A 55,122-nucleotide genomic window follows, 5' to 3' on the forward strand; every position below is an offset into this window, starting at 1 on the left:
AACTCACCGATCCCCGGAATTATAAAAGAGACATACCCTATAGCATCCAAAACAATGCTTAATATTAATTTTTTGTGTTTGTTCATTAAGTCATATTAAAACAAGAAGCATACCAAAACCCACAATAATGACTACTTCCCTATCAACTTTAAAAATTCGTTTCTAGTTTCAATTTTTTCAAACTGTCCTCTAAACCCTGAAGTGGTTGTTATAGAGTTTTGTTTTTGTACCCCACGCATCATCATGCACATATGGGACGCCTCTATAACCACCGCCACACCCTGTGGTTTTAAAGTACCATTAATACAATCTAAAATCTGCTCTGTTAGGCGCTCTTGTACCTGCAAGCGTCTTGCAAATACATCAACAACCCTGGGTAACTTACTTAATCCAACAATATATCCGTTAGGGATATAGGCTATATGTACTTTTCCAAAAAAAGGTAAAATATGATGTTCACAAAGGGAATACAACTCAATATCCTTTACAATAACCATTTCATTATAAGACTCCTTGAACATAGCTCCCTTAAGTATCTCGACAGGGTCTTGATGATAACCTTGTGTTAAAAACTGCATGGCTTTTGCTGCGCGCTCCGGGGTCTTTACAAGACCATCACGTTTAGTATCTTCTCCTAAATCTTTAATAATATCTTCATATCTATTCTTCACATCATCTGTGACTTGCATGTTGTACTCTTCAAACTTCTTATATGGCATATCCATTCTATATAATTCTTAATTTTTAAAGTTAATCAAATTTTAGCTTCTAACTAGTAAAACTAAAAATTATCAAAAGTCATTTTGCTAAAGAAAAGTATGTTTTATAATTTATTATCCTAAACACATATGCCTGTTTTTAAATGGCACAAAACAAGCGCCATTTAAATATTTCAAAGAACAGATCGTTACACTTTATCGAAATTATTTATTTAATGAGGAAAAAACCTTGCTTAAAGGGTCTTAACATACTCATTGGGTCGACGTATAAACATATTTTTCGCTTCGTCTTACTTACTTTATAAACAATAATTACCCGAAATTACCCGAAAAATACTTTAAAAAGTAAAAGTAATAGCTAAATCGTTGCTAATAAATCTTTAAAGTAGTATTTTCAGCGTTCCAATTATTAAAAATGATTCAAGCAAAAAATATTCATAAATATTATAATGATTTACACGTATTAAAAGGTGTGGATATTAATATAAAAAAAAGTGAAGTTGTTTCTATTGTTGGTGCATCTGGAGCTGGCAAAACAACTTTATTGCAAATTTTGGGAACTTTAGACTCTGCTTCTTCAAATGGTAAGTCTGAATTAAGCATAAATAATACCAACATTAGTGATCTTACCGACAAAAAGTTGGCTAAGTTTAGAAACGAACACATCGGCTTTATATTTCAGTTTCATCAATTACTTCCAGAATTTACAGCTGTAGAAAACGTATGCTTACCTGCTTTTATAAAAGGTACTAAAAAAGCAGATGCTGAAAAACGGGCCATGGAACTTTTGGATTTTTTAGGCTTATCACATCGATACGACCATAAACCAAATGAATTATCTGGTGGAGAACAACAACGTGTTGCGGTTGCGAGAGCATTAATTAATAATCCTGACTTAATTTTTGCTGATGAACCCTCTGGTAATTTAGATAGCGAATCGGCCGAAATGCTACATAGTCTATTTTTTAAATTACGTGATGAATTCGGACAAACCTTTGTGATTGTTACCCATAACAAGGAACTGGCCAACCTAGCTGATAGAAAATTAACTATGGTAGATGGAAAGATTGTTGATTAATAGCAACATGTTATTTTTTTCATTCCCGCGACATGTGCTGAACTTGTTTCAGTAAGGCGAGAATCTTTTAATACTTCATTTTATATTTTTGAGCAAACAACTGCAAACCAGTACTGTAAACTGCAACTGACTACTGCTAACTGTCTACTGCCAACTATGTTTCAAGAATCCTTACTTTTACATTAAAAATTAAACTTGAATAAAACCGATCTCAAAGATTTTCTTGATGCAAAGGTGATCCAATATAACAACCCCAGGTTTATTGAAAGTGATCCCATTCAAATACCACATCAATTCAGCAAAAAAGAAGACATTGAAATTTCTGCCTTTTTAACGGCTACTATTGCTTGGGGAAATAGAAAAAGTATTATTAATAATGCCAAACGCTTAATGGAGCTGTTAGACCATTCGCCATTTGACTTTGTTTTAAATCATTCGGAAAACGATTTAGAAAAATTAATGTCTTTTGTTCATAGAACTTTTAACGGTCATGATGGCATACAATTTATAAAATCACTTAAGCATATTTATAAAAATCATGGTGGGTTAGAGAGCATTTTTTCAAAGCATAGTAAAACCCAATCTTTGCAAATAGCTATCTCAAAATTTAAATCAGCATTTTTTGAAATCGAGCATTTGCAAAGAACACAAAAACACATAAGTGATCCTTTAAAGAACTCTGCAGCAAAACGTATTAATATGTTTTTACGTTGGATGGTTCGAAACGATAATGCAGGCGTTGATTTTGGTATTTGGAAAAGTTTCTCCCCTTCCAAATTATCTTGCCCTTTAGATGTACATTCCGGTAATGTTGCTAGAAAATTAGGATTATTACAACGCAAACAAAATGATGCCAAAGCTTTATTGCAATTAGATACTTCTTTAAGGGAATTAGACACCAATGATCCCGTTAAATATGATTTTGCTTTATTTGGATTAGGTGTTTTTGAAGGGTTTTAACATGTCTAAACTACTGGTGTCCCACAAATATAGGATCTAAAAAGATTTTCACGAAAAGGACAGCCCTTGGGTTATTCATAAAAAAAGAGGGTGTCCAAAAAGTAAGTTCGATGTCATATTGAGCTTGTCGAAATATTTTTAACTTACTGATAATCAACATCGGTTTCGACAGGCTCAACCTGACAAATCAAATTATAAAGACTTTTTAGACACCCTCTAATCATGAAAACGTTATTTAAAAACGGTTACCCTTTTAACCAAGCTTTTCGTAATGCCTTTTGAGCATCTGTAGCATCTGCTTTTTCTATAATGGCCATACCAGTCGTATATCCTTGCGTCGTTGTTGTTTTAATAACAACTTCTTCTCCATTTCTATCTAACTTTACTTCAATGTCCTTTCCTGGTTTCCACATAAAAACCTGTTGCAGCACTTGATTCGCATTTTGTAGGGTTAAAACCTCACCATCTACAGATTTAATAACATCGTTTACCTGTACACCTTGCGCTTTCCAAAAACTATTTTTTAATGCCTGTTCTGTAAAAAATATAGTCCCTTTCTGCGGATCTCCACTCACTATAGGCGCACCATCCATTAATATATAATTAACCTCTATCTGCCCCTCTCCTATTTCCAAGCCAACTTTTTGTAAAAACTCGTTATAATCTATTGGTATATCTCCAATAACGTGCGTATCAAAAAACGTTCGTAATGAAGGATATGTCATAGCAACGATCTCATCTATAAGCTTATCATCCTCAAATGGTTTATTTTTTCCATATTTATTGGATAATGCTTTCATTAAAGATAAAATACCTCTATCACCATCACTCTCTTCACGCATTAAAATATCAATGCACATACCTATTAATGCTCCTTTTTGATATACGTTTAAATATTGATCCTTATAAGGGTCCTTTAAAATATTCTCGCTCATTATAGTAAAACTCATAGCATCATCCAATCGCTTTGATTGTTGAATTTTATCCATAATTTTATTATAAAACTCAGCATTATCTACAAGGTCTTGATTTACTTGGAATAAAGTTGCGAAATACTCGGTAACCCCTTCATACATCCACAAATGTTTTGAGAACGTCGGATTGTTATAATCGAAATAATGCACATCTTCAGAATGTACGCTTAAAGGAGTCACTATATGAAAAAACTCATGGGACACCACATCTATCATACTTTCTTCCAATGCTTCCTTTGGCATGGATTCAGGCATCACTACGACTGTTGATGTATGATGCTCTAATGCTCCAAAACCTTTTGGGGAATCCTCTTTACCTTCAGATAAATACAAATAAATGTCATAACGTGGTGTCGCATTTACATCCCCTAAATATGCTTTTTGCGCTTGCATCATTTTAAAGATGGTCTCCTTTAAAGATTTAGCAGAATGCACTTTGTTAGGAGAATAAACACTCAATACAATTTTTATATCGCCCACTTGAAATTCCTCAACGTCCAAATTACCGTACATCATAGGATTATCTGTAATATCAAAATATCTGGAAGCAAAATAACTGGTCGTTATACTTTTTCCATCTTCACTGGTTTTAGTGCCTACAGTTTGCAATGCTGAAGTACGCTTAAAATCTGCCGAAGCCGTAACATCCAATTTATATTGATTATTTTTTAAGGAATCGAAATAGCCTATAAAACCATGTAGGTTTAACACATAATTATCGGGCTCTATATTAGTCCCAGAAGGTGAAAAAGGGGTATCCTTTCCTATGCCTCCATTAACTTCAGTGTCATAGGTATCATTAACCAAATAGGTGATTTTATCCAATTGTTTTGCATTGCTTATAGTCCATGTATTGGTATCTACCTTATTTATTGGCATCTCGTTCCCCTTGTAATCAATAGCTTTAAAGTCATCAATATACTTACCAAAATCACTTACCGAATAGGTACCTTGCACTACTTTTGGCAAGCGATAAGTAACTGTTTCCACTGTAAAACGCCCAGGATTAATAGTTACGGGGGCTTTATCGTTATCGATACCTACTAAGTTTATCGATGTTGCTATAGGCAAACTTGTTGCTAAATCACTTTTTGTGCTTTTTGTAGCACTACAACTTGCTAGTAAAATGCCCGCAAATAATGCAGCAAATGTTTTAGTATTCATTTAATTATCGTTTAGTTTTTAATTGACGCGCAAAATACCAATATGTTACGGTCTCTGTTCTTAAGGTTATGTTAAAAAGATAAATTATATTCGTCCCATGCAAAAACCTTTAGTTAGTATACTTATTCCTTTTAAAAACACCGAAGCCTATATCGAGGCCTGTGTGGCCTCTATATTAAATCAAACCTATGCCCATTGGGAATTGCTTATAGTCGATGACAATTCATCTGATTCCAGTGCTAACATCGTTAAAAAATTTGCAAAAAAAGATGAGAGAATCACCCTTTTAAAAAATCAAGGAACAGGTATAATTGATGCTTTACGATTGGCTTTTAATTACAGCAAAGGTGCATTTATTACAAGAATGGATAGTGACGATATTATGCGTGCTAACAAATTAGAAGTATTGGTAAATAATTTATTGACACACGGAAAACAGCATATAGCCATTGGTTTAGTAAATTATTTCTCTAAAGATGGTATTAAAGAAGGCTATAAAAACTATGAAATTTGGTTGAATAACTTAACCAAAACCGGGCAAAATTATTCTGAAATTTATAAAGAATGTGTGATTCCCTCCCCTTGCTGGATGATTCACAGAAACGACTTAATAGCTTGTGATGCTTTTAACCCCAATAGCTATCCCGAAGATTACGATCTAGCATTTAGGTTTTACAAACACCATTTTAAATGTATTCCTTGTGATGTTATTATCCATGATTGGAGAGATTATAGTTCACGAACGTCAAGAACACATGAACATTATGCCGAGAATCATTTTATTGACATAAAGTTACACTACTTTTTAGAATTAGACTATAATCCCGATAAATCGCTTGTTGTTTGGGGCGCTGGAAACAAAGGAAAAACAATTGCCAAAACACTTATTAAAAAAAATATCCCTTTTGAGTGGATCTGTGACAACCCCAAAAAGATTGGAAGGGATATTTATGGTAACATATTAAAGCCGTTTAGCTATTTAAAAGAAATAGAAAATCCTCAAAGTATTATTACCGTTGCTAATAAAGAAGCACAAATAGAGATTAAAAATTATATGAAAACTCTAAAGATGAAGCCTATTATAGATTATATTTTCTTTTGTTAAGACTAATAAAATAAGCCAAAAGACAAAAAAGTCGTTAAAATGTCGCATGCAAGTCGCTATCAAAAAGAAAGTTTCTGAAGTAATTTTGTTAAATAATTAAACCAAACTTATTATGAACGAAATAGGAGAAAAAATTAAAGAGGTAAGAAAAAGAAAAGGACTGTCTCAAGAAGAATTAGCCGACGTAGCAAAGGTGAATTTAAGAACCATTCAACGTATAGAAAACAACAAAAATGAACCTAGAGGAAAAACACTTCATTTAATTTGTGAGGCTTTAGACCTAAATGCAGAAGATATTTTAAATTACGGTAAAAAAGACGATAAAAATTATTTGATTTATTTACATTTATCTGTAATCTCTTTTCTTGTTATTCCATTAGGAAACATTATTCTTCCCTTAATAATATGGGTGACAAAAAAAGATAAAATAATTAATTTGAAAGAAGCTGGGCTAAATCTTTTGAATTTTCAGATTTTATGGACATTTATAACATACGTAGGCTTAATTCTTTTTATAATTTTAAAGATGATGCAGCTTAATTTGGGTAAGCTGGTTTTTTTTCATCTGTTAATTTTCTTGTGGGGTGTTTTTAATGCGATAAATATTATTTTACCTATACTTTTTTCTATAAGAATAAATAGCGGTAAAACTAAAAGTCTTTATCCAAACATCATCAAATTTATAAAATAGATAGGTTTTAAAGATTTCATTTTGATCTTTTAAAAAAAAATGAAAAAAAATATGTAGTTTTGACAAATCTAAAAATGAATGCAGTTTAAACACCCAGAACTTCTTTACGCTTTATTTTTACTACTTATCCCCATAATTGTTCATTTATTTCAATTACGCAAATTCCAAAAAGAGGCATTTACCAATGTGGCCTTTTTAAAAGAAGCGACACTACAGACCCGTAAAAGTTCACAAATAAAAAAATGGCTGATCCTTTGTACAAGATTATTACTTCTTGCTGCCATTGTTTTTGCATTTGCACAGCCGTTCACCTCTAAATCCGATACATTTAAAACTAAAAAGGAAACGGTCATTTATTTGGATAACTCGTTTAGCTTACAAGCAAAAGGAAGTCAAGGAGCACTTTTAAAGCGTGCTGTACAGGATATTATTAGCAACGTGCCCGAAAGTGAGAACATATCATTGATCACTAATGATGATACTTATAAAAACACCTCTATAAAAACTATTAAAAATGATTTATTACAATTAGGCTATTCATCTAACAAACTAACAGCAGAGGCTGCTTTATTGAAAAGCATCACCATGTTCAGTAAACAAAAAAGCACTTTAAAAAACGTGGTTTTTATTTCTGACTTTCAACAAGATGCCTCTCCTTTTAATCCAAGAATAGACTCGCTAACAAATCTTCATTTAGTAAAACTACAGCCCATAAACACTAATAACATGACTATAGATAGTGTTTATATTGCTAAAAGAACGGCTTCGGCTATTGAGTTAAAAGTACTTATAAAAAATAGCGGAAACCCAATAGAAAATCTCCCAGTCTCCCTATTTAGTAACGATAACCTCATTGCTAAAACTTCGGTAGCTATAGAAAACAATGCCGAAACCACATTTTACCTTCCTGTAAATGAAGTTATTAATGGAAAAATATCGATAAACGATGTTAATTTACAGTTTGATAATAGCCTGTTTTTCAATATTGACAATAGGTCAAAGGTCAACGTACTTGCTATAAATGCTACAAATGATGCTTTTTTAAAGCGTATTTATACGGATCTCGAATTCAATTACACAGCCACTTTAGAGAATCAATTGGATTATAATATGTTGGACCAGCAGCATCTCATCATTTTAAATGAGTTGGATGTTATCCCCAATGCTTTAACGGCAGCGTTAAAACAATTCACCAAACAAGGAGGGACTTTAATTATCATCCCTTCAAAAAAAATAAACAAACAATCCTATAATCAATTGTTAGCCAATTACGGTTCTAATTTTAACCACTTACTTTCAGTCGAAAAACGTATTACGACCATTAATTATGCGCATCCCTTGTATAGTAATGGCGTATTCGAAAAACAAGTCAGTAATTTTCAATACCCAAAAGTAAAAAGCTTTTATAGTGTTTCATCAAATAGTGCTACCGCTTTACAATTTGAGGATAGTAAAGCATTTTTATATCAAAAAAATAATGCCTACATATTTACTGCTGCTTTGAACAGTGGGAATTCAAATTTTGTAAACTCCCCATTGATCGTCCCTACACTTTATAATATAGGGAAACAAAGCCTTAAAACACCCAAGCTGTATTACATTATTGGACAGGAAAATACTTTTGATGTGGATACACAATTGCAACAAGATGATATTTTATCGTTAGTCAATGATGATATTAACATGATCCCAAGGCAACAATACTTTAATAACAAGGTCGTTATAAATACTACTAAAACTCCATCAATAGCTAATATTTATACCATAAAGAATAAAAATGAAAGTATTAAAAATATAAGCTATAATTATAATAGAAATGAAAGTAATTTGACTTATAGAAACCTTTCTCCATCAAAAAACATAACCGTTAGCGATTCAATTACCGAAATTTTCAACACCCTAAAAAGTGATACAAAAGTTAATGCCTTATGGAAATGGTTTGTTATTTTTGCACTAGCATTATTGATTATTGAAATGGGCATCTTAAAATACTTTAAATGAACATACTTATAAAATCTGCCACGATAATAGATCCTAAAAGCGAGTTTCATAACACAACTCAAGATATATTAATTGAAAATGGCACGATTTCGAAGATTACTAATAGCATTAAAAACAAGAATAATTATCAAGAAATTAAGTTAGACAATCTGCATATTTCACAAGGTTGGTTTGATAGTAGCGTATGTTTTGGTGAGCCTGGATTTGAAGAACGCGAAACCATAAAAAACGGACTTAAAACTGCTGCAGCTGCCGGTTTTACTGCGGTAGCATTAAATGCAAATACCCATCCTGTTTTAGATTCTAATTCTGATATTACTTTTGTTAATGCAAAATCGCAGCATAACGCCGTTACACTATTGCCTATTGGTGCCCTCACTATAGGTAGCAAGGGCGAAGATCTAGCAGAGCTTTACGATATGAATTCTGCGGGAGCCATCGCTTTTTACGATTACAAAAAACCCATTTCCAATCCTAATCTCATGAAAATTGCTTTGCTATATGCAAGTAACTTCGATGGATTAGTATGTTCTTTTCCTCAAGAGAATAAAATTTCTGGGCATGGTGTTATGAATGAAAATATTACGAGCACCTCTCTTGGCCTAAAAGGCAACCCTGCTTTGGCAGAAGAACTACAAATAGCCCGCGACCTGTTTTTATTAGAATATACGGGCGGGAAATTGCATATCCCGACTATTTCTACTGCCACATCGGTAGCACTTATAAGAGAAGCAAAGAAGAAAAAGCTAGATGTTACCTGTAGTGCAGCCATACATAATCTATACTTTACGGATGCGGCATTAACAGATTTTAATACGCATTTTAAAGTGCTGCCACCACTGCGCACCCAAGAAGACGTAGCGGCTTTAATCGAAGGGATTAAAGATGGTACCGTAGATATGGTAACGAGCGACCACAACCCTATTGATGTTGAGCAAAAAAAGATAGAGTTTGATCATGCCGAATATGGTACTATAGGGCTGGAAAGTGCCTTTGGAGCTTTACAAACTATTTTTACAACCAAGAAAACCATAGATGTTTTAACTAAAGGGAGAGCACGATTTGCCTTAGAACAAACGCCTATTGAGATTGGTAACAAAGTAAATATGACACTTTTTAATCCGAATGCCAAATATACCTTTTCTAAAAAAGACATTGTTTCAAAATCAAAAAATACCATTTTTGAAGGTGAAACCTTAAAAGGAAAAGTTTATGGGATTATCGCAAATAACAAAATTTCATTAAATCAATAAATTAATGACAGAGCAAGATATTGAAGCCGGAAGAAATAATGCTATAATTAGTTACCTCACCATATTTGGGACCATCATTGCTTTTTATTTAAATAATGAAAACAAAAATGAATTCGCCAGTTTTCACATCAGGCAAGCCTTGGGTTTATGGCTTACATTTTTCGCTCTTGGATATATTATTGGAAGTTTTGATAGTTGGGCCATTTCCTTAGGTTTTTATCTGTTTTTTGCCGTGCTTTTTATTTATGGTTTTACAAATGCCTTAGGGAGAAAAGCGCAAGCTGTTCCTCTTCTTGGAGACTTATACCAAAAAATATTTGCAAATCTTGGGAAATAAATGATTAAAAGCACACTCTCATTACATCACATAATTCGTGAATCCACATTAACCGAAAATGCACCATTATTAATCATGATGCATGGTTATGGTAGTGACGAAAACGATTTGTTTTCATTTGCCAACGAGTTACCTGAAGAGCTCTTTATTATTTCGGTAAAAGCACCCTACCCTATGCAACCTTATGGCAATGCTTGGTATGCTATTAACTTTGATGCCGATAAAGGTAAATGGAATGATAATGAGCAAGCGATAGAATCTCGGGATTTAATTTCAAGGTTTATCGATGAAGCTGTTAAAGCATATCCGGTAAATAAGAACAATATTTCTCTTTTAGGCTTTAGCCAAGGGAGTATTTTAAGTTATGCCGTAGCATTGACCTATCCCGATAAGGTTAAAAACATTATAGCTTTAAGCGGCTATGTCAATAAAGAAATCATACCTCCCAAAGACGACATTAAAGATTACTCCCATCTTAATTTTTATTGTTCGCACGGAAGCTTAGATCAAGTAATTCCTGTTGATTGGGCACGGCAAACCGCTCCATTTTTTAACAACCTTAATATAAAACACCAATATTCTGAATTTCCCGTCGGACATGGCGTGGCTCCTCAAAATTTTTACGAGTTTAAAAGCTGGTTGATAGGGAATATTTAATAGTTTTTGTATCTTTTAACTTTCAAAAAAGATCAAAATGAAACTATTAGCAACCTATATAGTAAGTTTATTCTTTCTTTTTAGTAATAGCTCTATTGCTCAAAACATTAATGATTTAAAAGATATTAATGCCCAAATTTGGACCAATTTCTCAAAATCTTTTAAAACCTTGGATTATAAGTTGTTTGAAAGTTTATGTAGCGACGATCTCATTCGGGTTAATAAAGACATTAAATCTATAAAAACCAAAGAAGCTTATTTAAACGGTTACAAAAATCGTTGGGAAAATGCCTCCTTAAAACAAACCATTTCTTTTAGGTTTTTAGAACGGTTCTCTAAAAATGGTATAGCATCAGAACGAGGTATTTATAAGTTTACTCGAGATTTGAATACTGGAAACGAAAAATCATATTACGGAAAATTCCATGTCATTCTAAAAAAGGAAGGAAACCTTTGGAAAATATTGATTGATTATGACTCTACAGAAAATGAATCAATCAATGAGACACATTACCATGATGCGTTTGCACTCGATGACTTCGAAAAGTATTAAAAACAACTTAATACGGCGTTTGTTATAATATTAAATTTATTTTACTGCGAGATCTACAGAAGAGGAACATCTTTAAAAATATTCACTCCTATTCCAAAAACAACAAAAACACATACGCCAGTAGCAGAAAATAATTTTAAGTTAATTAAAATATCCCTTAGATTTGTTATAATCAATTACAAAAAATTTAAACATTAAAATAAACTTAAATGAATAGAACGTATTTAATTTGCCTTTTAACAATTATGCCTTTTATATCCTGTAAAAATGATAAAAAAACAGACTATAATGATCAATCTGAGGAAGCAGTGGAAAAGGAAATTTCTAAGTCAACCGATAATACACAAACTAAAGACTTGGAAAACAATAATAAAAAAGCGTTTTCGTGGGATAACATTCCTGAATCAACTGCCGACATAGGAGCTTATCCATATATCACACCCCCAAAGGGTATGACCGAAGATGATGATAACTCTAAATCTTATGAGTTTGATAAACTTGAAATGTTTGATGGCAATACTTTTTTTATTATTGAGGGCAAGGTTAGAAGAATGAGTATAATTATGGAAGGAGATAAAGAATGGCAACAATATTTATTTGACAAAAGTGTATCAGATTATTTAAAATCAATAGGAGCTAAATTAATTTTTGATGGACAAATACCTAATGAGTTAACTGGTAAATGGGGAGACGATCCTAATACCGTATATAAACACATGCACGAGTTTTATGCTGGAGATGTGGTTAATCATCCGGTGAGTCTGTATGTGTTAAAAACAGCAAACAAAAAGATTGGCTTTCAAGTTTCTTCAAACTCTAGAACTATTGGCATAGTAGAAAAAGAAGATTTTACACAAACTATTGAAAAAGTAACAGCTGATGATATTTTAGATGAAATCAATAATAAAGGTTATGCAACTCTACATATTAATTTTGATACTGGTAAATCCAGAATTAAAGCTGATTCTTACGATGTTATTGATGAAATAGCAAAAATGATGAAAGCTAATACCGATTTAAAAATTAGTATCGAAGGTCATACTGATAATGTTGGAGACGAAATATCTAATATGAAATTGTCTAAAAATAGAGCAAGATCTGTACTTATGGCACTTATAGATGAGGATATTGATGAATCGAGACTAAAAAGTGAAGGTTTTGGACAAACCAACCCCATAGAAAACAATTCAACCGAAGAAGGAAGGGCTAAAAACAGAAGAGTTGAACTGAGAAAAATTTAAAATTAACGTGAGTTCGATTTAAAACAAGGGGGTTTTTAACAATAAATTCGCTAATAATCTGATTTGTCGCCTTGAGCAGCCGAAAGGTCATTAAAACCAGCTATTTAAATAGGACTGCGCTCAACCTGACAACCAGTATTAAATTACTGATGTCAGTTCAATAATATTACACTTACAGTGAGCTCACGTTAAAATTAATTAAAATACAATATCATTTCATTAATATAATCGCTTTTATTCTTTTTTAAGAATATCCAACAATATTTTTTTAGATATAGAACTCATTTAAGGTTTTCAATTAGCTAAAACTTTAAAAAAACATTAAACAAAAACAAAAACCCAGCTTAATGCTGGGTTCAATATCATGTTCAAGCATATATTGCTAATTATTTATTACTAATCTAAAACCTTCTCCATGAATGTTCAATATTTCTACTTTTTCGTCTAGTTTTAAATATTTACGCAACTTTGCTATATAGACATCCATACTACGGGATGTAAAATAATTATCGTCACGCCAGATTTTGGTAAGAGCCAATTCTCGTGGCATTAAATCGTTTTCATGTAATGCCAATAAACGTAGTAATTCATTCTCTTTAGGTGATAATTTAACAGGTTCGCCGCCTTTAAAACGTAAGAAACGCAATTTGGAATTCAAATCAAAGCTACCTATTTTAAATTCAAATTGTTTGCTATCGGAAATGGTTTCGGTTGCTTTACGCTGTATTATGGCTTTAATCTTCATTAATAGCACTTCACTATCAAACGGCTTGTTTAAATAATCGTCCGCTCCAACTTTATAGCCTTTTAAAACATCTTCTTTCATGGTTTTAGCTGTTAAGAAAATAATGGGAACATCTGTATTTTTCTCTCTTATTTCTTTAGCTAATGTAAATCCATCTTTATAAGGCATCATAACATCCAGAATGCATAAATCGAAATCATCTTTTTTGAATTTTTCAAACCCTTCCATACCGTTTTTAGCATGAGTTACCTCGTAATCATTCATCATTAAATAATCTTTAAGAACGGTTCCGAAATTAGGATCGTCTTCAACTAATAAAATTCTCTTTTTTTGCTCTTCCATAATTTATGATATTAGCGGAAGCTTTATAGTAAATGTGCTTCCTTTTTCTTTTTCACTTTCTACAGATACATGTCCTTGATGGTCCTCTACAATACGCTTAACATAGGCTAAACCTAAACCGTGACCTTTAACGTTATGAATATTCCCCGTGTGTTCCCTATAAAATTTTTCAAAAACTCTTTTTGAGGCAGCTTTACTCATCCCGCTACCATGATCCTTTATTTTTAATAAAATATTTGTACCTACATTTTCAGTATATACTTCAATCTTTGGCGCATCTGGTGAATACTTTATAGCATTATCCAGAATGTTAACAATAACGTTGGTAAAATGAGTTTCATTAGCCAATATAGAAGATTTATCTGCTTCAAAAAATGTTTTAATATAGCCATGTCTATTTTCGACCAAAAGGCTTACATGGGTGATAGCATCATCAACTAGATCATGTAAATCAACTCTATCTTTACTAATATTAAGTTCGTTTTTTTCTAATTTAGATATTCTTAATACATTTTCAACTTGGGCATGCATACGCTTATTTTCTTCCTTTATCATAGAAAGATAACGTATTATCCTTTCTTTATTTTCTATAACCGTTGGATTTTTAATAGCATCTAAAGCTAAATTTATAGTTGCTATGGGCGTTTTAAACTCATGGGTCATATTATTAATAAAATCCGTTTTTATTTCAGATATCTTCCGCTGTTTTAAAAGTTGGTACAAAGCACTTGAATAAGCTATTATTATAATAGAGGTAAAAACTATTGACAACAATATCATCCCTATTATCGATGATAAAATATACTTCCGGTCATCAGGGAAATTAACTAAAAGCTTATAGAGACTTTGATTGTTTTCGTCATAAAAAATAGGCACTTTATAAGTAGACGTTAGATTATTCTCAAAACCATCGCTACGCACTTTTGTGGCTAAATCATTATCATAAATGGCAAACTCAAAGTCGATACCGATGCCTTCTTTTTTAAGCTTATTTGATAACAACTTTCTAATTTCTTCTTCAGAAACCCTTTTGTGGACTGGAGTTCTTTTTGAAATTTCCTTAAAGCTCCTTTCAAAGCTTAATCTTTGTGCTTCGTCCATACTCCCACTTCTAACAATTTTAGAAATAGGGTTTTGCAAAATGTCTTTTTCAGATAAATCTATATTACTATAAATCTCTGTACTTGAACTGCTTATTATATTCTTAGCACTAATACTATCTAAATCTAAACCAATGTCAAGGAGCGAAGAAGATAATTTATAATTTTCTTCAAATATATTACTACTATAAATGAGCATTTCTTTTGTACTGTTATTTTTCTGATAAATTAACAACTGGGAAACGGCATCCTCATCAACTTTTTTCTCCTTATCTAAGCTTAAATATTTTGAAAAATATTTTTCCGACTCATTGTCTTCTATGGTATTAGAAACATAACTAAGTGCTCCTTTAACAATAAACCTGAATCTTTCTTTTTCGTTTTCTACAGAATTATTAATATAATAAGCTTGAATAGAAATAATACCAATAAGAGATAAACTCATTAGTATTGTTAATAGAATAAATATTCTTTTGCTCACTATTCAAAATTAACATTTTAACATTTATGACACTCCCCTTTTAACCTTACATTAACAAAAATGTTAAAATGGCTTCTTTTTCAAATCCTTTTAAGAATGTCCTTATGGATATCAACAACCTGTTTTTTAGTATTTTCAAGAGCTATATTATCAATAACATAATGAGAATGTTTTATTTTTTCTTCATCAGTCCATTGGTTTTTCATAATAGCTTGAATTTTATCTTTGGTTGTTTTATCGCGCATTAAAAGGCGCTTTACCCGCAAATCTTTAGGTGCCGTAACGACAATAACATAATCACATGCTTTATACCCGCCATTTTCAAATAAAACGGCCACTTCTTTTATAATATATGGCGCCTCTTGTTTTAATGCCCATTTCTCAAAATGCCTAGCTACCCTTGGATGAATAATGCCATTCATTTTTTGTAAATATGCCTTATCATTAAAAATTATATCTGCTATATAACGGGTGTTTAACACCTCTTTAATATAAGCTTTTTTTCCAAATAATCGAATAAGTTTTCTTTTAATAATTTTGGACTTATTCATTAGGTTTTTAGCTTCGACATCTGCTATATACACAGGGATCCCCAATGCCTCAAACTGCTTGGCAACTGTTGTTTTTCCACTTCCTATACCTCCTGTGAGTCCTACAATAATCATTTAATAATTATAAATTCTATACGCTGTTGATTAATTTTAATGTTTTTAGCCGTCTTCGGAAATTCCACCAATTCCGGGACTAAAATAGATTGATTGTCTATGGCTTTGGTATAATCACAAACAACTTTAAAATCTTTATTGGTAACCGAATTAAAATCGCTTAAACTAATATAATAAGAGACATTCACTTTTTTTGGAAAGTATTTTAACCTCGCCTCTTTAGGGGCATTGATAATACTTACTGGTATTTTTAGTGTGCCTTCGGTAAATTTTTCTACACGTGCTTTTATAACGACATCGTCATGGGAAAATTTTAGATCGGAAATATTTTCAGGTAACTTTAGCTTGATCGTTTCTTCTAAATTAGACTTTACGTCATTAAAAATAGCTTCTTCGGTTTCCAAAAGGTTAATTTTAGACACCAAAATATCCGGGCCAATAACGACAATAGAATCAGGATCTGAAACTAATTTATGTGAGATATCATAGCCTGGCGTAAAATTAATAGTGGTATTTAATTTTACTGGTACTTTTTTAACCAAGTTAACGCCATATCTAAAAGTTAATCTGTTTGGCGACATGTTAAGTAATTCTACTTGCTTATCAAACTGTGTATTATTTATATATGCTATAGATTTGTTCCACAAAAAGACCCCTTCTTTTTTTTCAACATCATTTATAAAATCTATCTTAATCCTTGGCTTGGAAATATAATACCTAAGCCATTTAAATCCATGTGTTTTTAAAGTGATTTTTAGCTTTACAGAATCATTTAAAACCACATTTTCTTCAGGTATATTTATCTTTTCAATACTAAATGCCATGGTATTGGTATACTCTTTTGAGAGCTTAGTAAGTATTAAAATTATAAATGCCAGCAATAAAAATAAAATGAACACATTTATTCTTTTATTTTTTATTGAAGTCAGTATTTCAGATTTTATCTTTTTTATCATTTCGATTTAAAAAATAATTCGGGAAAATAAGTTTCCGGTTTTTTATTAAGCATTGAAACAGCAAACGTTGATTTTAAAAACCCATAGCCGTAACCAAAAAACTGAATAATAATAGCCACCAAAGAAAGCATGGAAACTCCCAGGTTTTTTGTGTTTATTAAAGCTATTGTGAATGCTAATACAAAATACAACATATAGCCTATTAAACCCCAATTAAAATTAAAAAAAGAAAGTAATAGCGCTATTAAAAATCCTATACAAAAAAGGGTAGGAAACCAATAAGTGATTTTTTTTGTAGATGGGTGCCACTTATTTAGAATGGGGCGTACCAGTCCAAATTTATGTACTTGCTTATAAAACTTACTCCAAGAAATGCGTCGCTTATGGTAAACAAAAGCTTCGGGAATCAACTTGGTTTTATAGCCTAAATTCCAAAGCCTAATAGATAAATCAGGGTCTTCTCCCGGGTGTATGCTCCCAAATCCTTTTGAAGCAATGAAGGCTTCTTTTGAAAGCCCCATATTAAAACTACGTGGTTGAAACGTATCGATACTATTTTTATTCCCCCGAATGCCACCAGTAGTAATAAACGATGTCATCGAAAAGTTAATGGCCTTTTGAAGGTTTGTAAACGAGTTATGTGCCGCATCCGGACCACCAAAGCAATCGACATAATGTCTATCCAAGCTTTTTTTAACTTCATTTAAATAGTTTCTAGGCAAAATACAATCGGAATCTAAAATAATAAAGTAGTTGCCTTTTGCCTTTTGCATTCCAAAATTCCTGGAATCTCCCGGGCCTGAATTTTCTTTAAAAAAATAAGATATATCCAATTTTTCCCTAAAAGCATCCACGACCTTTTTAGACGCTATCGTTGAGCCGTCTTCGACTATAACAATTTCAAAAGGCGTATCTCCCTGCAAAATCTCAAAACTCTGTAAAAGTTCTTGGGTTTCGTCCGGACGATTATAAACGGGAATGATAAAAGAAAACTGTAATTGCATAAAACAAATGTAACAAAAAAGCCACCGTTTTACAGGTGGCTTGTTTTCAATATTTAAAATATTTTTAGTCTTCTTTTATAAATGTATCCATAACGGCATCACTAACGCCCATATTGCTAAAACCGCCATCGTTGTATAGGTTTTGAAGCGTGACACGTTTTGTTAAATCACTGAACAAAGACACCGTATAATTAGCACAATCTAACGCTGTTGCATTACCCAGGGGAGACATTTTATCGGCATAAGCTATAAACCCATCAAAACCCTTAACACCACTTCCTGCTGTTGTTGGTGTTGGCGATTGGGAAATGGTATTGACACGTACATTTTTATCGCGTCCGAAAAAATACCCGAAACTACGAGCAATACTTTCTAAATAGGCTTTATTATCGGCCATATCATTATAGTCTGGAAACACACGCTGTGCAGCCATATAAGTTAAAGCCACTATACTGCCCCATTCATTCATGGCATCTGCTTTGTAAAGCGTTTGCATGACTTTATGAAAAGACATGGCAGAAACATCTGTTCCTTTTTGTGTCCATGCATAGTTCTGGTCTGTATAATGTTTTCCTTTTCTAACATTAATGGACATGCCTATTGAATGTAGTACGAAATCTATTTTACCGCCCAGAATCTCCATTGATTTTTCAACCAGGTTTTGTAAATCTTCTTCTGAAGTCGCATCGGCAGGAATAATTTGGGAACCCGTTTTTTCTGCTAATTCATTTATTTGCCCCATGCGCATAGCAACCGGTGCATTTGTTAGTACAAATGATCCACCTTCTTCATGCACACGCTCTGCCGTTTTCCAAGCAATTGAATTGGAATCCAATGCTCCAAAAATGATTCCTTTTTTTCCTTTTAATAAATTATATGACATACTTTTTGGTTTATATTTGAAGTGATTTAAACTTTTTTGATTGAAGCGAAAAATAGTTAATTTTTATTCGTTTTGAAGCCTTTTTTGCACTTCATAGCAGCGTTGCGAAGTAATAAAAAGACGAAAAAAAGGATGAAAAGGAACATTTTGCAGCCAATTGAAAAAAGTTTAAATCACTTCTTTTGTTGATTATTTAATATTTTATTTAAAAACAAATTTTATTTTCTGGAGTATATTCATCTTTTCTTTTACCCTATGTAAGGATGCATTCATTTCTTGAATATAATTCGCAGCTATTGAACTCATTTTTGCCTTTTTATAATAAGTGTAAGCCAGTTCCAACCTTGAGGTCAATTCATAAGCCTTAGCTAATTGATTATAGATTATTCCCTTATCTACGATATCTTCTTTTAACGCCTTAAACCCAAACGCGATCATGCCTTCAAAGTCTGACTTATCTATTAAAAAATAAGAATAATTGCTATAAGGAGCATGATAGTTTTTTGCATATTTCAAAGCCAATTTATAATGCATTTCTGCTTTAGTGTAATCAGGTATTTTATAATGGTAGATCCACCCTAAATGATTATGTGCTTTAGCATAGTCGGGGTAATCCTCTAGGATCTCATTTAACAAATCCTTTGCCTCTATTATGTTTTGTTCGTCAATTAATCTATCAGCTTCAAAAAATAAGTCTTCGGCATTATTATAACTCATACTTTACTTCAATTTATGGGGTCAAAGATACTAATTAATTCAGCAATTCTTTGGCATGCGCAATAGCAGATGAAGACATGTCCAAACCACCTAACATTTGGGCAATTTCCACAATACGCTCATCGTGATTAAGTTTTACTAGATTTGTTTGCGTGGTGTCGTTTACATCTTCTTTATAAACTTTAAAATGTGAATGTCCTTTTGCTGCAACTTGAGGCAAATGTGTAATAGAAAACACCTGCATTGTTTTACTCATCTGCAACATAATATCTCCCATTTTGTTTGATATTTCACCAGAAACCCCTGTATCAATTTCATCAAACATAATAGTAGGCAACTTTATGTATTTTGATAAAACCGATTTTATTGCTAACATGATTCTTGACAATTCACCACCAGAAGCTGCTTTTTTAAGTTCATTAAAATGACCGCCTTTATTTGCCGAAAACAGAAATGACAACTCATCTTTCCCATTAGCATAAAAAGTATCACTATAGAATGCTTCTATTTTAAACTGGGCATTTGGCATCCCCAAACCAACTAAAACATCTTCCAATTGCTTTTTTAACCGAGGAATGACTTCAGCTCGTTTTTTATGGAGCGTTTTAGAAATGGTATTTAATTCTGTTGTTTTAGCGTCTATTTCTATTTGTTTTTTCTGAATAGTATCATCTAAGTTTTCTGTTATTGATACTTTTTCCTCAAGCTCATTCTTTATTTTAATTAATTCCGAAACATCGGCAGCCACATGCTTTTGCATCAAATTATGAAGCATTTTCAACTTTAAATCAACCGTTTCCAACCTACCAGGATCTACCTCTAAGGCATCTTGCAATGAGTTAACTTCACTAAACACATCATCCACCTCTATTAAACTGCTATTAATTCTATTAAATAAATCTTCGTATTTTGATGAAAATCCACATAGTTTTTGAAATGCATTCTTTAATGCTGTTAATGTAGACAACGCTCCTACTTCTTCTTCGCTTAATAAATGATGGGCCTCATTCAGTTTTTCCTTTATCCCTTCAATGTTATTAAGAGTTTCGTATTCTTCTTCTAATGCCTCCAGTTCCCCATCTACTAATTTAGCTTCAACTAATTCATTTAACAAGAACGAATTATAATCATGTTCCTTAATGGCTTCTGCTTGAAAAACTAAAAGTTCCTTTAGTTCTTTTTGAAGCATTTTATAAGCTTTTAACACGTTATTATAATTCTGTAATACGCCATCATGGTTAGCAATCGCATCAATCACCTGAAATTGAAATTCATTACTGGTAAGTTCTAATGTTTGATGTTGCGAATGAATATCTATTAAACGCTCACCTAATAATTGTAAACTGCTTAAATTAACGGGCGAGTCGTTTACAAACGCTCTTGATTTTCCTGAAGGTAATATCTCTCTACGAATAATGGTCTGCGATTCGTAATCGAAATCCTCAGCTTTAAAAAGGGGTTTTAAATTATAGGCAGACACATCAAAAACGGCTTCTATAACACATTTTTGAGCGGCATCCTTTAAACTGTTTAAATCGGCACGTTTTCCCAGGATTAATGATAACCCTCCAAGAAGTATGGACTTACCTGCTCCGGTCTCTCCTGTAATTATGGATAAACCATCATTAAAATCAACCCGAAGCGTATCTATTAAAGCGTAATTTTTTATTGAAAGTGATGTTAGCAATGCTTTTTTTGTATTAAATTTTTGGAAATAAATATAACGAAAGCGTTTTAAATATAGAAGTGCTTTAAAACTTAATATTTTGCCATTTACTATTGTGCATGGGCGCTACTTTTTGAAGCACTTCCTTGACGCTGGCTATATTAACATTGGGACCATCGCTAAAAACTTGTTCAATCTCATCTGCTTTGGCATCGAAAAAAGTACGTAGTATAAAAGAGTTTGGCCGACGGCTATTCATCGTCTTAAATAGTTTTAAGGAAGCAGCAATCTTTTCTTTTCCTGCTTTTGTATCCTCACTCATAACATCCAGGCCTTCTCTGTGATAAGTATATAAAACGTCCCTATATTCCTTAAAAGTTGGAGACAGTACATTATCTATCAACGCAAATCTACTTTGTAGACCATCTTCCAGTTTCCATCCTTTAAAATTACCTTGTTGCGAATAATTTGTGATCACTCTTGCCTGGGTGTAATAAGGGTCTCCGCCATTTTTGGAAAAAGAATCTGCATCTAAGGCCAAGATCATATAAACATGGTATGCCAGTACGGATATTAAATTGGATTCAAACTGGGCGGGGTTAAAAATGAGGTTTTGAAATTCCAAATACCTGAAATTAAAATCCTTATCGTTAAAATTATAGATAGGAGAACTAAACGACGAACCAAAAATGGGGCGTGATGATTGTACTTGAATAGTCGCTTGAAACGATTCACCACTATAATTAGTAACATTGATAATCATGCTACAGTCTATACGTTCTTGGGCTTTAAATGTTTTTTTAGTCCATTTGGTATTGTTAATAAACTCATTTAGCTGTTTTTCCAGGGTTTTAAAAATAGGGAAATTTTCGTTCCCTGTTTGTTGTGCATTTACAACAACATTACAATTTAGCTCTTGTGAAAACCCTTTAATTCCCAGACAAAATATTAAAACAACTATAATATTACGCATGTATCTGTTCTATAATTTTATTTAACAAGTCTTTAGCGACGGCTGCCTTAGATTTTAGCTTAAAGGCAGTAACAACTTCTTTGTCGTCAATAAAAGTCACTTTATTGGTATCACTTTTAAAACCAGCACCTTTATCGTTCAACGAATTTAAGACAATTAAATTTAAATGCTTTCTTTTTAATTTTCCTTTTGCATTTTCAAGTTCATTATTCGTTTCCAATGCAAATCCAACGAGATATTGATTTTTTTTAATGGCACCCAAAGACGCTAAAATATCTTTTGTTTTTTCTAACTCTAAAGTTAACGTTGGTTGGTTCTTTTTTATTTTTTGGGAAGCCACTTCTTTTGGTCTAAAATCTGCTACTGCTGCCGAAAGTATAGCGACATCCACATCTTTAAAATACGTATGCACCGATGCATACATATCTTGTGCACTAATAACGGGGATTGTTTGTATTAAAGTATGTGAAACTTCTTGGTGTGTTGGACCTGTTATCAAAATAACCTCAGCGCCAAGATTTGCTGCTGCTTTAGCTATTTCGAACCCCATTTTACCACTTGAATGATTTCCTATAAAACGAACGGGGTCAATAGCCTCGTAAGTAGGCCCTGCGGTTATCAGGATTTTTTTTCCTTTTAAAGGGAGTTTATCTAAAATATCCTTTTCAATAAAAGCAACAATATCTTCAGGTTCTGCCATTCTGCCGGCACCTACCAAACCACTCGCTAATTCACCACTTGTAGCAGGTATCATGATATTTCCAAAATCTTTTAAAGTATTAAAAGAACTCATGGTACTTGGGTGTTTATACATATCCAAATCCATAGCCGGTGCAAAATATACAGCACATTTTGCCGACAGGTATGTGGCTAGCAACAAGTTATCGCTTGTGCCATTTGCCATTTTAGAAAGTGTATTAGCAGTAGCTGGTGCTATGACAAAAACATCTGCCCACAACCCTAAGTCTACATGGTTATTCCACATAGCATTATCATCCTCTTCATTTGTAAAAGATGAATATACAGGGTGTTTTGAAAGTGTTGATAAGGTTAAAGGGGTTATAAAATCTTTGGAAGCGGGCGTCATAACTACTTTTACGTTAGCCCCCGATTTTACAAACATCCTTACTAATGAAGCCGTTTTATAAGCGGCAATACCAGCACTGATGCCTAATAGTATATTTTTGCCGCTTAGTATTGACATTTTAAAAATTATTCCTGAGAATCCTCGTCAGTATTTCTAAAATAAATTTTATCTGTTAACCATTCTTGAACAGCTAACGCATGAGGTTTTGGTAGTTTTTCGTAAAACTTAGAAACCTCAATTTGCTCTTTATTTTCAAAGATTTCTTCAAGACTATCATTATAAGTTGCAAACTCTTCCAACTTATCAATAAGTTCTTTTTTAATCTCTGTGTTAATTTGTTCTGCACGTCTGGCTATTATAGAAATTGACTCGTAGATATTCTCTGTTGGCTCGTCAATTTGATTTCTGTCGTACGTTACTGTATTAACTGGAGCATTGGTCTTTTTTAAATCCATTGTCATTGTTATTTAACTTTTAGTGCTATAATTTTTTAATTCTTCATCCAAAGCTGCTGCCATAACATCCGCCTCTTCTATGTGCTCAGAGTCCGCATATAGCTTTTTAAATGAATTACAATATTCTTTTGCTGTATTAAGGCGATCCTTTTTTAAAGGGACTATTATTCCCTCAATGGTCTTTTTATATTCCCTACTATTAATAGCCAGTTTAAAAGCAGAATCCAATCTATAAAACAAAGCCTCCTCACGGAGCGTAGATCCAGGAAAATCAAAAATAAAATTATCGAAAGACTTTATAGATGCCGGATAATCAGATATGCGATTATATTGCTTTGCAATACTATAGGCCTTTTTTTCCAATTTAAAATCTAATTCTTTAACCAATTTGTTTGCTTCAGGAAGGTATTCAGACTCTGGGAATAAGTTTATAAACTCTTGGAGTTTCTCTATAGCTTCCTTTGTTTCTGTTTGGTCTTTACTATAAACAGGAGACAACATATAATAACTTCTTGCACTTAAAAAAGAGGCTTCTTCCAGCTTCTCACTTTTTGGATAACTAGATGCAAAACGCTCAAATTGATAACCAGCAACGTAGTAATCTTTCATTTTGTAAAATGAATCAGAATACAGGAACATTAGTTTTTCAGCTTGTGGCTTTCCTCTATAATTTGGGACTATTTGCGCAAAAAGCCTATTGGCCTTTGAAAATTTACCTTCATTATAAAGTGCTTCCCCTACTTTAAATTTATCAGCAATACTTTCAGATTTTAACGTCTTTTGATATTCACTACAACTGCCAAAAACAGCAACTATTATTGATATGTAAAAAAGCTTTTTCATAAATTTTTAAACAGAATGCAAAATTAAGTTATTAATATGGATTTTAAAAATATTATTTCAAAGCTAAAATAATTGCTTAAAGTCAGCAATCATAAGGTTTAAGTATTATTTAACAGTATAATACCTGTACGCATTTAATATTAAAACTTATTTACAAAAGCTTTTATCTTTTCTTTTAACCCATTAGATGCTGGAACCAGTGGCAACCTTACATGGTCCTGGCATAAATTTAATGCTTCAAAAACGGCTTTAATGCCTGCTGGATTATTCTCTTCGAAAATATAACCAATAATATCCATTAATTTATAATGGCATTTATAGGCTTCTTTTCCTTCATCTTTTAATCCCAAACGTATCATCCCTGAAAATTCTTTAGGAAATGCCTGCCCTATAACAGAAATCACTCCTGCTCCACCTGCCAAAACAATTCCCAAAGCCAAATCATCATCACCCGAAATAATTAAAAAATCCTCTGGTTTGTTTTTTATTAATTCTAAATATTGAGATACATTGTTCCCTGCTTCTTTAATAGCAATAATATTTTCAAAATCGTTTGCTAATCTTATGGTCGTTTCCGTTTCAATATTCTTGGAAGTTCTCCCTGGAACATTGTACAAAATGATATCTACCGGTGATGCCTCGGAAATCGCTTTGAAATGATGGTAAATACCTTCTTGAGTTGGTTTGCTATAATAAGGGGACACGGACAGAATAGCATCTATTTCGCTTAGATCCGTTGTTTTTATTTCTTCAATAATTGCCGCTGTATTGTTTCCGCCTATTCCTAAAACCAAAGGCAAACGACCATTATTAGCATTAGAAATGGTTTTTGTTACTTCCTTTTTTTCTTGCTTGGTAAGCGTGACACTCTCTCCTGTTGTACCACAGATTACAAGATAATCGGTACCATTATCAATATTGAAGTTAACAATATTTGCTAAAGCATTATGGTCTATGCTCAGATCTGAGTTAAAAGGCGTAACCAAAGCAACTCCTGTTCCCAAAAACTTACTATTCATTCTAAATTTTGTTTAATATAGTTAGGTATTTAATAGTCTCTTCTTTAAATACGTCAAATTCTTTCAATTTTGTCTTAATAATCAAATCATTTAAACGTTCATCAATTTGTGCGATACCAATTTTAAATTGTGCCTTGGATTTTGCAGTCATAAGCTTTAACTCTAAAACATCTTTTGTATAGTAACTTATTAACGCATCATATTTAGTATCTAAAAATGTCTGCAGCTCTACGTTCTTAATGACACCTTTCCAACCAAAATCCTTGGGGTTAAAACAAACATCCCATGTTGTTAAAGTATCTTTATTATTTTCAGAAAAAGCAATGATCTTTAATTTGTTATTACGAATTTTTAAAAAATCGGCAAATACACTAAATAGTTTAAAATCATCAATTTCGTCAATATTTAAGATAATCCCCAAGCTCTCAATCTTCTTATCAGTAACATTTACTTGTCTTTCCGATAACAATTTATTCAAGTGCTTTTTGTTAGATTTTTCTTTAAAACCTTTTAAAATCATTTATCTTTATACTTTGCGCAAAGGTAGCAAAAGTACATTCAAAATATTTGATTATACATGAGGTTAACACATTTAATTTTTTTGTTATATTTTTTTAATCTTTTAGGTTGCAAGCACCCCAAATTGGAGTTAACAAAAATTGAAGGGAAGCAAATCCCTATTACCGATACGCTGTCCGCTGACCCCGACATCGAGTCCTATATAAAGCCTTACAGGGATAATATTAAAAAAGACTTAGATAGTGTTTTAGCTTATTCTGTTAATACCTTTTCTAAATCTGACGGAAAACTTAATACGGCTATTGGAAATTTTATGGCCGATGCCATCTACAGTGAAGCCAATCCTATCTTTAAAAATAGAACCGGTAAAAACATTGATATGGTTCTACTTAACCATGGTGGTATTAGATCTGTTTTACCAAAAGGAAATGTAACAAAACGAACCGCTTATCAGTTAATGCCTTTTGAAAACAGTATTGTAGTAGTCGCTTTAAAGGGAAAACAGGTAGACAATTTGGTACATTATTTAATTAAGGAAAAGAGAGCCCACCCCATATCCAAGCTCAAATTAACAATAAATGAAAATGATAAAATCGTTGAAGCTAAAATAAAAGGTAAAGACATTGAAGCCAACAAAACGTATTATGTTACTACTAATGACTATTTATATAATGGCGGTGACAACATGTCTTTTTTTAAAACAAATGACAGTCTTTATGTTTTAAATTACAAAATTAGAAGTGCTCTAATTGATCATTTTAAAAAGGTTGATACCATCAACCCTGTAACCGACGACAGATTTGTTCAAATAAACTAACCTCGGAGCAAGCTCGCGAGGCATTCTATGGAAAAAATAATTTTAAAAATTCCGAAGCTAAATCCGGAGTGTTATACCCAAGGCCCCTCTAAAAAAACGAGATTAGCCTGCCACGACAAAGGCATGCTTAAACCGTCCATTATGAAGGTATTGTTTCGCAACTTTCAAAATGGAGTTTCACTAATAAAATAAAAAGCAGATGAAACGCCCATGAGAATTGCTTTCACACACACGAGGATGATTATCAAGGCGTTCCATATGACCTCTAAAACAATAAAAAGAGTATATGAAACGTAGAAATTTTATACAACAAGTATCAGCAGGCACTGCATTAGCAACACTTGGCAGTTTAGGCTTATCATCTTTTACGACTACCACAACTAAAAAAATAACCATTCTACATACCAACGATGTACATAGTCATATTGATGCTTTTGGACCTGAAGATGGCAGAAATGCGAATAAAGGGGGCGTTGCCAGAAGAGCTTCCTTAATTGAATCCATTAGGAATAAAAACCCGAATACGCTTCTTCTGGATGCTGGAGATATTTTTCAAGGCACTCCTTATTTTAATTATTATGGAGGTGAATTGGAATTTAAATTAATGAGCAAACTAAAATACGATGCTGCAACTATAGGCAACCATGATTTCGATAACGGCATTGATGGTCTGTATGCACAACTGGAACATGCAAAATTCCAATTTGTTTCTGCTAATTACGACTTCTCCAATACCATAATGGATACCCATACCAAGCCTTACAAAATATTTAAAAAGGATGGCCTCATAATAGGTGTTTTTGGGCTTGGAATTGAACTAAATGGTTTGGTCGACCCCACCATGTACAAAGAAACCAAATACTTAGATCCGATTGAGATTGCTCAAGATATGTCTAGAATCTTAAAAACGGAAATACATTGTGACTTAATAATCTGCTTATCACATTTAGGATATAATTACAGAAAAAATCCGAATAAAGTAAGTGATTTAAAATTAGCCGGTGCCACTAAAGACATTGATTTAATTATTGGTGGACACACCCATACTTTTTTGTCAAAACCTACAATTGTTAAAAATATTGAAGGAAAAAATATGCTTGTAAACCAGGTTGGCTGTTACGGTATTAATCTCGGAAAAATCGATTTTTACTTCGATTCAGGTAAAAACATTTCAGCAAACGGAACTTCCATAGTTGTTTAAGCCCAAATATTCTCTGAAGATATTTTTTGCCTTAATTTATAAACAGTTTTTTTGTATTTATTATCTGCTATAATATACTTGAATATAAAATAGAGTCCAACACCATAAAGAACCCTGTATAGCATTTCAAAACTCCAGTGATACAAATAATAAAGATTCACATAGTTTAAGATTGTAGAAAAAACTATAAAGATTACGGCAACTAAAAACAATATAGATTGTTTTGTTTGTGTATTTAGATACACACCAAAAGATATAAAAGCCAATACAATTAAAGATAAACTTTTTAAACCAAATATTAGCACCTCGGTACTATCTGGAATAACGACTTTTAATATACTATACAAAGTATATAAAAAGAATATATTTATAAAAAATACACCGAGTAAATAGGTACCTATTAATTTGTCTACTTTCAATAAATTAAACTTAGGCACTACCATAGTAATTAAGTACAAATAACTTAAAAAGTAAAGAATACTGGATACTTTAACAAAAGTTTCATTTGAAAAAAAAGTTAAGGAAATATCTCCAAGAAACGAAAATAACAAGAAAGAAATGAATACACCTTTCAAAGACTTGTATTTAACTAGATAAAATATTAAAAAGACGGGAACAAATAAAGCCATTGTAGACTTTAGCATTAATGAATCTTGGATAAAAGTAGCAAAAAAGCTTATTGCCATTAATCCTAATAAAGCACCAAAAAACACTTTGTTAAAAGTGAGGTCAGTCCAATTTTTCATGATTTTAAGGTTAGTAGGTTATTCCAAATATAAAAATATAATTTTATTTCAACGATAAAAACATGCTTTTTGTCGATTTATAATTAAAAAAACACCGTTTATCTATAAAACCAAATGCGCAACTGATAAGTAACAACAAGAATTACGTCTAAATTTTAAATTCTAAACCTTAACACAAAATGAAAAGATATTTTCCTCTAGCCTTAAGACTAATTGTTGCTATTATTTTAATACAAACATTACGTTTCAAATTTACAGCACATCCAGACAGTGTCTTTATTTTTAGTCATATTGGCTTAGAACCATACGGAAGAATTGGTATTGGTATTTTAGAACTTATTGCCGGAATACTATTACTTATCCCTAAAACAATATGGATGGGGGCCACACTTACACTAGGTGTTATTAGCGGAGCTATTTTCATGCACTTAACACAACTTGGAATTGAAGTAAATAACGATGGAGGTATTTTATTCATTACCGCCATTATCACATTTATTTTTTCTGCAGTAATTCTTTATATTTATAAAAACGACATCCCTTTTATTAAAAAGACTTCTTAAGCCTTTATTCCATTATTACATACTTTTCCTCTTCATTCAACCCATTTAGCAATCTTGATTGTTGATAGAAAAAGTAAAAAGCAAGTAACGTAAGTGTTGTAGAAATAAAATTAAGCAAACTTCTTTCCGCTATATAGAAATATGCCACTTGAATGACCTCAGAGAACACAATACACAATGCCCCTATAAATAAATACAATGACTTCTTATTATCCCTGTAAAAATAATTCAATAAAGCCACAGACAACAATAGAAACATAACAATATTATATACCATTTCTAGATAATACTCATTTAGCATACTTAGATTAGGATTCATTATTACCTGTAAAACATATACTAAGTATACATTCAAAATTGTCAAAACAATCAAGTGGATTTTAAAATTCCTAAACACATACAATAGATTGAGTGATTTACTAATTTTTATAACCAAAAAGACATATGCTAGAATAAACAGTATATTACCACCAAAATAATCTATTTGACTTAAATTGACACCTTCAATACTTGGCATATAAGGAATTATGATACCCATTAAGTCAGAGATTGAATAGCATATAATAAACAATAAAAAGAATGTATTTCTTCTTTTAACAAAAACCACATAAATTAATGCTATTAATGGAGCAATCAAACAATCCAAGGTAAGCGCAACAGTCTCATTTCCATTAAATTCATAAATGGCAAATAATACATATACTAGCAAAACAAAACCTCCCAAGACTTTCGACTTGTACATAATAGCACTTTTTGGTTACTGCACAAATATAGACAAATTTTACAATTAACCAGTAAAAAATTACTTTTTATCGATTAAAATTACTTTTCGTCGGCTATTTTTGAAATGAAATGTATTTTTTGAAAGAATTCTCCTTCGTTTATTAAAGGAATCCCCAATTGATTTGCCTTATCTTTTTTACTAGGGCCCATATTACTACCTGCAACAATATAACTGGTCTTAGAAGAAATGGAACTACTTAACTTACCTCCGTTATCTTCAATGAGTTTTTTAAGTTCATTTCGGGACACACTTTCAAAAACACCAGAAACTACTATGACATCCCCGAGTAATATATTGGTTTGACCAACGAGCTGTTCGAGAGACAATTCTAATTGGACTCCAAAGTTCCGTAACCTATTGATTATATGCAAATTTATTTCTGAACTAAAAAACAGACTTACACTTTCCGCGATCTTAACCCCTATCTCATCAACATTTACCAAATCCTCTTGCGTAGCACTTGCTATGGCATCAATACTTTTATAATGCTTTGCCAACTTCTTAGCAACTGTTTCCCCTACATATCTAATTCCTAAAGCAAATAGAACACGCTCAAAAGGAATATTTTTAGACAACTCGATACCTTGAATCAAATTATCAGCACTTTTTTCCGCCATGCGTTCTAAAGGAACAATTTCTTCTTTAGTTAATTCATATAAATCCGAATAATTAGAAATCAAGCCTTTGTTCACTAAAAGCGCTACGGTCTCCCCTCCCAAACCTTCAATATCCATAGCCTTTCTCGATATAAAATGCTGAATTCTCCCTATTATCTGCGGATTGCAGCCATTATAATTAGGACAATAATGCTGCGCTTCTCCTTCTTGTCTTATAAGTGCTGTTTTACACTCTGGGCAATGAGCAATATATTGTGTTGGTTCTGATGCTATGTTTCGTTTACTTAAATCTACCCCCAGGATTTTTGGAATAATTTCCCCTCCTTTTTCAACATATACCTCATCTCCAACACGTATGTCCAATTTTTCTATTTGATCTGCATTATGCAAAGAGGCACGTTTTACAGTAGTTCCCGCTAATTCTACAGGTTCTAAATTAGCTACAGGCGTAATGGCTCCCGTACGGCCAACTTGATAGGTAATGCTGTTCAGTTTTGTCGATACTTGCTCCGCTTTGAACTTATAGGCCATGGCCCACCTTGGTGCTTTTGCAGTATAGCCTAATTCTTCTTGCTGATGTAAACTGTTTACTTTCACAACAACACCATCGGTCTCGTAAGGTAAATTGTGACGATTTACGTTCCAATAATCAACAAACTCCAGAACCTCATCAATAGAATTAACAAGTTTTGCTGCATCTGGTACTTTAAAGCCCCAGGCTCTTGCTTTTTCTAAACTTTCAAATTGCGTTTGAACACCTAAATTAGAGCCCATTATATTATAAAGCATGCATTCTAAAGGGCGCTTAGCCACCTCTGCACTATCTTGAAGCTTTAAACTTCCTGAAGCCGTGTTTCTTGGATTTCTATAAGGTTCTTCTCCAATTTCAATACGTTCTTCATTCATTTTTTTAAAACCATCAAAAGGCAATACAATTTCACCTCTTATATCAAACTTTGCTGGGTAATCGTCACCTTTCAACTGTAACGGTACCGATTTAATAGTTTTTATATTTGCTGTCACATTATCTCCCTGAAATCCGTCCCCTCTTGTAACTGCCTTGGTTAGACTACCATTTTCATAAGTTAAGCTAATAGATGCGCCATCATATTTTAATTCACAAGTATATTGGATCTCTCCATCCACCATTTTTTTAATACGGGTTTCCCAATCCTGCAAGTCTTCTTTAGAATAAGAATTATCTAAAGAATACATGCGATGCTCGTGTACAATCGTTTCAAAATTCTTAGTAACCTCTCCACCAACTCGTTGCGTAGGAGAATTAGCATCAAAAAACTCAGGATGTTTAGCTTCAAGTTCTTGAAGCTCCCGGAGCTTTATATCGAAATCATAATCTGATATTACAGGGCTATCAAGTACATAATAATTGTAGTTATGCTCTCTGAGTTCCGTTCTTAGTTCGTTAATTTTATTTTGAATACTACTCATTCGTTTTCTCTCCTTTTATCATTCTATCTTTTTTAAAGATATCTTGTTTTAGTTTTATATTATTGAAGTTGTGCCTTTTTAGTAATTGAATCATATCATTTCCTAAATACTCGTTTATTTCAAAAAATAATAAGCCTTTGTCTTTTAAATTACCCAGAGAAAACTGCGTAATAACCTCATAAAACAGCAACGGCTTTTCATCTTTTACGAATAGGGCCAAATGCGGTTCATTATCTATAACATTTGGTCTCATAAATGCTTTTTCTCGCTCACGGACATATGGTGGATTGGATACGATAATATCAAATTTCAAATTTTTAAAATCAGGACTCAAGGTCTCTGTATCCAGAATATCTGCTTCAATAAATTCAATAGCCACATCATTTAATTTAGCATTTTGCTCAGCTATTTTAAGTGCTTCCTTACTAATATCCAAAGCGTAAATTTTTGCCTTTGGCAAGCTCTTGGCCAAAGAAACGGCAATGCACCCGCTACCTGTGCCAATATCTAATATGTTATAGTTATTAACAGCTTGCTGCTTGCCCATAGCCTGTTTTAATACCCACTCTACCAATTCTTCTGTTTCTGGCCTAGGAATCAACACATGATTATTTACCTTAAAAGGCAATCCATAAAACTCCATGTTTCCTAATATATACTGTATAGGCTGTTCTTTTTTCAATAAACTTAAGGCCCCTAAAATAGCATCGTAATTCGCAACCTTATAATCCGGGCGTAAAGCCAATTGCATTCTAGTTACTGCGTAATAAGTCTCAATTAATATAAAAAAGAAGCTATCTATCTCTTCTTTTCCATAAATAGCTCCTAATTCTTTATGAAATATATCTTGAATATCTTTTAACCTCATACCTCCTTTATCATCCATACACCGCAAGCATAGTGCCCTGTACTTCCTAATGCTCCTTTTAAATGTTTAAAACCATAGCTTTCATAAATATGAACAGCTGCTTTAAGTTGAGGTGCAGATTCTAAATAACATTGTTTATATCCCAACTTTTTAGCTGCCCGCAAACAGGTCTCAAGCATCAATTTACCATACCCTTTCCCTCTTACTTTTGGCGAAAAATACATCTTCTGCATTTCACAAACCTCAGCACCAAAACCCTTTAAAGGCTTAAGCCCTCCGCCCCCTAAAACCTCCCCATTATTGTCAATCACATAGTAAATGTCATTGCTGTTTTGGTAAGACTCAAACATTATCGGGGTTTCTTTATCAGAATATGCCGTACCTTCTAAAGGTATTTTAAACTCATGGAAACAATTTCTAATAACTTGCTCAATTTGTTCATTATCTTCAGGCTGAATTTCTCGGATAACTATAGTATCTTTACTCACTTTAAAAAAGATGTGTTTTAGACAAGTGAAGATACTTAAATCTAAAAAAAACAGCATGAGGAATATCATTATTTTATCAACAATGTTATTTGTTTCCATGAGTTGCTCTGTGAACGAAAAACCAGAATTCTTATACGTTGAAAATATTAAAGTCCAAAAATCGGCCCCAAAGCATATAACTTTTACTGCCGATGCCTTTTTCACAAACCCAAATGACATAGGTGGCGAATTAAAAACCGATGAAATAAAGGTGTATATCAATAACAATGAAATGGCATCCTTATCTACCAAAAGTTTTAAAGTGCCTGCAAAAAAAGAATTTTCAATCCCACTAAAAACAAACATTCCAACCGATAGTATTTTCAGCAATAAAAACCTTGGCGGATTGCTCGGCAGCTTATTTAGCAAAAAAATCAAAGTACAATACAAAGGGGATATTATATATAAAGTTTTAGGTTTTTCGTATACTTATAGTATTGACAAGACGGAGGATGTGACACTTAAAATATAAGCCATTGGCCAACCACAAAACATACATAAAACGCTGTATAGAAATCGCTAAAAATGGTTTGGGTTCCACCAGCCCAAATCCGATGGTCGGCTCTGTTGTTGTTTATAACAATAAAATTATAGGAGAAGGCTACACAAGTCCTTATGGGGGCAATCATGCAGAGGTCAATGCTATAAATTCTGTCGCAAACAAATCTTTATTAAAAGAAGCCACTATCTATGTAACTTTAGAGCCTTGTTCGCATTTTGGAAAAACCCCCCCCTGTAGCGATCTTATTATTCATCATAAAATTCCAAACATAGTTATTGGCTGTATAGATGATAATGTAAAGGTTGCAGGCAAAGGCATTAAAAAACTTATAGATGCCAATTGCAATGTAACGGTGGGGGTTTTAGAAGCAGCGTGTAAAGAACACCATAAACGCTTTTTTACGTTTCACAACAAAAAACGCCCATATATTATCTTAAAATGGGCAGAAACCAATGACGGCTTTATAGCACCAAAAAACAGAAAAGAGCAAAAACCGGTTTGGATTACCAATAAGTATTCTAGACAATTAGTCCATAAATGGCGATCTGAGGAACAGGCCATTTTAGTTGGCACGAATACCGTTTTGCAGGACAACCCCAGCTTAACCGTTAGAGAATGGAAAGGCAAGCACCCTACTCGGGTTGTTATAGATAAAAGCCTAAAACTCCCTAAAAAACTTTCCATTTTTAATAATGAAGCTAAAACCATTGTAATGAGTGAAAATCTTATCGATTTTAATAAGAATATCCCTCAACAAATCTGCGCTGTTTTACATGAAAACGATATAACATCTGTCATTGTAGAGGGTGGCAGAAAAATGCTGCAAACCTTCATTGATGAAAACTTATGGGATGAAGCCAGGGTTTTTAAAGGACCTATTGAATTTAAGGAAGGGGTTTATGCTCCCAAATTTTCTGGTAAATTAATCTCTGAAGAAAAGATCATGTCCGATACTCTTAAAATTTACAAAAATGGTTAAAACTATTATTTTCGATTTCGGGAATGTATTTATCAATTTAGATATAGAAGGCGCCATAAAGCACACACTCAAAACTTTTAAAATCGAGTCATTTTCCAAGGAAATGATTGCCTTTAACGGTTTTTATGAACAGGGGCTCATTTCAACCGATACGTTTCTTGGGTTCTACACTAAAAACTTCCCGAAACTTTCAAATGATGAATTAATAGATGTTTGGAACTTTATGTTAAAGGACTTCCCGGTACATCGCCTAGATTTTTTAAAACGACTTAAATCAAATTCAAATTACAAACTTATACTATTAAGCAACACGAATAGCCTTCATATCAATTGGATTAAAAAACACATTCCTATTTATGAAGAATTTAAAAGCTGCTTTGATGCTTTCTATTTATCGCACGAAATTCATTTAAGAAAACCAAACCAAGACATTTTTGAATTTGTACTAAGCGAGAATAAACTAAATGCTAACGAATGCCTTTTTATCGATGACAATGCGGACAACATCAATACCGCAAAATCTTTAGGATTTAAAACATGGAACATCATCCCCAAAACAGAAGATGTAATCAATCTGTTAAAAACCAAACGTCATTTACTCTAATCCTTTTGGCTGAAAAAGATACATACAAAACGATCGAAACCGCATCTAAAGAAGTTTTATTTAAAGATAAAAACAGTAAATTTTTCGGGTATGCATTCCCTGTATTGAATGAAGATGATGTAAAACTTTATTTAGAAAAATTAAAAAAAGAACACCATACCGCAAGACATTGGTGCTATGCCTATCAATTAGGAACAGAAACCATTTCCTATCGAGCAAATGACGATGGAGAACCTAGTAATTCTGCGGGTATGCCTATTTATGGGCAAATACAATCTTTTGGAGTGACCAATATTTTAATTGTTGTGGTTCGATACTTTGGAGGCGTTAAATTAGGTGTTGGCGGCCTCATTAATGCTTATAAAACGACAGCGCAAATAGCATTGGAACATTCGAATGTCTTAGTAAAGACTATAAACACAGATTACCTGATTTCTTTTGACTACAAGAACATGAACAAAGTGATGCGTATTATTAAGGAAAAAAACTTAAAAATCACCAATCAGGTATTGGAAATGGATTGTAAAATCACTATTTCTGTAAGAAAAAAAGAGGCAGCATCTATTTTTGAAACCTTTAATCATCTCTTTGAAATTGACATTGAAGTGATTTAAGCTTTTTTTAGTGAAAGCGAAAAACAGTAATTTCCTCCCAGACGGCAAGCAAAAAAGGACATTTTACAGCCAATTATAAAAAGCCCAACCCCTCTTGAATAAACTAAAACACATAAACTTGTTCCGCACAGGTTAGCTCAGCACATAGTGAGGAATCAGCGAGCCACGGCCTAGGCAACATTCTTTTATCTATTTTAAATGCTTTACCTCGCAACTTTTCCCACACAATAATAAATTTAATCAGTTATAAGGTCTAAAAAATATTGCGGAGCCCTTACTGGCCTATTTGTTTTTATATCAATAAACACCAAAGTAGTATCAGCCGTTGTTAAAATTTCACCTTTATCATTGGTAATTTCATACTCAAATTCAATCTTAGCTGTAGGCTTGTTTTTTAGTTGAGTTTTTACATTAATTACATCATCATAACTAGCTGATTTTTTATAGTTTATATTTAAAGAAATTACTGGCAGCATGACACCATTTTCTTCCATTTTCTTGTAAGAAATTCCTAGTTTACGCAACCACTCTATCCTCCCCATTTCAAGGTATAATGCGTAATTCCCATGATAAACGACTCCCATCTGGTCAGTTTCACCATATCTTACTCTTATTTGTATTTCGTCGATTTTCATAAGGATTATTAAATATTTTTTCGTAGTTTCGACAAGAGCTTAAACATGGTGAAAAAATTCTAGAAATTCAATAGTAAATGATTTTTTTTTTAAGAATTTTGTTCACATCTTTGCCGTAGATAAACAGGGACAGTAGAGGATTCAGCCTCTCATTATTAATACTAACTAAAATTACCACACGAATCTAATGAGTATAACTGCGCAATCGGTATGGGATAATTGTCTAGAATTTATAAAAGATAATATTCAACCGCAAGCATATAAAACATGGTTTGAACCTATTATAGCAGTTAAACTTACAGATAACGCACTAAGCGTTCAAGTGCCCAGCAAATTCTTTTACGAATGGCTTGAAGAGCATTATGTGAAAATCCTAAAAGTATCGCTTACCAAGGAATTAGGTGAAAAAGCTAAACTTGTTTACATTATAAAAATGGAAAACACTTACGGCAACAAACAACCTTTCACCGAAAAAATTCCAAGCTCAAATAGAAGCTCAGTAAAATCACAAGACGTAGATATCCCTCTAAATAATAAAAATCCAGAATTAAGGAACCCCTTTGTCATTCCCGGTATTAGAAATGTTAAGATTGAATCTCAACTAAATCCTAATTACAGCTTTGAAAACTTTTTAGAAGGCGACTCTAATCGATTGGCTCGAAGTGCGGGATTAGCTGTGTCTGCCAAACCTGGTGGCACCTCTTTTAATCCCCTTTTAATTTTTGGAGGAGTCGGTCTGGGCAAAACACATTTGGCTCATGCCATTGGTGTTGATATAAAAGATAAACATCCAGAAAAAACCGTTTTATATATTTCCGCAGAGAAGTTTACACAACAATACATAGACGCCGTTAAGAAAAACAACAGAAATGATTTTATTCATTTTTATCAAATTATTGATGTATTAATAATTGATGATGTTCAATTCCTTTCCGGAAAAACAGGAACACAGGATGTTTTCTTCCATATCTTTAATCATTTACATCAAAATGGCAAGCAGGTTATTTTAACCAGCGACAAAGCACCAGTTGATATGCAGGATATCGAACAACGCTTATTATCTCGTTTCAAATGGGGACTTTCTGCCGAATTACAAACACCAGACTTCGAAACTAGAGTCTCTATACTTAAAAACAAATTATATCGCGATGGTGTAGAAATGCCTGAAGATATTATTGAATACGTCGCTAAAAATATTAAAACCAATGTTAGGGAATTAGAAGGCGCCATCATTTCATTAATTGCACAATCTTCATTCAACAAAAAAGAAATTACTATAGACTTGGCCAGAGTGATCGTTGAAAAATTTGTTAAGAACACAAAACGCGAGGTTTCAATAGATTATATACAAAAAGTAGTCTCCGATTATTTTCAAATGGATGTTGATACTTTACAATCCAAAACAAGAAAGCGCCACATTGTTCAAGCCCGTCAATTAGCTATGTTTTTTGCAAAAAAGTTCACTAAAGCATCCTTAGCAAGTATTGGTTCTCAAATAGGAAAGCGTGACCATGCAACTGTTTTACATGCTTGTAAAACAGTTGACAACCTATCTTCAACAGATAAACAATTTAGAAAATATGTTGAGGACATTACTAAAAAGCTTTCCGTTTAAAATTCAATTAAAATGACTAAAATTCTGATGGTATGTTTGGGGAACATTTGTCGTTCTCCCCTAGCCGAAGGTATTTTAAAATCTAAACTTTCAAACGATTTTTACGTAGATTCTGCTGGTACTGCCAATTACCATACGGGAAATTCCCCTGATAAGCGTTCTATCACAGTTGCCAGAAAATATGGATTGGATATTTCTCATTTAAAAGGTCGACAATTTAAAACTTCAGATTTTGATGCATTCGATTTAATTTATGTCATGGATGGTTCAAATTTTAAAGATGTTGTTTCCCTAGCTAGAAACGATCAGGACATCTCAAAAGTAAAATTTATTTTAAACGAAATTTATCCAAATCAAAACTATGATGTGCCCGATCCATACTATGGTGGGGATGATGGTTTTGAAAATGTTTACAAAATGTTAGATGAGGCTTGTGACGTCATTGCAAAATCCTTAAGCTAAATTATCCGCTTATGAATACAGTTAAAGGGAAATTATACCTAATCCCAACTACATTAGGCGACAATGAACCGTTAGAGGTTTTACCCATATCCGTAAAACGGATAATCGAACAAACCGATACGTTTATAGTTGAAAACGAAAAAACAGCTAGACGTTTTATAAAAAAAATAACGCCCAATAAACCACAACCATCTTTAAATATGTTTCATTTAAACAAATTTACTGATGTAAGTGAACTGCCCGGTTTTTTATCCCCGTGCTTAAACGGAACTAATATCGGACTTTTATCTGAAGCTGGATGTCCAGGTGTTGCAGATCCTGGTGCCGATATTGTAAAATTAGCACACCAAAAGAACATTAAAGTAGTGCCTTTAGTTGGTCCTTCGTCCATACTAATGGCAATAATGAGTTCTGGTATGAACGGGCAAAGTTTTGCTTTTAACGGTTATTTACCTATAGATAAAGGGGAACGAAGAAGCGAGATCAAGCGATTAGAAAGGCTTTCCTTTGAATACAATCAATCGCAATTATTTATAGAGACCCCATATAGAAACAACAAAATGTTGGAAGATTTGTGCCATACACTAGAAAAAAACACTGACATATCGGTCGCCTGTGACATTACCTTAAGCACGGAATTCATAAAAACACAAACTGCAAACGAATGGAAAAAAAATATGGTAGACCTACATAAGAGACCTACCATATTTATTATTCATAAAAGCTGATGTCTAAATAGCTTTTGCTTTCTTATTTGGTTTTACAAAAGAAGTATCATATCCAGAAAAACGCTTCATGTACTCTTGTACGGTAGTACCATAACCATCCGCAAAATTATCCAGCCCGTAACTTCTTAAATATTTTTTAACGTTTCCAGGACCTGCTAAATGTGCCGCAGCTAAAATACCCGACTCTGTGACTATAACTCCATTGATTCGTTTTCCAACAAAATTCTTAATATCACGTCTTAAAATCCATTTATTACGCTCTGCATTTGCAATGAAAGCACGCTCCTGAAGCTTAGGGCTCTTTAAAAATTGAGCAGAATTCTTAATACCGATCATTCTTAGCGTAGAGGCACCAAATTGATACTTACCTAAATAGCCAAATGTATTAACAGAAAAATAATTACCTCCAGACTCTTTAAAAGCTAGAGCTTCCTTAAATCCAACAAATGACTTACCTAAATAAGGAGAGAACGACTCGTTAGACGCTAATAGATTAAAGTCTTTACTTGTATTATCACGTACTGTATAATTTAAGTCCAATCCTTTTGTAGAATACTTACTTAAATCAACCGTTTCTTTAGATGAAAACGATACACTTAATATAAAACATATTGTAAGTGCTAGGGTAATAAAACTTGCAATATTCTTTACCATAATTTTAAATTTTTTCAGTGTATTTTAATGTAAAATACCCCTTGAAATTTCAGCGTGCAAAATTAGGCTTTTTTTTAATTATTTCAAAATTAATCGATTATGTGCATTTTTTAGTTGTAGAATAGATGAAATGCACACTTATTTTTATTGATTTCTAATGTAGGGAATGGTATCTTAACCATATTAAAAACGTCCAAAACCGACCTTAAAAATTTTGAATTTGTCCTAATCGCATTCAAATTTACATCAAAACTTAAATAGTATTGCCGTAGCCTGCGATTAGTTGTTAACACTTGATTGTCAATATCTTTAGATCCATAGAGCATACCATCCGCTCCATAACCCACTGCCAGGTTTAACCATTTTGGTATGTTACTTTCTTTAAAAAAAGCATGCAGATTGATACTTAACCAATAGGTCTGGCCATTATAGTCTTTTAATATGTGTTCCAAAAAATTTTCTCCTAACTTACTTGGGTTTAGATTGGCATACTTTGTTTGATGAAAAGAGTACTTTAAGGTCATTCTCTGTTCATTCCATAATAATTCTTGTCCAATATATAACCCCGTCCCTGCTCCATTGGCAGCAATATCTCCCCACGAAAAGCCCCATTCTTTGGAATAGCCATCTAAAACTTCTACAGCTGTTAAAAAACCAAAACCCAGAGTTGCCCCATATATTAATTGATCCTTTTTACTTACCCCACTCCAATTTAATAGTTGCGCACCATGCTTCCCCATCTGGTAAGATGTGAATACATGACCAACTTTATCCATTTGGAGCCATTCGCTATTATCGTTAACGGTATGAAACTTTGAACGGTCAAAATCTGCATACCAAAGTTGATTTAAGCCCAACAAGCTTAAAGCAGCAACAGAAACCTCTGCCATTACAACAGCTTGCTTTCTAGGGATATTAAGGGTGTCACTTGGTGTTAAAAAGGCATGTAATCTAGACTGTGAGTGAGAAAGCGAAGATAATAGCGTAAATAAAAGAATATGTTTTACAGCAAAAATCTTCACTATTTATTAATACCTTGGGATGACAAATAACGGTGATACTCTCTGGCATTTATATTATGTTGTGACAAAGTTTTAGCAAACTTGTGATAACCTAAACGCTTGGCATCTGCAACAAAATACAAGTATTTATGTGTCTCATGATTTAAAACAGCATCAATGGCCGAAATATCGGGCATAGCAATTAAACCGGGTGGCAATCCTGCATTTTTATATGTATTATAAGGTGATTCAATTTCCTTATGAACATTTAAAATACGTTTAATAATCGTGTTTTTATATTTAGGCAATTTATAAGCTGCAAATTTAAGCGTCGGGTCGGCCTGTAATGGCATGCCTATTTTTAATCTATTTATATAAACCCCGGCAATTCTAGGCTGCTCACTAGCTTGTTTAGACTCTTCATAAACTATAGAGGCTAAGGCTATAACTTCATCTTGGGACAAACCTATTGCTTTTGCTTTATTTTTTCTCGAATCATTCCAAAAACGATTATACTCTTTAAACATACGGCCTCTAAACGATTCTGCAGAAGTATTCCAGAAAAACTCATAACTGTTAGGCAAATACATTCCCAAAACTGTGGCTTCTTTAAAATCATTTTCGTCTAAAAACGATTGCTCTTTCATAGCCTTCAGTAAAGAAACGCTATCTGCTTCTATTTGCATGGCTATACGTCCCGCTAACTTTTCTAAAGTTTCCTGGTTGTTAAAAGAAACGTTAATTGGTAAGTTCTTACTACGAATGGAATTAATAATATCATTATTGGTCATGCCTTTTTTAATAGCATACCTCCCGGCCTTGATATTTGTTGTATATTTCTTTTGCTCAGCTAAATCGTCAAAAGAGTCAATATCGTCCAATAAGGGTATTAACTGATTTCTAACATCTTCATAAACTGCTTTAGTAGGGATAAAAACATAAGCTGTATCATTATTAAACGCCGTATTGGGCCTAAGCATCGCTTTATACACAAAATTTGCAAAAAATGCCGCAACCACCAATCCAATAATTACAATAGCAAGAAGTATCTTTTTTATATACATTTAATCTAAAAATTCTCCGACCCTTCGGTCGGGGTTTCCTATTCACCTCTCCTTTGGAGAGATCAGAATTGCCTTTTTGTCAATTCTGGGTGAGGTAAAATATAAAATTTCGATTTTTGACCTTGAGACCAAAACCCGTACCCAACTTCCTGCCTGCCGGCGAGGCAGGGATTGGATAAGAAACCGGGAAAATATCCTTATGGCTTGCCTCAGGGATAGTCGGTTTCAAGAAATTTTTTATTTATTTATAAGCTGAAATAAATATTCATTTTTATAGGAGCCATTAACACGGTTCCAATCCTTTTTAAGTCCAATTTTTTTAAATCCAAAATTTGTAAAAAGCTTTATGCTCGCCTCGTTTTCTTCAGAAATATTACAATACAACTGATGTAAGCCCAAATGGGCAAAACTATAATCTGTTAATAACCTGAGAGCCTCTTTACCATAACCTTTCCTTCTATTATTTGTTTCTTTAACCAAAATACCTATACCTGCTCTACCATTTTTAAAATCGAAATCAAACAAATCGATCATTCCCAAAGGTTCGTCTATATAACTCGAAATAACCAGTCGCAATTGTTTAACTTCAAAAATATCTTTATGCGCTTGTTCTAAATACTTCTTTATTAAGTACTTCGAATATGGTGCTATCGTATTGCTTATCTCCCAGACGGCCTCATCATTTTCAATAGTATGAACAAACTCTAAATCTTCAGGCTCTAAAGCGCGTAAGTATATATTTTCACCTTTTAAAGTAATCATACCGTTCCCTTAAAAACAAGTTTGGCAGGTCCCATAAGCCATACATTTTTGTATACACCATTTTCAACTTCAAAAGACACTTGTAATTCCCCACCTTGCACTTGAAGTGTAATCAGGTTATCTTTGGTTTCATCAATAGCATGCATTGCCAAAGCAACAGCAGTAACTCCTGTACCACATGACAATGTTTCATCTTCTACGCCTCGCTCATACGTCCTAACCCTAAAAATTTTAGGATTTACTTTCTTAACAAAATTCACATTACTACCCGTTTCATTATACGGCGAACCATATCTTATTTTTGCGCCTTTTGTTTTTATATCAAATGTTTCTATCTCATTTTCAAATTGTACATGATGTGGTGATCCTGTATCCAAAAAAACATGGTTTTCATGCTTTTCAATCGTATCGACATCCTGCATCTGAAGTCTTACAATATCCCCATCAATAATCGCGTGGTGTACCCCATCAATCGCTTCAAAAGTCGTTTTATTCTTTATAACACCTAATTGTTTAGCAAATGCTACCAAGCAACGCCCTCCATTACCGCACATAGAACTTTCGTTTCCATCGGCATTATAGTAAACCATTTTAAAGTCTAAATCATCATGGTTTTCTAATAGAATAAGACCATCAGCCCCTATGCCAAAACGTCTGTCGCACAAGGCTTCAACAAGTTTGGTATTATTTTTGTCAAAAGTTTGTTGACGATTATCAATCATCACAAAATCATTTCCTGTTCCTTGATATTTATAAAAAGTCTGTTGCATAATAAAGCACAAAGATATAAATAAAGAATTTCTTAAAACGAGCAATATTATAATACAAAAGTTAAAATAATCTTGCCTCCCGTTTTTGGCTTTTTAATTTAAAATCGAAATTCTTTATTTAGTTTTTTGTTTTTACTATAACATGTTCAGTACAAACGTGGGAACAGCTAGTCTCAAGGGCATTCTATGAGTTTACCTCGCAGAATACTCTTTATAATTAATGGTGTTTTTTGATTGTTAAATAGTCGTTAAAATTGGCGTTAAAAATCGTTAAAACGAGATGAGCCATTCAATAAATATTTAATTTTAATCGTTAAATCGTTAGTAAATTGTAATTAAACTTAAAATTCATGAAAAAGATTTTATCATTAGTACTGGTTTCGGCATTAGGTGGCGTTTTAACTCTTGGTGCTTATAAACTTTTTTTAGAAAAAGAAAATAAAAATGTCGTAGTGGCCACGGCAGATTCCAACCCAACGTTTTTGCCCACTAATAATATTAGTGGTCCATTAAAAGCTTACGAAACATCAGATTTTACAACAGCTGCAGAAAACACGGTCCATGCCGTGGTACACGTAAAAAATGTGACGATCAGCTCTGGACAAATGACTTTTGAAGATTTATTTTTTGGAAGACGTCAACAACGTGCCCAATTAGGAACAGGTTCTGGGGTTATAATCAATGCAGATGGTTATATTATAACTAATAATCACGTCATTAAAAATGCCCATGAACTATCGGTGACTTTGAACAATAATAAAACATATGAAGCTAAACTCATTGGTACAGACCAAAAAACCGATATAGCCCTTTTGAAAATTGATGCAGATGAAGCATTGCCTTTTGTGACATTTGGAGATTCGGATGAAGCTAAAATTGGTGAGTGGGTACTTGCCGTTGGTAATCCTTTTAATTTAACATCGACTGTTACTGCGGGGATTATTAGTGCCAAAGCCAGGGATCTATCTGGAAACAGTTCACAATCATTCATTCAAACTGATGCTGCTGTAAATCCAGGAAATTCAGGTGGCGCCCTAGTGAATACAAACGGAGAACTTATTGGAATCAATACCGCCATAACTTCCCAAACAGGTTCTTATATTGGGTATTCCTTTGCGGTACCAAGCAATATTGCGCGTAAAGTTATTGAAGATATCATGGAGTATGGTAATGTACAAAATGGGGTTTTAGGAGTTTCAATACTTAATAAAGCTTCAAAAGAAGCCATTGAGCTAGGAATTAATGAGATTGAAGGCGTATATGTTAGTGAAGTCATAAAAAACTCTGGTGCAGAAAAAGCAGGTATAAAAAAAGGTGATATTATTAAGAAGTTGGACAATATAAAAATTTCTAATTTTCCAGAATTGTCAGGATATATAAAAACCAAAAGACCAAATGATATTGTAAATGTTGAATTGCTTAGAGATAATAAATTGAAATCATTTTCAGTGTCATTAACAAAAACGGCCATTTTCTCTGTCAATTTTATGAAAATGGAATTGCAAGATCTATCAGATTCATTTAAGGAAAAATACAATATCGATTATGGTGTTATGGTGAAGAACACAAAAAACCAATGGTTATATTCAAATTTAGGTATTTCTGAAGGCTATATTATCACTGGAATAAATGATACTAAAATTGAAACCATTGAAGATATTTCTAAATTAAAAGAAAAATATGGAGATGATATTCTAGAAAATATTAAAAAGTTAGAATATATAAATACAAGAAAGGAAAAAAAAGAAGTCATTTTTAAATAGAACTCATTTAGACTTTTTGGATTTAAGCGAAAATTAGAAGTTTTTATCTCAGTTGAAGTCTTTTTTGAGTTGCATAGCAGAGCTGCGGAAGGAAAAAAAGACAAAAAAAGAGCTGAAAACAGCAATTTTTTAGCAAATTGAAAAAGTCTAAATGAATTCAATAAAACCCTTTCCTTAAAAATAGTTTTCAATCCCATCAAAAACTAAATTTTTTGATGGGATTATTTTTTTGTAAAAATACGCTACGAAAACGTTTGAAATATGATACTTTTGCAAAAAATTTATTTAAACCAAACTATTTTACAATGTCTTTTAACAAAACTTATGAAAATGAGTTAGCCTTTCAAGCAGATCGTCGAAGAGCTACCGTTGAATTTATTAAAATTATAAGTGACCTTTGGTACGACAAGTCTATTGAATTAGTAATTTTCAGAAACCAACTTATCGATAGAAATGTCAGTCAAATTTTAAACTTACACGAATATGCCTGTAAATTTGTACAAAAACCCATCTCTATTTTTGATTCAGTAGAAATTGCTCAAGCTATTAAAACGCTTGATATTCCTCCTGCAAAATTGGATATCGGAAAACTTACCTACGAATTTCATTTAGAGGAAAACAAGCATAGTAATGCCACCGCTTTTGTTATTAGAAAATTAAAAGACGCCCGTAAAAATGGTGATATCCTTCCTAAAAATGTAGTACTTTATGGTTTTGGTAGAATTGGACGCCTAGTAGCTCGTGAAATCATGGCCCGAACCGGAAAAGGCAGTCAGCTACGCTTAAGAGCCATAGTAACTCGTGGGGCTATTGATGAAAAAACACTTGAAAAACGTGCCTCTTTACTACGTAATGATTCGGTTCATGGTGATTTTTCAGGCACCGTTTCCGTAGATGCAAAAAACAATGCCTTAATTATAAACGGAACTACCGTAAATATTATTTCTGCGGATGCTCCAGAAGATATCGATTATACCAAGTATAAAATAAACAATGCATTGGTTATTGATAATACAGGGGCTTTTAGAGATAAGGAAGCCTTAAGTAGGCATTTAAAATCAAAAGGTATTGATAAAGTATTATTAACAGCGCCCGGGAAAGAAGTTCCTAACATCGTTTATGGGGTAAACCATTCAGAACATAATCCGGATAAAGTTAATATTTTCTCTGCGGCCTCTTGTACTACCAATGCGATCACACCTGTTTTAAAAGCTATTGAAGATTCATTTGGCATAAAATCAGGTCATTTAGAAACCATTCACGCTTACACAAACGACCAGAATTTAGTGGATAATTTCCATAAGAAATACCGTCGCGGCCGTGCGGCAGGTTTAAATATGGTCATTACAGAAACTGGAGCAGGCAGTGCTGTTGCAAAAGCCTTACCAAGTTTGGAAGGGAAACTAACATCCAACGCCATTCGTGTTCCTGTACCTAATGGCTCTTTAGCTATTCTAAACTTAGAGTTAAAAACGAAAACATCCTTAAATAGCATTCATACTATTTTAAAGAAATATGCTTTAGAAGGCGATTTAGTCGAACAAATTAAATTCGAACTTAGCGACGAATTGGTATCTAGCGATATTATTGGAAGTTCCGCGCCCTCAATTTATGATAGCAAAGCAACTATTGTACGTAAAGATGGTAAAAATGCCATCTTATATATATGGTACGATAATGAATATGGATATAGCCACCAAGTAATAAGATTGGCAAAATATATAGCCAAAGTAAGACGTTATACCTATTATTAATATAGAGCATCTAAATTTAAATTTAAATCGTATATAAATTAGCCTCATTTTATGAGGCTTTTTCTTTATTTATAATCGTATAATAAACAATATTTTATAACTTCGTAAACTATTTAAATAAATCATAAATGAATTCCATAAAACAACGCGCTCTCTTAATTTTACTTCTCTTATTCTCATTACTTACTTTTTCACAAACAAAAAATGAAAAAGACAACCTTTCTTTAAATAGCGGTACCATAGATAACCAATTTGATTTTGTTATACAAAAATCCTATACTTATAAAGGAAGTGGTAAAATATACAAAAATGTAGAGCGTCATTGGTTATACACATTAAAAGCTCATACACTTGATTCTTTAAAGGCTGTACATAAAGAACTTGCAAACACCAGGTTGGTTGTTAAAAACCAAGGCAAAGAGATTTCAGATTTAAAACAAAACCTTAACAATACACAAAATAATTTAGAGAAAACCAATACAGAGAAAAACAATATGGCACTATTTGGTATGCAAATGAGCAAATCAAGCTACAATGTGCTTATGTGGACTATTATTGCCAGTTTATTAGCATTACTTATCTTATTTATTTATAAATTTAAAAACAGTAACGCTATTACCAAAGGTGCTAAACACGCGCTTGCAGAAATTGAAGAAGAGTTTGAAGAACACCGAAAAACAGCTTTAGAGCGTGAACAAAAAGTAAGACGTCAATTACAGGACGAAATAAACAAACAAAAAGGATTATAAACACATCCGAATACAAATTTAAAAATCTGTAATTTCACATTACAGATTTTTTCTTTGCAATTCTTAAAACGAGGAAATGCGCATAGATATTATTACTGTTTTACCAGAATTACTCAAAAGCCCTTTTGAAGCCTCTATATTGAAACGTGCTATTGAAGCTGATTTAGTAGAAGTACACTTTCATAATTTACGAGATTATACTACAGATAATTATAAATCTATTGATGACACACAATTTGGTGGTGGGGCAGGTATGGTCATGATGGTAGAACCCATTGATAAGTGTATTTCTGCCTTAAAAGCGGAAAGGGATTATGACGAGATTATTTATATGACACCAGATGGTGAAACTTTAAAACAAGGCATAGCGAACCAAATATCCTTAAAAGAGAATATCATTATTTTATGCGGGCACTATAAAGGTGTAGACCAACGTGTACGTGATCATATTATAACTAAAGAGGTTTCTATTGGCGATTACGTATTATCAGGTGGCGAATTAGGAGCTGCTGTACTATGTGATGCCGTCATACGATTAATTCCAGGTGTATTGGGAAATGAGACTTCTGCCCTAACCGACTCCTTTCAAGATAATTTATTAGCACCACCTATTTATACCAAACCTCGAGACTACAAAGGTTGGAAAGTCCCAGAATTGTTATTTAGCGGAAACCTCCCTGAAATAGAAAAATGGCGAGAAGAACAGGCTTACCAACGTACTAAAGAGAAACGCCCGGATTTATTAGATAACCTATAAACAACAAATAATTATGAGTGAACTTACAAATGACTATATGATTTATTTTAGCATTGCAACGGTATTTAATAGTATAGCACATTTAATGGCAATAATTGCTAGTATTATCCTAGTAACCAAAGTAAAAAAAACGGGAACTTACCTTATGTTATTGGGATCAATTCTAAAAATAATAATGGTGATCTTAAACATTGCTTTACCCATCCTAACCAGAACATCAGAGAGTTTGTTAAGCCTACAAGGAGGTCTTTCTATTTTAACAAGCTTATCTGTATTCATTTTTGCTCTTGGATTCATATTGTATGCAACCCAATTGGTAAAACAAAACCCATCTTAACTTTTGGTCCTAATAAAAAAAGCTGGGTAAACAAAAAACTTTTAACTTATTACTTATAACTTATAACTTTTTATTTATCTTTGCAGCCAATTTCGGGTTAACCTCTGGCGAGAATCGTGAATGTTGTTCTGAATTAATTATAATTAAATTTAAAGATATGGAATCTTTAGTAAAATTTGTACAAGACGAATTTGTAACAAGAAAAGATTTACCAGAATTTTCAGCTGGAGATACAATTACCGTTTATTACGAAATTAAAGAAGGAAGTAAAACAAGAACTCAGTTTTTTAGAGGTGTAGTTATACAAAGAAGAGGATCTGGAACATCAGAAACTTTTACCATCAGAAAAATGTCTGGGTCTATTGGGGTTGAACGTATTTTCCCAATTAACTTACCTGCATTACAAAAAATAGAAGTTAACAAACGTGGTCAAGTACGTAGAGCAAGAATCTACTACTTTAGAGGTCTTACTGGTAAAAAAGCCAGAATTAAAGAAAGCAGACACTAGTAACTTATTATTGCAAAGCAATTATTTAAAAGCTTCGGTTTATACCGGAGCTTTTTTTATTAACAAAAGTTCATAAGTATGGTTTATAAGTCGTTGATATTTAAAGCCTTGAAAAATTTGTTTTTTTGATTTCTGGTTTTATCTTAGCTAAAGAAATAATAACAACCTTGGTTGGTTTCATGGTAACATGGATTTATATTATAATCTAAATAAGGTAACGTTCTTTATTATAATTGTTTTTTGAGGTTTTGTAGTGCCACGTGTATGCGTGAGCGAGCTAAAAACCATGACATTACAAGAAGTCCTAAATGTGAAAGCAGTTAGCAACTGGTGTAATTGAAAGCTTAAAAAGCAACAGAAACGAAAGTGTATGTTGTGTCATGAGAGCAATGCTTTAAACAAGCTTAACGTGAAAACGAAAAGTGCAGTTAATAGCATCAAGAAAAACGATTAACAGAAACATGCTTAGTGATAGGTCAATGCATATTGAAAATTGCTAACTTGTTTCGTTGAAATAATAGCACTTGAATTGAAAAGGTTTAAATGCAAGTTTAAACTGATTTAGTAGCAATACTAATTAGATCACGTTATGTTATTTCAAAGAAAGCCATGTCAGAGGAGATTAAATTTTTCCGTGATATGGCTTTTGTTATTTTACAACTACAATACCTGTTTTTTATTAAATCCTTACTCATCAAAAGTATTTTTACTTTTCTGTTAAATCTATTTACCTTAAATTGCTTTTCATACAATATTTGAACATTTTTAAGAGTGCATTTTTGTATATTCGCAAGGCTAAAAACGAGTCTACTTTTACCTATGTTTTTAGTTTTATAATAATTCAAAAAAAAGACACCAATGTCCAAAATTATTTATACGAAAACAGATGAAGCGCCAGCTTTGGCAACACGTTCATTTTTACCTATTGTAAAAACATTTATTGAATCTTCAGGGATCAATATCGAAACTAAAGATATTTCTTTAGCTGCTAGAATTTTAGCCGTTTTTCCTGATTTTTTAAATGAAGACCAACGTGTTTCAGACGATCTAGCATTTCTTGGTGAATTGGCTAAAAAACCAGAAGCAAATATTATAAAATTACCAAATATTAGTGCGTCTATCCCACAATTAAAAGGTGCCATAAAAGAATTGCAGTCACTAGGTTTTGGTATCCCTAATTATCCAGACAACCCAGGAAACGATTCTGAAAAAGACATTAAATCTCGTTACGATAAAATTAAGGGTAGCGCTGTAAACCCAATACTTCGTGAAGGAAATTCAGATAGACGTGCTCCAAAAGCTGTAAAGAATTACGCTAAAAAGAACCCGCATTCTATGGGCGTATGGTCCAGTGATTCTAAAACACATGTTGCAACCATGCCATCTGGAGATTTTGCCCATAATGAAAAATCGGTAACCTTACCAGAAGCTACAAGTGTAAAAATAGTACATACAGACAATAATGGGACGACGACTATTTTAAAAGATAGCTTTGCTTTATTAAAAGGGGAAATAATTGATGCGACAGTTATGAGCAAAAAGGCACTTGTTACATTTTTAGATGAACAAGTGGCTGATGCAAGAAAGAATGATTTGCTCTTTTCTTTACATATGAAAGGAACTATGATGAAGGTTAGTGATCCTATTATATTTGGTCATGCCGTAAAATCATACTACAAAGATATATTTGAAAAACATGGCGACATTATAAAAGATTTAGAAGTTAATGTAAATTCCGGTATTAGTAACCTCTTAAGTAAAATTGAAGAACTTCCAGATGCTAAACGCAAGGAAATAGAAGCTGATATTGATGCTGTTTACCAAAACGGCCCTGCCATTGCCATGGTAAATAGTGATAAAGGTATTACAAATCTACATGTCCCAAGTGATGTTATTATTGATGCCTCTATGCCAGCAATGATTCGTACATCTGGTCAAATGTGGAATGCCCATGGTAAGCTTCAAGATACTAAAGCTGTTATTCCAGACAGTAGTTATGCAGGAGTGTATGCAGCAACTATAGATTTTTGTAAAGAGCATGGTGCTTTTGATCCAGCTACAATGGGAACTGTTCCTAATGTTGGGCTTATGGCTCAAAAAGCTGAAGAGTATGGCTCTCACGATAAAACTTTTGAAATAGAGTCTGAAGGAACTGTACGTGTTATTGATGCCTCAGAAAATATATTATTAGAGCATACTGTAGAAAAAGGCGATATCTGGAGAATGTGCCAAACAAAAGATGCTCCTATTCAAGATTGGGTAAAATTAGCAGTAGCTCGAGCAAGAGCCTCACAAACGCCTACTGTTTTCTGGTTAAACGAAAACAGAGCACACGATGCCCAATTAATTAAAAAAGTAAATCATTATTTAAAAGACCACGATACTAACGGATTGGATTTAAGAATCTTATCTCCTGTTGATGCTACTATCTTTACTTGCAAAAGAATTATAGAAGGAAAAGATACCATTTCTGTATCTGGTAATGTATTACGTGATTATTTAACAGATTTATTCCCCATATTAGAAGTAGGTACAAGCGCTAAAATGTTATCAATAGTCCCATTAATGAATGGCGGTGGTTTATTTGAAACCGGTGCCGGTGGTTCTGCACCAAAACACGTACAACAGTTATTAGAAGAAAATCATTTACGTTGGGATTCTTTAGGTGAATTTTTAGCTTTAGCTGTCTCCCTAGAGCATTTTAGTGAAGTTAATAATAACGTGAAAGCAAAAATTTTGGGAGAAACGTTAGATGATGCTACCGAAAAATTATTAGAAAACAAAAAAGGCCCTTCCAGAAAAGCTGGCGAATTGGATAATAGAGGAAGCCACTTTTATTTAGCTATGTATTGGGCGCAAGAATTAGCGAATCAAACAAAAGACAATGATTTAAAGGCAGAATTCGCTCCTATTGCAAAAAAATTAGCAGATAATGAAACTGCCATTGTAAAAGAGCTAAACGATATTCAAGGAAGCCCGGTTGATATAGGTGGTTATTATGAACCCAACGAAACACTTATAAATCAAGTCATGAGACCGAGTAAAACATTAAATACTATTTTGAATAACTAAATAATTTAAAATACTTTTAATATCAAGGGGATGAATTCTTTGGATTTTAACTTAGAATTCATCCTCTTTTATATTTCTATAAAAATAAAAGTTTGGCAATGTTCTTTATGTCTAAAACTGAAGATTAATTCATACTTTTGAATCATGAGTTTTACCAAAACAACAGAACAGGATTCCAATTACGATCATCTAGAAAAGATGTCTATCAATGAGCTATTAAGCAGTATTAATAACGAAGATAAAACAGTACCTCTAGCTGTTGAAAAAGCACTGCCACAAATAGAGAAACTAATAGAAAGGATCGTAGAAAAATTAAAATTAGGCGGACGACTGTTTTATATTGGAGCTGGTACTAGTGGTCGTTTAGGTATTCTAGATGCATCAGAGTGCCCTCCTACTTTTGGGGTTTCTTTCGACCTAGTAATTGGCCTTATTGCTGGTGGAGACGTAGCTATAAGAAAAGCTGTAGAGTTTGCTGAAGATTCGCTAACCCAAGGATGGGAAGATCTTCAAAAATATAATGTAAATTCAAACGATGTCGTTGTAGGCATTGCTGCTTCTGGCACAACACCATATGTCATAGCTGCTCTAAAATCATGTAATAAAAATGACATTGTTACAGGGTGCATTACATGCAATCATAATAGTCCTTTATCTCAAACAGCACAATTCCCCATAGAAGTTATAGTAGGTCCAGAATTTGTTACTGGTAGCTCTAGAATGAAAGCTGGCACAGCTCAAAAGTTAATTCTTAATATGATAACAACCTCCACGATGATCCAATTGGGACACATAAAAGGGAATAAAATGGTTGACATGCAATTAAGCAATAACAAACTAGTAAATAGAGGAGTTAAAATGATTATGAGCGAATTAAAAGTCTCAGAAAAAGAAGCACAGCTATTATTAACAAAATATGGTAGTGTGCGCTCAGCTATTAAAAATTATAACCGTGGAAACTAAAAAAACAAATAAGGAGGTTCTTGTAAAAGGGTTAAAAATAATGGGAATGTCTTTAGGGGGCATGTTTTTAGGTCCACTACTCATTCATGTAGCTTTTAGTAACCAAGAAAAGCCTTTGTACATACCTATTCTTGTCGTTTCTATTATTATTTGTGGATTAGCTGTATATTTAGCATTTAAAGGCCTAAGGACTATATTAGATAGCATGTTTAAAAAATAATCTAATACGTGCGCTCTTTGGGAGTCGTTGGATTATAACCAAAATCACTGTCATTGATCACAATACCTAATCTATCCAAAATATAATTTATTATAGCATAATGGTGTATTGTATGACTGTTAGCTTGAGAGAGCAAAGCTGATAAAGTGTATGGCATTTTAATCTTTCCAAGACCTAAATCATCTGTTACTTGAATTGTTCTATTAAGATCTCCTTCTAAATTTCTAAGGCTACCCTTTAAGCTCTGTAAATAGTCTTTCGCAGAATGACAGCAAGTTTCAATTTTATTATCTCGTTTTCTTGCTGTTAAATCAACACGATCCCTTTTCATATTTATAATACAATCATAAAAATCTAAAATATGTCTTAGATGGGAGCCTATACTTGAATTATAAGGAGGCACAGATTGATTACTTAATATAGCATCGTCCAACTTATCAAGCAAATATTGAGATTTTTGTAATGTATTGAGGGTCGATTTAATAATGATGTCCATGGATACTAAAATAGTTAAATAAACTCTAATAAAGAATCATTTTCCTTTAGTCTTTGAAGTATCACTTCCTTACATAGATCTCCTTTAAACTTTTTGGATGATAGTGAGAATTAATAATTTCCTGCTTACTTGCCGACAGCTATTTTTCATTTGAAGGCTATTTTGATTTGTATAGCAGCGCTACAGAAGGAAAAGAAGGTAAAAATCAGGTGTAAAAAGGATATTTTTAGCCCATTTAAAAAGTTTAGGCGGGCTCAAAATAGAGCAAAAAAAATCCCGGTCCAAATAAAGGACCGGGATCAAGAAAGGCAACGACCTACTCTCCCGCAAATGCAGTACCATCGGCGCTAATG

Annotated in this window: 58 protein-coding genes (1 of these 58 cut by a window edge); 29 read left to right on the plus strand and 29 right to left on the minus strand. The window is 32.9% G+C overall.

Annotated features, from left to right (window positions below):
- A protein-coding gene (locus tag PQO00_RS15410) for a hypothetical protein (protein ID WP_274185750.1) crosses the window boundary here: on the minus strand, window positions 1–86 show its beginning. The gene continues 193 nt to the left of window position 1, outside the view; the window shows 86 of its 279 coding nt (coding positions 1–86); the start codon lies at window positions 84–86; its stop codon lies off the left edge, out of view.
- A 45-nt stretch (window positions 87–131) separates the two neighbouring features.
- Window positions 132–719: a GTP cyclohydrolase I FolE gene (gene folE / locus PQO00_RS15415; protein WP_274185751.1), complete on the minus strand. Its 588-nt coding sequence runs from the start codon at window positions 717–719 to the stop codon at window positions 132–134.
- Between the two features lie 415 nt (window positions 720–1,134).
- On the opposite strand from folE, the gene PQO00_RS15420 reads away from it, so the two are divergent.
- Together PQO00_RS15420 and PQO00_RS15425 are read left to right on the plus strand one after the other, a co-directional pair.
- Window positions 1,135–1,797, plus strand: coding sequence for an ABC transporter ATP-binding protein (locus PQO00_RS15420; RefSeq protein ID WP_274185752.1), 663 nt, complete (start codon window positions 1,135–1,137; stop codon window positions 1,795–1,797).
- A gap of 195 nt (window positions 1,798–1,992) precedes the next feature.
- Window positions 1,993–2,757, plus strand: a complete 765-nt coding sequence (locus PQO00_RS15425; protein WP_274185753.1) for a TIGR02757 family protein — start codon at window positions 1,993–1,995, stop codon at window positions 2,755–2,757.
- A gap of 245 nt (window positions 2,758–3,002) precedes the next feature.
- Here PQO00_RS15425 and PQO00_RS15430 read toward each other — a convergent pair whose 3' ends face one another.
- Window positions 3,003–4,895: a peptidase M61 gene (locus PQO00_RS15430; protein WP_274185754.1), complete on the minus strand. Its 1,893-nt coding sequence runs from the start codon at window positions 4,893–4,895 to the stop codon at window positions 3,003–3,005.
- A gap of 97 nt (window positions 4,896–4,992) precedes the next feature.
- On the opposite strand from PQO00_RS15430, the gene PQO00_RS15435 reads away from it, so the two are divergent.
- The 8 genes from PQO00_RS15435 to PQO00_RS15470 all read left to right on the plus strand — a co-directional run bounded on the left by PQO00_RS15435 (window position 4,993) and on the right by PQO00_RS15470 (window position 12,733).
- Window positions 4,993–6,000: a glycosyltransferase gene (locus PQO00_RS15435; RefSeq protein ID WP_274185755.1), complete on the plus strand. Its 1,008-nt coding sequence runs from the start codon at window positions 4,993–4,995 to the stop codon at window positions 5,998–6,000.
- 112 nt (window positions 6,001–6,112) lie between these two features.
- Window positions 6,113–6,691, plus strand: coding sequence for a helix-turn-helix domain-containing protein (locus tag PQO00_RS15440; RefSeq protein ID WP_274185756.1), 579 nt, complete (start codon window positions 6,113–6,115; stop codon window positions 6,689–6,691).
- 78 nt (window positions 6,692–6,769) lie between these two features.
- The gene (locus PQO00_RS15445) at window positions 6,770–8,692 is read left to right on the plus strand and encodes a BatA domain-containing protein (protein ID WP_274185757.1); all 1,923 of its coding nucleotides are present in this window, start codon (window positions 6,770–6,772) and stop codon (window positions 8,690–8,692) included.
- Window positions 8,689–9,945: a dihydroorotase family protein gene (locus PQO00_RS15450; RefSeq protein ID WP_274185758.1), complete on the plus strand. Its 1,257-nt coding sequence runs from the start codon at window positions 8,689–8,691 to the stop codon at window positions 9,943–9,945. Before PQO00_RS15445 ends, PQO00_RS15450 begins: the two co-directional genes overlap by 4 nt.
- 4 nt (window positions 9,946–9,949) lie before the next feature.
- A complete protein-coding gene (locus PQO00_RS15455) occupies window positions 9,950–10,282 on the plus strand; it encodes a hypothetical protein (RefSeq protein WP_274185759.1) in 333 nt (110 codons plus the stop codon).
- Window positions 10,283–10,939 carry an alpha/beta hydrolase gene (locus PQO00_RS15460; protein ID WP_274185760.1) on the plus strand — a complete coding sequence of 219 codons (657 nt, stop codon included), beginning with the start codon at window positions 10,283–10,285 and terminating at the stop codon, window positions 10,937–10,939.
- Between the two features lie 37 nt (window positions 10,940–10,976).
- The gene (locus PQO00_RS15465; RefSeq protein ID WP_274185761.1) at window positions 10,977–11,492 is read left to right on the plus strand and encodes a nuclear transport factor 2 family protein; all 516 of its coding nucleotides are present in this window, start codon (window positions 10,977–10,979) and stop codon (window positions 11,490–11,492) included.
- Window positions 11,493–11,701: 209 nt separating this feature from the next.
- Complete coding sequence (locus tag PQO00_RS15470) at window positions 11,702–12,733, plus strand: OmpA family protein (protein ID WP_274185762.1); 1,032 nt, start codon at window positions 11,702–11,704, stop codon at window positions 12,731–12,733.
- 382 nt (window positions 12,734–13,115) lie between these two features.
- Here the strand turns inward: PQO00_RS15470 and PQO00_RS15475 are convergent, their stop codons facing one another.
- The 14 genes from PQO00_RS15475 to PQO00_RS15540 form a co-directional block, all read right to left on the minus strand.
- Window positions 13,116–13,820: a response regulator transcription factor gene (locus tag PQO00_RS15475; RefSeq protein ID WP_274185763.1), complete on the minus strand. Its 705-nt coding sequence runs from the start codon at window positions 13,818–13,820 to the stop codon at window positions 13,116–13,118.
- 3 nt (window positions 13,821–13,823) lie between these two features.
- Window positions 13,824–15,365 carry a sensor histidine kinase KdpD gene (locus PQO00_RS15480; RefSeq protein ID WP_274185764.1) on the minus strand — a complete coding sequence of 514 codons (1,542 nt, stop codon included), beginning with the start codon at window positions 15,363–15,365 and terminating at the stop codon, window positions 13,824–13,826.
- A gap of 116 nt (window positions 15,366–15,481) precedes the next feature.
- Window positions 15,482–16,066, minus strand: a complete 585-nt coding sequence (gene coaE / locus PQO00_RS15485; protein ID WP_274185765.1) for a dephospho-CoA kinase — start codon at window positions 16,064–16,066, stop codon at window positions 15,482–15,484.
- Window positions 16,063–17,022, minus strand: coding sequence for a YbbR-like domain-containing protein (locus tag PQO00_RS15490; protein WP_274185766.1), 960 nt, complete (start codon window positions 17,020–17,022; stop codon window positions 16,063–16,065). The genes coaE and PQO00_RS15490 overlap by 4 nt, the downstream gene beginning before the upstream one ends.
- A complete protein-coding gene (locus tag PQO00_RS15495) occupies window positions 17,019–18,026 on the minus strand; it encodes a glycosyltransferase family 2 protein (protein ID WP_274185767.1) in 1,008 nt (335 codons plus the stop codon). The genes PQO00_RS15490 and PQO00_RS15495 overlap by 4 nt, the downstream gene beginning before the upstream one ends.
- Window positions 18,027–18,090: 64 nt before the next feature.
- Window positions 18,091–18,909 carry an enoyl-ACP reductase gene (locus tag PQO00_RS15500; RefSeq protein WP_274185768.1) on the minus strand — a complete coding sequence of 273 codons (819 nt, stop codon included), beginning with the start codon at window positions 18,907–18,909 and terminating at the stop codon, window positions 18,091–18,093.
- A 201-nt stretch (window positions 18,910–19,110) separates the two neighbouring features.
- Window positions 19,111–19,626, minus strand: a complete 516-nt coding sequence (locus PQO00_RS15505) for a hypothetical protein (protein WP_274185769.1) — start codon at window positions 19,624–19,626, stop codon at window positions 19,111–19,113.
- A 34-nt stretch (window positions 19,627–19,660) separates the two neighbouring features.
- Window positions 19,661–21,313: a DNA repair protein RecN gene (recN, locus tag PQO00_RS15510; protein WP_274185770.1), complete on the minus strand. Its 1,653-nt coding sequence runs from the start codon at window positions 21,311–21,313 to the stop codon at window positions 19,661–19,663.
- Between the two features lie 64 nt (window positions 21,314–21,377).
- Window positions 21,378–22,265, minus strand: a complete 888-nt coding sequence (locus PQO00_RS15515) for a DUF4835 family protein (protein ID WP_274185771.1) — start codon at window positions 22,263–22,265, stop codon at window positions 21,378–21,380.
- A complete protein-coding gene (gene coaBC, locus PQO00_RS15520) occupies window positions 22,258–23,469 on the minus strand; it encodes a bifunctional phosphopantothenoylcysteine decarboxylase/phosphopantothenate--cysteine ligase CoaBC (protein WP_274185772.1) in 1,212 nt (403 codons plus the stop codon). The genes PQO00_RS15515 and coaBC overlap by 8 nt, the downstream gene beginning before the upstream one ends.
- A gap of 8 nt (window positions 23,470–23,477) precedes the next feature.
- The gene (locus PQO00_RS15525) at window positions 23,478–23,807 is read right to left on the minus strand and encodes a DNA-directed RNA polymerase subunit omega (RefSeq protein WP_274185773.1); all 330 of its coding nucleotides are present in this window, start codon (window positions 23,805–23,807) and stop codon (window positions 23,478–23,480) included.
- 12 nt (window positions 23,808–23,819) lie between these two features.
- Entirely contained in the window at window positions 23,820–24,650 is an 831-nt protein-coding gene (locus PQO00_RS15530) for an outer membrane protein assembly factor BamD (RefSeq protein WP_274185774.1), read from the minus strand.
- A gap of 140 nt (window positions 24,651–24,790) precedes the next feature.
- Window positions 24,791–25,669 carry a 4-hydroxy-tetrahydrodipicolinate synthase gene (gene dapA / locus PQO00_RS15535; protein WP_274185775.1) on the minus strand — a complete coding sequence of 293 codons (879 nt, stop codon included), beginning with the start codon at window positions 25,667–25,669 and terminating at the stop codon, window positions 24,791–24,793.
- A 1-nt stretch (window position 25,670) separates the two neighbouring features.
- Window positions 25,671–26,189 carry a hypothetical protein gene (locus tag PQO00_RS15540; protein WP_274185776.1) on the minus strand — a complete coding sequence of 173 codons (519 nt, stop codon included), beginning with the start codon at window positions 26,187–26,189 and terminating at the stop codon, window positions 25,671–25,673.
- 123 nt (window positions 26,190–26,312) lie between these two features.
- Here PQO00_RS15540 and PQO00_RS15545 point away from each other — a divergent pair, with 123 nt between their 5' ends.
- Together PQO00_RS15545 and PQO00_RS15550 are read left to right on the plus strand one after the other, a co-directional pair.
- A complete protein-coding gene (locus tag PQO00_RS15545; protein ID WP_274185777.1) occupies window positions 26,313–27,005 on the plus strand; it encodes a 5'-nucleotidase C-terminal domain-containing protein in 693 nt (230 codons plus the stop codon).
- Window positions 27,006–27,291: 286 nt separating this feature from the next.
- Window positions 27,292–28,206, plus strand: coding sequence for a bifunctional UDP-sugar hydrolase/5'-nucleotidase (locus PQO00_RS15550; protein WP_274185778.1), 915 nt, complete (start codon window positions 27,292–27,294; stop codon window positions 28,204–28,206).
- On the opposite strand, the gene PQO00_RS15555 is transcribed toward PQO00_RS15550, so the two are convergent.
- Entirely contained in the window at window positions 28,203–28,952 is a 750-nt protein-coding gene (locus tag PQO00_RS15555; RefSeq protein WP_274185779.1) for a hypothetical protein, read from the minus strand. The two genes, PQO00_RS15550 and PQO00_RS15555, sit on opposite strands and share 4 nt — an antisense overlap.
- Window positions 28,953–29,131: 179 nt before the next feature.
- Between PQO00_RS15555 and PQO00_RS15560 the strand changes: the two genes are divergently transcribed.
- Window positions 29,132–29,515 (plus strand): DoxX family protein, encoded by a 384-nt coding sequence (locus tag PQO00_RS15560; RefSeq protein WP_274185780.1) that lies wholly within the window; start codon window positions 29,132–29,134, stop codon window positions 29,513–29,515.
- 4 nt (window positions 29,516–29,519) lie between these two features.
- Here the strand turns inward: PQO00_RS15560 and PQO00_RS15565 are convergent, their stop codons facing one another.
- The 4 genes from PQO00_RS15565 to PQO00_RS15580 all read right to left on the minus strand — a co-directional run bounded on the left by PQO00_RS15565 (window position 29,520) and on the right by PQO00_RS15580 (window position 33,721).
- Window positions 29,520–30,257: a hypothetical protein gene (locus tag PQO00_RS15565; protein ID WP_274185781.1), complete on the minus strand. Its 738-nt coding sequence runs from the start codon at window positions 30,255–30,257 to the stop codon at window positions 29,520–29,522.
- Window positions 30,258–30,337: 80 nt separating this feature from the next.
- On the minus strand, window positions 30,338–32,365 hold the full coding sequence (gene ligA / locus PQO00_RS15570) for an NAD-dependent DNA ligase LigA (protein ID WP_274185782.1): 2,028 nt from the start codon (window positions 32,363–32,365) through the stop codon (window positions 30,338–30,340).
- A complete protein-coding gene (prmC, locus tag PQO00_RS15575; RefSeq protein WP_274185783.1) occupies window positions 32,358–33,251 on the minus strand; it encodes a peptide chain release factor N(5)-glutamine methyltransferase in 894 nt (297 codons plus the stop codon). The genes ligA and prmC overlap by 8 nt, the downstream gene beginning before the upstream one ends.
- Window positions 33,230–33,721, minus strand: coding sequence for a GNAT family N-acetyltransferase (locus tag PQO00_RS15580; RefSeq protein ID WP_274185784.1), 492 nt, complete (start codon window positions 33,719–33,721; stop codon window positions 33,230–33,232). The genes prmC and PQO00_RS15580 overlap by 22 nt, the downstream gene beginning before the upstream one ends.
- Before the next feature lie 55 nt (window positions 33,722–33,776).
- On the opposite strand from PQO00_RS15580, the gene PQO00_RS15585 reads away from it, so the two are divergent.
- The 4 genes from PQO00_RS15585 to PQO00_RS15600 are packed head-to-tail and all read left to right on the plus strand — an operon-like array spanning window position 33,777 to window position 36,459.
- Window positions 33,777–34,232 carry a hypothetical protein gene (locus PQO00_RS15585; RefSeq protein ID WP_274185785.1) on the plus strand — a complete coding sequence of 152 codons (456 nt, stop codon included), beginning with the start codon at window positions 33,777–33,779 and terminating at the stop codon, window positions 34,230–34,232.
- Between the two features lie 4 nt (window positions 34,233–34,236).
- Window positions 34,237–35,241, plus strand: a complete 1,005-nt coding sequence (gene ribD / locus PQO00_RS15590) for a bifunctional diaminohydroxyphosphoribosylaminopyrimidine deaminase/5-amino-6-(5-phosphoribosylamino)uracil reductase RibD (protein ID WP_274185786.1) — start codon at window positions 34,237–34,239, stop codon at window positions 35,239–35,241.
- Window positions 35,234–35,845, plus strand: coding sequence for an HAD family phosphatase (locus PQO00_RS15595; RefSeq protein WP_274185787.1), 612 nt, complete (start codon window positions 35,234–35,236; stop codon window positions 35,843–35,845). The genes ribD and PQO00_RS15595 overlap by 8 nt, the downstream gene beginning before the upstream one ends.
- Before the next feature lie 5 nt (window positions 35,846–35,850).
- Window positions 35,851–36,459 carry a YigZ family protein gene (locus tag PQO00_RS15600; RefSeq protein WP_274185808.1) on the plus strand — a complete coding sequence of 203 codons (609 nt, stop codon included), beginning with the start codon at window positions 35,851–35,853 and terminating at the stop codon, window positions 36,457–36,459.
- A gap of 236 nt (window positions 36,460–36,695) precedes the next feature.
- On the opposite strand, the gene PQO00_RS15605 is transcribed toward PQO00_RS15600, so the two are convergent.
- Window positions 36,696–37,094: a thioesterase family protein gene (locus PQO00_RS15605; RefSeq protein WP_274185788.1), complete on the minus strand. Its 399-nt coding sequence runs from the start codon at window positions 37,092–37,094 to the stop codon at window positions 36,696–36,698.
- A 187-nt stretch (window positions 37,095–37,281) separates the two neighbouring features.
- Here PQO00_RS15605 and dnaA point away from each other — a divergent pair, with 187 nt between their 5' ends.
- Genes dnaA through PQO00_RS15620 form a run of 3 tightly spaced genes read left to right on the plus strand, consistent with a single transcriptional unit; the run spans window position 37,282 to window position 39,899 of the window.
- Window positions 37,282–38,709 (plus strand): chromosomal replication initiator protein DnaA, encoded by a 1,428-nt coding sequence (gene dnaA, locus PQO00_RS15610; RefSeq protein ID WP_274185789.1) that lies wholly within the window; start codon window positions 37,282–37,284, stop codon window positions 38,707–38,709.
- A 12-nt stretch (window positions 38,710–38,721) separates the two neighbouring features.
- The gene (locus tag PQO00_RS15615; RefSeq protein ID WP_274185790.1) at window positions 38,722–39,171 is read left to right on the plus strand and encodes a low molecular weight protein-tyrosine-phosphatase; all 450 of its coding nucleotides are present in this window, start codon (window positions 38,722–38,724) and stop codon (window positions 39,169–39,171) included.
- 11 nt (window positions 39,172–39,182) lie between these two features.
- A complete protein-coding gene (locus tag PQO00_RS15620) occupies window positions 39,183–39,899 on the plus strand; it encodes an SAM-dependent methyltransferase (RefSeq protein WP_274185791.1) in 717 nt (238 codons plus the stop codon).
- Window positions 39,900–39,902: 3 nt separating this feature from the next.
- Here PQO00_RS15620 and PQO00_RS15625 read toward each other — a convergent pair whose 3' ends face one another.
- From PQO00_RS15625 to dapF, 5 genes are all read right to left on the minus strand, one after another.
- Window positions 39,903–40,553 carry a peptidoglycan-binding protein LysM gene (locus PQO00_RS15625; RefSeq protein ID WP_274185792.1) on the minus strand — a complete coding sequence of 217 codons (651 nt, stop codon included), beginning with the start codon at window positions 40,551–40,553 and terminating at the stop codon, window positions 39,903–39,905.
- A gap of 110 nt (window positions 40,554–40,663) precedes the next feature.
- On the minus strand, window positions 40,664–41,569 hold the full coding sequence (locus PQO00_RS15630) for a DUF2279 domain-containing protein (RefSeq protein ID WP_274185809.1): 906 nt from the start codon (window positions 41,567–41,569) through the stop codon (window positions 40,664–40,666).
- A gap of 5 nt (window positions 41,570–41,574) precedes the next feature.
- On the minus strand, window positions 41,575–42,618 hold the full coding sequence (gene mltG, locus PQO00_RS15635; RefSeq protein WP_274185793.1) for an endolytic transglycosylase MltG: 1,044 nt from the start codon (window positions 42,616–42,618) through the stop codon (window positions 41,575–41,577).
- Window positions 42,619–42,855: 237 nt separating this feature from the next.
- Complete coding sequence (locus PQO00_RS15640) at window positions 42,856–43,380, minus strand: GNAT family N-acetyltransferase (RefSeq protein ID WP_274185794.1); 525 nt, start codon at window positions 43,378–43,380, stop codon at window positions 42,856–42,858.
- On the minus strand, window positions 43,377–44,150 hold the full coding sequence (gene dapF, locus PQO00_RS15645; RefSeq protein ID WP_274185795.1) for a diaminopimelate epimerase: 774 nt from the start codon (window positions 44,148–44,150) through the stop codon (window positions 43,377–43,379). Before dapF ends, PQO00_RS15640 begins: the two co-directional genes overlap by 4 nt.
- 350 nt (window positions 44,151–44,500) lie before the next feature.
- Between dapF and PQO00_RS15650 the strand changes: the two genes are divergently transcribed.
- The 9 genes from PQO00_RS15650 (at window position 44,501) to PQO00_RS15690 (ending at window position 54,273) form a co-directional block, all read left to right on the plus strand.
- Window positions 44,501–45,913 carry a trypsin-like peptidase domain-containing protein gene (locus tag PQO00_RS15650; protein WP_274185796.1) on the plus strand — a complete coding sequence of 471 codons (1,413 nt, stop codon included), beginning with the start codon at window positions 44,501–44,503 and terminating at the stop codon, window positions 45,911–45,913.
- A gap of 305 nt (window positions 45,914–46,218) precedes the next feature.
- Complete coding sequence (locus PQO00_RS15655) at window positions 46,219–47,667, plus strand: glyceraldehyde-3-phosphate dehydrogenase (RefSeq protein WP_274185797.1); 1,449 nt, start codon at window positions 46,219–46,221, stop codon at window positions 47,665–47,667.
- A gap of 128 nt (window positions 47,668–47,795) precedes the next feature.
- Window positions 47,796–48,416 (plus strand): tRNA (guanine-N1)-methyltransferase, encoded by a 621-nt coding sequence (locus PQO00_RS15660; RefSeq protein WP_274185798.1) that lies wholly within the window; start codon window positions 47,796–47,798, stop codon window positions 48,414–48,416.
- Window positions 48,417–48,492: 76 nt separating this feature from the next.
- Window positions 48,493–49,173 carry a tRNA (guanosine(37)-N1)-methyltransferase TrmD gene (trmD, locus tag PQO00_RS15665; protein ID WP_274185799.1) on the plus strand — a complete coding sequence of 227 codons (681 nt, stop codon included), beginning with the start codon at window positions 48,493–48,495 and terminating at the stop codon, window positions 49,171–49,173.
- 13 nt (window positions 49,174–49,186) lie between these two features.
- Window positions 49,187–49,510 (plus strand): hypothetical protein, encoded by a 324-nt coding sequence (locus tag PQO00_RS15670; RefSeq protein ID WP_274185800.1) that lies wholly within the window; start codon window positions 49,187–49,189, stop codon window positions 49,508–49,510.
- A 157-nt stretch (window positions 49,511–49,667) separates the two neighbouring features.
- Window positions 49,668–50,018 carry a 50S ribosomal protein L19 gene (gene rplS, locus PQO00_RS15675; protein WP_274185801.1) on the plus strand — a complete coding sequence of 117 codons (351 nt, stop codon included), beginning with the start codon at window positions 49,668–49,670 and terminating at the stop codon, window positions 50,016–50,018.
- Between the two features lie 858 nt (window positions 50,019–50,876).
- Window positions 50,877–53,090 carry an NADP-dependent isocitrate dehydrogenase gene (locus PQO00_RS15680; protein WP_274185802.1) on the plus strand — a complete coding sequence of 738 codons (2,214 nt, stop codon included), beginning with the start codon at window positions 50,877–50,879 and terminating at the stop codon, window positions 53,088–53,090.
- Window positions 53,091–53,234: 144 nt separating this feature from the next.
- Window positions 53,235–54,053, plus strand: coding sequence for an N-acetylmuramic acid 6-phosphate etherase (gene murQ / locus PQO00_RS15685; RefSeq protein ID WP_274185803.1), 819 nt, complete (start codon window positions 53,235–53,237; stop codon window positions 54,051–54,053).
- Complete coding sequence (locus PQO00_RS15690; RefSeq protein ID WP_274185804.1) at window positions 54,043–54,273, plus strand: DUF6095 family protein; 231 nt, start codon at window positions 54,043–54,045, stop codon at window positions 54,271–54,273. Before murQ ends, PQO00_RS15690 begins: the two co-directional genes overlap by 11 nt.
- A 1-nt stretch (window position 54,274) precedes the next feature.
- On the opposite strand, the gene PQO00_RS15695 is transcribed toward PQO00_RS15690, so the two are convergent.
- Complete coding sequence (locus tag PQO00_RS15695; protein WP_274185805.1) at window positions 54,275–54,769, minus strand: hypothetical protein; 495 nt, start codon at window positions 54,767–54,769, stop codon at window positions 54,275–54,277.
- Window positions 54,770–55,122: the final 353 nt, after the last annotated feature.

It is taken from the genome of Flavivirga sp. 57AJ16 (assembly GCF_028736925.1).
Lineage (GTDB): Bacteria > Bacteroidota > Bacteroidia > Flavobacteriales > Flavobacteriaceae > Flavivirga.

Coding starts and splice junctions, on each gene's coding strand:
- PQO00_RS15615 (WP_274185790.1), top strand. CDS start 38,722: ATGACTAAAATTCTGATGGTATGTTTGGGGAACATTTGTCGTTCTCCC.
- PQO00_RS15605 (WP_274185788.1), bottom strand. CDS start 37,094: ATGAAAATCGACGAAATACAAATAAGAGTAAGATATGGTGAAACTGAC.
- PQO00_RS15495 (WP_274185767.1), bottom strand. CDS start 18,026: ATGCAATTACAGTTTTCTTTTATCATTCCCGTTTATAATCGTCCGGAC.
- PQO00_RS15550 (WP_274185778.1), top strand. CDS start 27,292: ATGAAACGTAGAAATTTTATACAACAAGTATCAGCAGGCACTGCATTA.
- PQO00_RS15470 (WP_274185762.1), top strand. CDS start 11,702: ATGAATAGAACGTATTTAATTTGCCTTTTAACAATTATGCCTTTTATA.
- PQO00_RS15420 (WP_274185752.1), top strand. CDS start 1,135: ATGATTCAAGCAAAAAATATTCATAAATATTATAATGATTTACACGTA.
- PQO00_RS15460 (WP_274185760.1), top strand. CDS start 10,283: ATGATTAAAAGCACACTCTCATTACATCACATAATTCGTGAATCCACA.
- PQO00_RS15625 (WP_274185792.1), bottom strand. CDS start 40,553: ATGGTAAAGAATATTGCAAGTTTTATTACCCTAGCACTTACAATATGT.
- PQO00_RS15455 (WP_274185759.1), top strand. CDS start 9,950: ATGACAGAGCAAGATATTGAAGCCGGAAGAAATAATGCTATAATTAGT.
- PQO00_RS15440 (WP_274185756.1), top strand. CDS start 6,113: ATGAACGAAATAGGAGAAAAAATTAAAGAGGTAAGAAAAAGAAAAGGA.
- PQO00_RS15670 (WP_274185800.1), top strand. CDS start 49,187: ATGAGTGAACTTACAAATGACTATATGATTTATTTTAGCATTGCAACG.
- PQO00_RS15445 (WP_274185757.1), top strand. CDS start 6,770: ATGCAGTTTAAACACCCAGAACTTCTTTACGCTTTATTTTTACTACTT.
- ligA (WP_274185782.1), bottom strand. CDS start 32,365: ATGAGTAGTATTCAAAATAAAATTAACGAACTAAGAACGGAACTCAGA.
- PQO00_RS15435 (WP_274185755.1), top strand. CDS start 4,993: ATGCAAAAACCTTTAGTTAGTATACTTATTCCTTTTAAAAACACCGAA.
- PQO00_RS15555 (WP_274185779.1), bottom strand. CDS start 28,952: ATGAAAAATTGGACTGACCTCACTTTTAACAAAGTGTTTTTTGGTGCT.
- PQO00_RS15620 (WP_274185791.1), top strand. CDS start 39,183: ATGAATACAGTTAAAGGGAAATTATACCTAATCCCAACTACATTAGGC.
- PQO00_RS15565 (WP_274185781.1), bottom strand. CDS start 30,257: ATGTACAAGTCGAAAGTCTTGGGAGGTTTTGTTTTGCTAGTATATGTA.
- PQO00_RS15505 (WP_274185769.1), bottom strand. CDS start 19,626: ATGAGTTATAATAATGCCGAAGACTTATTTTTTGAAGCTGATAGATTA.
- coaBC (WP_274185772.1), bottom strand. CDS start 23,469: ATGTCAATACTAAGCGGCAAAAATATACTATTAGGCATCAGTGCTGGT.
- PQO00_RS15585 (WP_274185785.1), top strand. CDS start 33,777: ATGAGGAATATCATTATTTTATCAACAATGTTATTTGTTTCCATGAGT.
- PQO00_RS15430 (WP_274185754.1), bottom strand. CDS start 4,895: ATGAATACTAAAACATTTGCTGCATTATTTGCGGGCATTTTACTAGCA.
- PQO00_RS15695 (WP_274185805.1), bottom strand. CDS start 54,769: ATGGACATCATTATTAAATCGACCCTCAATACATTACAAAAATCTCAA.
- PQO00_RS15680 (WP_274185802.1), top strand. CDS start 50,877: ATGTCCAAAATTATTTATACGAAAACAGATGAAGCGCCAGCTTTGGCA.
- PQO00_RS15515 (WP_274185771.1), bottom strand. CDS start 22,265: ATGCGTAATATTATAGTTGTTTTAATATTTTGTCTGGGAATTAAAGGG.
- trmD (WP_274185799.1), top strand. CDS start 48,493: ATGCGCATAGATATTATTACTGTTTTACCAGAATTACTCAAAAGCCCT.
- PQO00_RS15540 (WP_274185776.1), bottom strand. CDS start 26,189: ATGATTTTAAAAGGTTTTAAAGAAAAATCTAACAAAAAGCACTTGAAT.
- folE (WP_274185751.1), bottom strand. CDS start 719: ATGCCATATAAGAAGTTTGAAGAGTACAACATGCAAGTCACAGATGAT.
- dapF (WP_274185795.1), bottom strand. CDS start 44,150: ATGCAACAGACTTTTTATAAATATCAAGGAACAGGAAATGATTTTGTG.
- mltG (WP_274185793.1), bottom strand. CDS start 42,618: ATGTATATAAAAAAGATACTTCTTGCTATTGTAATTATTGGATTGGTG.
- murQ (WP_274185803.1), top strand. CDS start 53,235: ATGAGTTTTACCAAAACAACAGAACAGGATTCCAATTACGATCATCTA.
- PQO00_RS15530 (WP_274185774.1), bottom strand. CDS start 24,650: ATGAAAAAGCTTTTTTACATATCAATAATAGTTGCTGTTTTTGGCAGT.
- prmC (WP_274185783.1), bottom strand. CDS start 33,251: ATGGATGATAAAGGAGGTATGAGGTTAAAAGATATTCAAGATATATTT.
- PQO00_RS15650 (WP_274185796.1), top strand. CDS start 44,501: ATGAAAAAGATTTTATCATTAGTACTGGTTTCGGCATTAGGTGGCGTT.
- PQO00_RS15595 (WP_274185787.1), top strand. CDS start 35,234: ATGGTTAAAACTATTATTTTCGATTTCGGGAATGTATTTATCAATTTA.
- dnaA (WP_274185789.1), top strand. CDS start 37,282: ATGAGTATAACTGCGCAATCGGTATGGGATAATTGTCTAGAATTTATA.
- coaE (WP_274185765.1), bottom strand. CDS start 16,066: ATGATTATTGTAGGACTCACAGGAGGTATAGGAAGTGGAAAAACAACA.
- PQO00_RS15525 (WP_274185773.1), bottom strand. CDS start 23,807: ATGGATTTAAAAAAGACCAATGCTCCAGTTAATACAGTAACGTACGAC.
- PQO00_RS15490 (WP_274185766.1), bottom strand. CDS start 17,022: ATGATAAAAAAGATAAAATCTGAAATACTGACTTCAATAAAAAATAAA.
- PQO00_RS15465 (WP_274185761.1), top strand. CDS start 10,977: ATGAAACTATTAGCAACCTATATAGTAAGTTTATTCTTTCTTTTTAGT.
- PQO00_RS15655 (WP_274185797.1), top strand. CDS start 46,219: ATGTCTTTTAACAAAACTTATGAAAATGAGTTAGCCTTTCAAGCAGAT.
- PQO00_RS15500 (WP_274185768.1), bottom strand. CDS start 18,909: ATGTCATATAATTTATTAAAAGGAAAAAAAGGAATCATTTTTGGAGCA.
- PQO00_RS15475 (WP_274185763.1), bottom strand. CDS start 13,820: ATGGAAGAGCAAAAAAAGAGAATTTTATTAGTTGAAGACGATCCTAAT.
- PQO00_RS15640 (WP_274185794.1), bottom strand. CDS start 43,380: ATGATTACTTTAAAAGGTGAAAATATATACTTACGCGCTTTAGAGCCT.
- PQO00_RS15480 (WP_274185764.1), bottom strand. CDS start 15,365: ATGAGTTTATCTCTTATTGGTATTATTTCTATTCAAGCTTATTATATT.
- PQO00_RS15560 (WP_274185780.1), top strand. CDS start 29,132: ATGAAAAGATATTTTCCTCTAGCCTTAAGACTAATTGTTGCTATTATT.
- rplS (WP_274185801.1), top strand. CDS start 49,668: ATGGAATCTTTAGTAAAATTTGTACAAGACGAATTTGTAACAAGAAAA.
- dapA (WP_274185775.1), bottom strand. CDS start 25,669: ATGAATAGTAAGTTTTTGGGAACAGGAGTTGCTTTGGTTACGCCTTTT.
- PQO00_RS15660 (WP_274185798.1), top strand. CDS start 47,796: ATGAATTCCATAAAACAACGCGCTCTCTTAATTTTACTTCTCTTATTC.
- PQO00_RS15450 (WP_274185758.1), top strand. CDS start 8,689: ATGAACATACTTATAAAATCTGCCACGATAATAGATCCTAAAAGCGAG.